Source organism: Pseudomonas sp. XP2, from assembly GCF_053557975.1.
This window is the reverse complement of sequence record NZ_JBNRIK010000004.1, coordinates 26,735-83,491: the sequence shown is the minus strand read 5'-3', so window position 1 is coordinate 83,491 and position 56,757 is coordinate 26,735. Positions and strand designations below refer to the sequence as shown.

50 protein-coding genes and 1 pseudogene are annotated in these 56,757 nt (G+C 58.5%); 29 read left to right on the top strand and 22 right to left on the bottom strand.

Features of this window, described 5'->3' with window-relative positions; genetic code table 11:
• The first annotated feature begins 190 nt into the window (after nt 1-190).
• Together ACK1VC_RS06585 and ACK1VC_RS06580 are read left to right on the top strand one after the other, a co-directional pair.
• Nucleotides 191-436, top strand: coding sequence for a hypothetical protein (locus ACK1VC_RS06585; protein ID WP_191087636.1), 246 nt, complete (start codon nt 191-193; stop codon nt 434-436).
• 208 nt (nt 437-644) lie between these two features.
• Nucleotides 645-878, top strand: a complete 234-nt coding sequence (locus tag ACK1VC_RS06580; RefSeq protein ID WP_191087921.1) for a DUF7706 family protein — start codon at nt 645-647, stop codon at nt 876-878.
• A gap of 217 nt (nt 879-1,095) precedes the next feature.
• On the opposite strand, the gene ACK1VC_RS06575 is transcribed toward ACK1VC_RS06580, so the two are convergent.
• Both ACK1VC_RS06575 and ACK1VC_RS06570 read right to left on the bottom strand, forming a co-directional pair.
• Nucleotides 1,096-2,514 carry a UvrD-helicase domain-containing protein gene (locus tag ACK1VC_RS06575; protein ID WP_191087637.1) on the bottom strand — a complete coding sequence of 473 codons (1,419 nt, stop codon included), beginning with the start codon at nt 2,512-2,514 and terminating at the stop codon, nt 1,096-1,098.
• Entirely contained in the window at nt 2,504-4,234 is a 1,731-nt protein-coding gene (locus ACK1VC_RS06570; RefSeq protein WP_191087638.1) for an ATP-dependent nuclease, read from the bottom strand. Before ACK1VC_RS06570 ends, ACK1VC_RS06575 begins: the two co-directional genes overlap by 11 nt.
• Nucleotides 4,235-4,849: 615 nt before the next feature.
• Here ACK1VC_RS06570 and ACK1VC_RS06565 point away from each other — a divergent pair.
• From ACK1VC_RS06565 to ACK1VC_RS06545, 5 genes are all read left to right on the top strand, one after another.
• Entirely contained in the window at nt 4,850-5,245 is a 396-nt protein-coding gene (locus ACK1VC_RS06565) for a hypothetical protein (protein WP_191087639.1), read from the top strand.
• A gap of 49 nt (nt 5,246-5,294) precedes the next feature.
• Complete coding sequence (locus ACK1VC_RS06560; protein ID WP_191087640.1) at nt 5,295-5,510, top strand: hypothetical protein; 216 nt, start codon at nt 5,295-5,297, stop codon at nt 5,508-5,510.
• 186 nt (nt 5,511-5,696) lie between these two features.
• Nucleotides 5,697-7,679 (top strand): ATP-binding protein, encoded by a 1,983-nt coding sequence (locus ACK1VC_RS06555; protein WP_191087641.1) that lies wholly within the window; start codon nt 5,697-5,699, stop codon nt 7,677-7,679.
• Between the two features lie 155 nt (nt 7,680-7,834).
• Nucleotides 7,835-8,065: a hypothetical protein gene (locus tag ACK1VC_RS06550; RefSeq protein WP_191087642.1), complete on the top strand. Its 231-nt coding sequence runs from the start codon at nt 7,835-7,837 to the stop codon at nt 8,063-8,065.
• 299 nt (nt 8,066-8,364) lie between these two features.
• The gene (locus ACK1VC_RS06545; RefSeq protein ID WP_191087643.1) at nt 8,365-8,661 is read left to right on the top strand and encodes a hypothetical protein; all 297 of its coding nucleotides are present in this window, start codon (nt 8,365-8,367) and stop codon (nt 8,659-8,661) included.
• A gap of 960 nt (nt 8,662-9,621) precedes the next feature.
• On the opposite strand, the gene ACK1VC_RS06540 is transcribed toward ACK1VC_RS06545, so the two are convergent.
• Genes ACK1VC_RS06540 through ACK1VC_RS06530 form a run of 3 tightly spaced genes read right to left on the bottom strand, consistent with a single transcriptional unit; the run spans nt 9,622 to nt 16,122 of the window.
• A complete protein-coding gene (locus ACK1VC_RS06540) occupies nt 9,622-11,982 on the bottom strand; it encodes an RNaseH domain-containing protein (protein ID WP_197884330.1) in 2,361 nt (786 codons plus the stop codon).
• Nucleotides 11,960-15,100: a hypothetical protein gene (locus ACK1VC_RS06535; RefSeq protein WP_191087645.1), complete on the bottom strand. Its 3,141-nt coding sequence runs from the start codon at nt 15,098-15,100 to the stop codon at nt 11,960-11,962. Before ACK1VC_RS06535 ends, ACK1VC_RS06540 begins: the two co-directional genes overlap by 23 nt.
• Entirely contained in the window at nt 15,088-16,122 is a 1,035-nt protein-coding gene (locus ACK1VC_RS06530; RefSeq protein ID WP_191087646.1) for a restriction endonuclease-related protein, read from the bottom strand. Before ACK1VC_RS06530 ends, ACK1VC_RS06535 begins: the two co-directional genes overlap by 13 nt.
• Before the next feature lie 192 nt (nt 16,123-16,314).
• Here ACK1VC_RS06530 and ACK1VC_RS06525 point away from each other — a divergent pair, with 192 nt between their 5' ends.
• The 6 genes from ACK1VC_RS06525 to ACK1VC_RS06500 all read left to right on the top strand — a co-directional run bounded on the left by ACK1VC_RS06525 (nt 16,315) and on the right by ACK1VC_RS06500 (nt 26,196).
• Nucleotides 16,315-16,560, top strand: a complete 246-nt coding sequence (locus ACK1VC_RS06525; RefSeq protein WP_224372555.1) for an antitoxin Xre/MbcA/ParS toxin-binding domain-containing protein — start codon at nt 16,315-16,317, stop codon at nt 16,558-16,560.
• Between the two features lie 1,435 nt (nt 16,561-17,995).
• Nucleotides 17,996-20,266 carry a hypothetical protein gene (locus tag ACK1VC_RS06520; protein WP_191087648.1) on the top strand — a complete coding sequence of 757 codons (2,271 nt, stop codon included), beginning with the start codon at nt 17,996-17,998 and terminating at the stop codon, nt 20,264-20,266.
• Entirely contained in the window at nt 20,263-22,542 is a 2,280-nt protein-coding gene (locus ACK1VC_RS06515; RefSeq protein WP_449117882.1) for a hypothetical protein, read from the top strand. Before ACK1VC_RS06520 ends, ACK1VC_RS06515 begins: the two co-directional genes overlap by 4 nt.
• Nucleotides 22,542-23,042 (top strand): hypothetical protein, encoded by a 501-nt coding sequence (locus ACK1VC_RS06510; RefSeq protein WP_191087650.1) that lies wholly within the window; start codon nt 22,542-22,544, stop codon nt 23,040-23,042. The genes ACK1VC_RS06515 and ACK1VC_RS06510 overlap by 1 nt, the downstream gene beginning before the upstream one ends.
• Entirely contained in the window at nt 23,043-24,428 is a 1,386-nt protein-coding gene (locus ACK1VC_RS06505) for a tyrosine-type recombinase/integrase (RefSeq protein WP_191087651.1), read from the top strand.
• A gap of 1,156 nt (nt 24,429-25,584) precedes the next feature.
• On the top strand, nt 25,585-26,196 hold the full coding sequence (locus tag ACK1VC_RS06500) for an FMN-dependent NADH-azoreductase (protein ID WP_023049322.1): 612 nt from the start codon (nt 25,585-25,587) through the stop codon (nt 26,194-26,196).
• A gap of 53 nt (nt 26,197-26,249) precedes the next feature.
• Here the strand turns inward: ACK1VC_RS06500 and ACK1VC_RS06495 are convergent, their stop codons facing one another.
• Nucleotides 26,250-26,849 (bottom strand): helix-turn-helix domain-containing protein, encoded by a 600-nt coding sequence (locus ACK1VC_RS06495; RefSeq protein ID WP_016486514.1) that lies wholly within the window; start codon nt 26,847-26,849, stop codon nt 26,250-26,252.
• 39 nt (nt 26,850-26,888) lie between these two features.
• Nucleotides 26,889-28,841: an oxidoreductase gene (locus ACK1VC_RS06490; RefSeq protein ID WP_191087652.1), complete on the bottom strand. Its 1,953-nt coding sequence runs from the start codon at nt 28,839-28,841 to the stop codon at nt 26,889-26,891.
• Between the two features lie 179 nt (nt 28,842-29,020).
• On the opposite strand from ACK1VC_RS06490, the gene ACK1VC_RS06485 reads away from it, so the two are divergent.
• The 6 genes from ACK1VC_RS06485 (at nt 29,021) to ACK1VC_RS06460 (ending at nt 33,132) form a co-directional block, all read left to right on the top strand.
• Complete coding sequence (locus ACK1VC_RS06485; protein WP_191087653.1) at nt 29,021-30,064, top strand: ABC transporter substrate-binding protein; 1,044 nt, start codon at nt 29,021-29,023, stop codon at nt 30,062-30,064.
• Nucleotides 30,065-30,097: 33 nt separating this feature from the next.
• The gene (locus tag ACK1VC_RS06480) at nt 30,098-30,853 is read left to right on the top strand and encodes a class II aldolase/adducin family protein (RefSeq protein ID WP_016486517.1); all 756 of its coding nucleotides are present in this window, start codon (nt 30,098-30,100) and stop codon (nt 30,851-30,853) included.
• Nucleotides 30,854-31,076: 223 nt separating this feature from the next.
• Entirely contained in the window at nt 31,077-31,961 is an 885-nt protein-coding gene (locus ACK1VC_RS06475; RefSeq protein ID WP_016486518.1) for an O-acetylserine/cysteine exporter, read from the top strand.
• A gap of 69 nt (nt 31,962-32,030) precedes the next feature.
• Nucleotides 32,031-32,351, top strand: a complete 321-nt coding sequence (locus tag ACK1VC_RS06470) for a YbjQ family protein (RefSeq protein ID WP_016486519.1) — start codon at nt 32,031-32,033, stop codon at nt 32,349-32,351.
• Nucleotides 32,352-32,489: 138 nt separating this feature from the next.
• Nucleotides 32,490-32,678, top strand: coding sequence for a hypothetical protein (locus tag ACK1VC_RS06465; protein WP_003253897.1), 189 nt, complete (start codon nt 32,490-32,492; stop codon nt 32,676-32,678).
• Between the two features lie 142 nt (nt 32,679-32,820).
• Nucleotides 32,821-33,132, top strand: coding sequence for a hypothetical protein (locus tag ACK1VC_RS06460; protein ID WP_016486520.1), 312 nt, complete (start codon nt 32,821-32,823; stop codon nt 33,130-33,132).
• Between the two features lie 46 nt (nt 33,133-33,178).
• Here ACK1VC_RS06460 and ACK1VC_RS06455 read toward each other — a convergent pair whose 3' ends face one another.
• Both ACK1VC_RS06455 and ampC read right to left on the bottom strand, forming a co-directional pair.
• The gene (locus ACK1VC_RS06455; protein ID WP_016486521.1) at nt 33,179-33,511 is read right to left on the bottom strand and encodes a hypothetical protein; all 333 of its coding nucleotides are present in this window, start codon (nt 33,509-33,511) and stop codon (nt 33,179-33,181) included.
• Nucleotides 33,512-33,811: 300 nt separating this feature from the next.
• Nucleotides 33,812-34,954: a class C beta-lactamase gene (ampC, locus tag ACK1VC_RS06450; RefSeq protein WP_016486522.1), complete on the bottom strand. Its 1,143-nt coding sequence runs from the start codon at nt 34,952-34,954 to the stop codon at nt 33,812-33,814.
• 119 nt (nt 34,955-35,073) lie between these two features.
• On the opposite strand from ampC, the gene ACK1VC_RS06445 reads away from it, so the two are divergent.
• Nucleotides 35,074-36,066, top strand: coding sequence for a bile acid:sodium symporter family protein (locus tag ACK1VC_RS06445; protein WP_031312499.1), 993 nt, complete (start codon nt 35,074-35,076; stop codon nt 36,064-36,066).
• A gap of 63 nt (nt 36,067-36,129) precedes the next feature.
• On the opposite strand, the gene ACK1VC_RS06440 is transcribed toward ACK1VC_RS06445, so the two are convergent.
• Entirely contained in the window at nt 36,130-36,723 is a 594-nt protein-coding gene (locus tag ACK1VC_RS06440; protein ID WP_016486524.1) for an eCIS core domain-containing protein, read from the bottom strand.
• Complete coding sequence (locus ACK1VC_RS06435) at nt 36,710-37,273, bottom strand: TetR/AcrR family transcriptional regulator (protein ID WP_016486525.1); 564 nt, start codon at nt 37,271-37,273, stop codon at nt 36,710-36,712. The genes ACK1VC_RS06440 and ACK1VC_RS06435 overlap by 14 nt, the downstream gene beginning before the upstream one ends.
• An 89-nt stretch (nt 37,274-37,362) precedes the next feature.
• On the opposite strand from ACK1VC_RS06435, the pseudogene ACK1VC_RS06430 reads away from it, so the two are divergent.
• Together ACK1VC_RS06430 and ACK1VC_RS06425 are read left to right on the top strand one after the other, a co-directional pair.
• A pseudogene (locus ACK1VC_RS06430) lies at nt 37,363-38,094 on the top strand (SDR family oxidoreductase).
• 29 nt (nt 38,095-38,123) lie between these two features.
• The gene (locus ACK1VC_RS06425; RefSeq protein ID WP_191087654.1) at nt 38,124-38,738 is read left to right on the top strand and encodes a 2-hydroxychromene-2-carboxylate isomerase; all 615 of its coding nucleotides are present in this window, start codon (nt 38,124-38,126) and stop codon (nt 38,736-38,738) included.
• On the opposite strand, the gene ACK1VC_RS06420 is transcribed toward ACK1VC_RS06425, so the two are convergent.
• The 5 genes from ACK1VC_RS06420 to ACK1VC_RS06400 all read right to left on the bottom strand — a co-directional run bounded on the left by ACK1VC_RS06420 (nt 38,711) and on the right by ACK1VC_RS06400 (nt 42,512).
• Nucleotides 38,711-39,010: a DUF7693 family protein gene (locus ACK1VC_RS06420; protein ID WP_224372508.1), complete on the bottom strand. Its 300-nt coding sequence runs from the start codon at nt 39,008-39,010 to the stop codon at nt 38,711-38,713. The two genes, ACK1VC_RS06425 and ACK1VC_RS06420, sit on opposite strands and share 28 nt — an antisense overlap.
• Nucleotides 39,011-39,012: 2 nt before the next feature.
• Complete coding sequence (locus tag ACK1VC_RS06415) at nt 39,013-39,558, bottom strand: cupin domain-containing protein (protein WP_016486529.1); 546 nt, start codon at nt 39,556-39,558, stop codon at nt 39,013-39,015.
• An 81-nt stretch (nt 39,559-39,639) separates the two neighbouring features.
• Complete coding sequence (locus ACK1VC_RS06410; RefSeq protein WP_191087655.1) at nt 39,640-40,845, bottom strand: MFS transporter; 1,206 nt, start codon at nt 40,843-40,845, stop codon at nt 39,640-39,642.
• Between the two features lie 84 nt (nt 40,846-40,929).
• Nucleotides 40,930-41,463, bottom strand: a complete 534-nt coding sequence (locus tag ACK1VC_RS06405; protein WP_016486531.1) for a cytochrome b — start codon at nt 41,461-41,463, stop codon at nt 40,930-40,932.
• A complete protein-coding gene (locus ACK1VC_RS06400; RefSeq protein ID WP_102689217.1) occupies nt 41,460-42,512 on the bottom strand; it encodes a catalase family peroxidase in 1,053 nt (350 codons plus the stop codon). The genes ACK1VC_RS06405 and ACK1VC_RS06400 overlap by 4 nt, the downstream gene beginning before the upstream one ends.
• Before the next feature lie 123 nt (nt 42,513-42,635).
• On the opposite strand from ACK1VC_RS06400, the gene ACK1VC_RS06395 reads away from it, so the two are divergent.
• Together ACK1VC_RS06395 and ACK1VC_RS06390 are read left to right on the top strand one after the other, a co-directional pair.
• Nucleotides 42,636-43,157, top strand: a complete 522-nt coding sequence (locus ACK1VC_RS06395; protein ID WP_024717967.1) for a sigma-70 family RNA polymerase sigma factor — start codon at nt 42,636-42,638, stop codon at nt 43,155-43,157.
• Nucleotides 43,154-43,906 carry an anti-sigma factor family protein gene (locus ACK1VC_RS06390; protein ID WP_102689218.1) on the top strand — a complete coding sequence of 251 codons (753 nt, stop codon included), beginning with the start codon at nt 43,154-43,156 and terminating at the stop codon, nt 43,904-43,906. The genes ACK1VC_RS06395 and ACK1VC_RS06390 overlap by 4 nt, the downstream gene beginning before the upstream one ends.
• A gap of 110 nt (nt 43,907-44,016) precedes the next feature.
• Here ACK1VC_RS06390 and xthA read toward each other — a convergent pair whose 3' ends face one another.
• On the bottom strand, nt 44,017-44,829 hold the full coding sequence (gene xthA, locus ACK1VC_RS06385; RefSeq protein ID WP_060516625.1) for an exodeoxyribonuclease III: 813 nt from the start codon (nt 44,827-44,829) through the stop codon (nt 44,017-44,019).
• A gap of 162 nt (nt 44,830-44,991) precedes the next feature.
• Here xthA and ACK1VC_RS06380 point away from each other — a divergent pair, with 162 nt between their 5' ends.
• The 3 genes from ACK1VC_RS06380 to ACK1VC_RS06370 are packed head-to-tail and all read left to right on the top strand — an operon-like array spanning nt 44,992 to nt 51,108.
• Entirely contained in the window at nt 44,992-45,642 is a 651-nt protein-coding gene (locus tag ACK1VC_RS06380) for a GNAT family N-acetyltransferase (RefSeq protein ID WP_016486536.1), read from the top strand.
• 52 nt (nt 45,643-45,694) lie between these two features.
• Nucleotides 45,695-47,437, top strand: coding sequence for an autotransporter assembly complex protein TamA (locus tag ACK1VC_RS06375; RefSeq protein WP_016486537.1), 1,743 nt, complete (start codon nt 45,695-45,697; stop codon nt 47,435-47,437).
• Nucleotides 47,434-51,108, top strand: coding sequence for a translocation/assembly module TamB domain-containing protein (locus ACK1VC_RS06370; protein WP_191087656.1), 3,675 nt, complete (start codon nt 47,434-47,436; stop codon nt 51,106-51,108). Before ACK1VC_RS06375 ends, ACK1VC_RS06370 begins: the two co-directional genes overlap by 4 nt.
• A 19-nt stretch (nt 51,109-51,127) precedes the next feature.
• Here ACK1VC_RS06370 and ACK1VC_RS06365 read toward each other — a convergent pair whose 3' ends face one another.
• The 4 genes from ACK1VC_RS06365 to ACK1VC_RS06350 form a co-directional block, all read right to left on the bottom strand.
• Entirely contained in the window at nt 51,128-51,682 is a 555-nt protein-coding gene (locus tag ACK1VC_RS06365) for a DUF2589 domain-containing protein (RefSeq protein ID WP_016486539.1), read from the bottom strand.
• Nucleotides 51,683-51,755: 73 nt separating this feature from the next.
• Nucleotides 51,756-52,403, bottom strand: coding sequence for a DUF2589 domain-containing protein (locus ACK1VC_RS06360; protein WP_016486540.1), 648 nt, complete (start codon nt 52,401-52,403; stop codon nt 51,756-51,758).
• 63 nt (nt 52,404-52,466) lie between these two features.
• The gene (locus tag ACK1VC_RS06355) at nt 52,467-52,847 is read right to left on the bottom strand and encodes a Mor transcription activator family protein (RefSeq protein ID WP_191087657.1); all 381 of its coding nucleotides are present in this window, start codon (nt 52,845-52,847) and stop codon (nt 52,467-52,469) included.
• A gap of 250 nt (nt 52,848-53,097) precedes the next feature.
• Nucleotides 53,098-53,556 (bottom strand): hypothetical protein, encoded by a 459-nt coding sequence (locus ACK1VC_RS06350; RefSeq protein ID WP_016486542.1) that lies wholly within the window; start codon nt 53,554-53,556, stop codon nt 53,098-53,100.
• Nucleotides 53,557-53,706: 150 nt separating this feature from the next.
• Between ACK1VC_RS06350 and ACK1VC_RS06345 the strand changes: the two genes are divergently transcribed.
• Nucleotides 53,707-53,895 carry a hypothetical protein gene (locus ACK1VC_RS06345; protein WP_003248064.1) on the top strand — a complete coding sequence of 63 codons (189 nt, stop codon included), beginning with the start codon at nt 53,707-53,709 and terminating at the stop codon, nt 53,893-53,895.
• A 36-nt stretch (nt 53,896-53,931) separates the two neighbouring features.
• Here ACK1VC_RS06345 and ACK1VC_RS06340 read toward each other — a convergent pair whose 3' ends face one another.
• Nucleotides 53,932-54,306, bottom strand: a complete 375-nt coding sequence (locus ACK1VC_RS06340; RefSeq protein ID WP_016486543.1) for a fe2+ zn2+ uptake regulation protein — start codon at nt 54,304-54,306, stop codon at nt 53,932-53,934.
• Nucleotides 54,307-54,501: 195 nt separating this feature from the next.
• Between ACK1VC_RS06340 and pvdQ the strand changes: the two genes are divergently transcribed.
• On the top strand, nt 54,502-56,757 hold a 2,256-nt coding region (pvdQ, locus tag ACK1VC_RS06335; protein ID WP_449117881.1), incomplete at its 3' end, for a bifunctional acylase PvdQ.

The following is a 56,757-nucleotide window of genomic DNA, read 5'->3' as shown; positions in this document are numbered from 1 at the left end:
CTGGATCTTCCTTGGTGCCCGTATCCCAGCATTTGATGCCTACGCCCTCCAGCGGAGTCGGTTTTCAGCATACCAGCACGGTCGATCAAACCGCTCAGTGGTTGAGTAGGTACTGTTGAAATATACAGTGGTCGCCTTTATTCTTCCAGGAGAACATTTGTACTCCTATCGCATTTAGGGCTCATAGCGTATGCACGACCACGCCAGTGACAGACTCATCGAACCATTTTTCAGCCGCGAAGAACTCCTTGAGCAACGCTGCGACCTGCTCGAAAGCGAGCTTGCGGAACTGGGGGATGAGCTGCAGGCGAGCCGTGAAAAGATCTCGACCCTAGTGGTGATGTGGTCTGGCGTCACAGCAAAGCTACGAGCAGCGGAGGCGAAGCTCATCAAAATGAGCTCTCTGAATCATCATGATCAATCCGGCCTAGGCTGAATGCAGGTAGGCCATCGAGTACTTATGCTCATGCGAATTAATCACGACGTCTGCATTTAATTCCTACAGTCTCTCGTGGTGAGGGCTTGGTACACCCCCCTTACAGGCATCTGTGGCCAACGCGCTTTGGAAGTGGCCAATTAAGTTATTGAACAACCTCGTTGTCTAACCTCGCCAGACTGGCGCTAGGCATAAATGGAGCCCCCTTATGAGTAAGCTGACCCAGCACAGAGATGTCACCGTGACCTTCGAGGTCGAGGGCCGTCAGGCGGATGCCGAAATGAGCCACGAGGAAACTGTGGCATTAGCCCAGTTCTTCAAACGGCTCAGTTGGAGTGAGGTGCGTGAGTGCGCAATGAATGATTACGAAGCCCATCTAATCTGGGCTGCTGTCGCAAAGCTGCAGGGTGGCCTGGCCCGTGCTGGTTATGCGCCACACTGATCCTTTCGAGATCACTCCAAACGCCGGGGCGCTTCAGGCCTCGGTTGAGCTTCTCAGCATCGCAAGATCAGCGAGTTTGGATTACGCCAGGCACTTCACCCGGTAGTGCAGCGGCGGCACAGGGGCGTGAAGCTCACCATGACGGTCATGTCGGAGGAGATGGTGGGTAGGGTAATGACGGAGGCATTTCTGGCTGTCGGTCGGCATTCACTCAGATCTACCTCCGGTGTCCGAGGAATTGGTTCTGGCTGCAGATGACGAGCCGTCTAGCGCCTCTCGTCATTGCAACGTAGAGATTCCTGGCATTCATTTCGTCAGGCTCCCAAATCACCGCTACATCCGCTTCTAGGCCCTTCAGCAGCAACGTGCTGCCGACTGCCCTGCGTGAAAGAGGTCGACCCTGGAGTCGGTTGCGCTCTCGGATCTGGATGGCGGCCTCATAGAATGAATGAGTTCTAGAGGCCGCAATCCGTAGCGCGGCGATACAGCAGCGAAGAATCTCAGGCCGGTACACGCGACAATCCTGCTGCTCGGAAAGTCGCTGCAAGAGGTCTATCACCCTTGGATAGGTTGGCTCTACGAGGAAGTTTACGGCTACGGACTCTGCGACCGTGGGCGGGGTGCGGTTGCGAGCGTTGCGAATAGTATCGACTCGTGCAAGGAAGGGGTTGACGCCGACTCCGGTCATGACACTCCCGGCGAAGTTCGCTATTTGAGTCAGTGCCATCGGCCCGGTCAGTTGGAAGTGCTGAGCGAAGGTGATGAGGTCGGGCAGATCAACAGCCTCAACCGTGGTTGCACCGGGTGTTTGGCTTGTCAGGCGCTGTCGGCCACTGGCGTTTCTTGAGTCGCCGATGATAAGCGCAGTCTCTCCTTGGCGCAGAGGTGTCATAGCAGCAGCTCGCCGCTGCGCATCAGCTGTCGCTGCCTGGATCCGCACACATTCAACTTCAGGTGGCGCTGCAGCGAGATCAACGGGCTGACCAGCTTGCAGTTGCTGCCGGACGTGCAGCAGCCATAGCCCCAAATTCTCCGCGCCTGCGAGTCGCCATCGCCATGGTGTGGTCAACGCTCCTATAGCGGGAAACTCCGGAAGAACCTCGGTATTCCAGTCGACCAACCTGTTCTGGGCAAAGTCGAAAATCGACTGCATTGGGTCGCCCAAGACATACGTCGGCAACGTGCCGGCCAAGCAGGTGATGATGGCGTGCTGCACCTGGTTGCAATCTTGGTACTCGTCGACCAGCACATGTGAATAGGTCGACCGCAATACCTGATCAAGATGTCTCGCCCTCAGTAGTCCGAGGGCAGCTGCGCGGATGGCCGGGTAGTCAGTGGCTCGATTAGCCAGTTGCATGATTGCAGGATTGTGCCCACTTCTGCCTGGAAACCTGCTGATAAGTTTCATGGTGAAGCCATCAAGCGTGGCAATTCGAAATGAGGTCGGTGCTACTCTGGCCCGAGCCATCCGTGCGCGGAGGGCTGCAACTCCGGCGTTGGTATGTGTGAGGATCAGAATGGGTTTGGGGCCACTGTGCTGAGCCAAGGTATCTGTGATCAGCTGGGTCTTGCCGCAGCCCGCCGGCGCGGTGACTGATCCCCTAGGAAAATCGAACAGTGTGATCTCAGGCGGCATGTATCCAGCCCCTGATCAAATTGATGGTCGTTTGGAGGCTTTGGTGAGAAGCGTTCAGTTCAGGGCCGATGATGTTCTTGGCAATGAACTCGTACGTTGTCACTGACTTGAACCAACCATTATTGCGAATGCGAGACGCCTGGCCCAGTGAGGTTAGCGTAGGTGGAGCATAGGGAACACCTCGCTCCCGAAACCCTTGGATCGCCTCAAGATTCAATGCATTCTGAGAGCGATCGCGTATGTGGCTATCCACCAGGTCACGATCCCGCACTTCTATCGCCAGGGTAATCAGCCGATCAACTGCATGATGCGGCAAGCTTGCGAACAGCTCATCTTCTAGAGCTCTCTGCTGTCCCCAAGTCGCAGACTGCCCACCTGCAGCCAGGAAAGCGTTCCGGACTTCAGGGGTCACGGGCTTGTCTGCGTCGATAATGACGAGCACTTGATAGCCAAGGCTTAGCAGTGCGGAGCCGCGCTGGTAGGCCCTGTCGGGACTGCCCCCATTGACGTTGACATATGCTCCACCGAGGGCCAGGAAAGAGGGATAACCCAAGGTGCCCCAGTACTGATCCAGGCCACGCATCAGCCCCACCTCGCTGGCTCCCTCGCACACCACCACGCGCCTGGCCAGAAATGCCTCAGGATCTGCTCGAAGTGTGCTTTGCACGTCATCGGTGACGCCGGCCTGGAGTACCTCATGGTGATTGGCGAGAGAGCGAACGACGAAGAGTTGATGGCCTGAGAGTTCTCGCAGGGCTACTGGGGAGTGGGTAGTCAGGAACACCTGCAGCGGTTCAGGATTGTTTTTGGCACCAAGAGAATCCATGAAGCGGATCAACCGGTGCGGTTCCAGACCGAACTCCACCTCGTCAACCAAAGCGATAGACGCTGCCTGGGCTGCTTGGCGCTGCAGCCCAGCGACGAGTAGACGAGATGACCCCGTGCCCAACGATCGCAGGGGAATACCTTGCTCATTGTGCAAGGCAATGGCGCCATCACCAATTGAGACAGAATGCGCATCCAGTAGGGCCTGGGTGAATGCGCCCACTGGAACCCCAAGCTGTATGGCGGTCTGCGTGACGATTTGAAGTGGTTGTTCAAGCTGCGCGCCGGCTTGTACGCCGAAGCTGTTGCGGGCATCCCGCGCCGCCGCTGCCAACGCACCGCCCAGAGCAGGCCGATCATCAGTGAGGCGATTGAGAATGGAGTTGCGACTCCATGACAAATTGGTATTGGCGTAGCTGCCGATACGAGCTGGTGAGATTCGAGCGCGATCCTTCCAGGCAAGGTTGCGCTCAATCTCCTGTTGGTGTGCACGCTCAGAATAGAGCCGCCAGAGTGGCTCCAGGTCACTCTCTACCTTAAGCTGTAGCGTCAGGACGGTCTCAATACCGAAGCGCGGTTCGTCTTCCAGGGTTCGATTGACAGGGTCGAAGCCCCGTAGGAAATCTCCGTAGCTATCCAGATTGATCAGGTCATCGGGCAGGTCGCCTATGGTCGCCGTGATCAGGATCGGGCGGGTAACATCCAACCGGTAGAAATCAGTGTCGCCGAAGGGGGCGTTGCGGCGGGCGCCCAAGCAGAGGTCGATAGCATCGAGAATGCTGGACTTCCCACTGTCGCCAGGGCCAACCAGGCAATTGAATCCCGGGGCAGGAGTCCAATCCAGGCGTTGGATTGAACGGAAATTCTCGATCTGAAGTCGACGAATCCTTGCCATACGCTGCGTTCCTGAATGCTGAGCAGCCCGATGCCGCTCCGCTCTGAATCATAGCCATATTTTGGATGACGGCATGGTGGTGCCACGGCCCGATTGCATGCTCGTGCAATCCCTTTCCCGGCACTGAGTGATACCGGTTTTGCCTTTCGGTTTTCGCCTTTAGGTTGCCTTGCCGCATGGAGCGGGGGGCGTTCAGGGAGATCGGTTTTTAGGGCCGTAGGCCCTGCTTACGCTTTGAATACAAACGACCGCGATTCCCACATTTTTTTTGAGTGAATCGCTCCGCCTGGAATTGCACCCGTCTCATCCAATTCCGGCTATGTTGGCTGAGCTCACCCCGGCATGTTCAGCCAGTGGGATGGGCACCGTTAGCCCTGGTTATCGATAAATTGATCTCCAGTGCCAGCCCGGTGCATTATCGTGATGCATTAGCATCCCTCAGGGCTTCCTCCAGAGCCTCTAGCGCGTCTGCCAAACGCTGATCCTCCCGAGGGTCGCCGCTGTCAGGTCTAAACGCTTCACAGTGCCTTAGAAGGGCTTCTAGATCGTTTCCGTTGAGATCGAATTCTACATGCATGATTGATCGTCCTTGGACTGGGTAAATGGTTGGCTCGTTTGAAAACCGCCCGATGCGGTGACGAAGTAGACGCGAGGTTTGAGTTGGACGGTGATGTAGAGAAGCTGATGTGGGAGATGGCTTGGAAGGTCTACGGGGATTCCCTAAGCGGAATTCTGAGGGAGGCGTTATCAGGCTACAAGCGCAGTGCCGGCTTCGATGAATTGACCCGTCTGTATTGCAGCACTGCCGGGCAAGAAGCGCTTCCGATTTTGCGGGAGGCGCTGCTGGAATGCTGGCCTGACGGCGACTTCGGACGGTCGGAACTGTGCGTCGAAATGCGTTCTCGGCTTCGTTCACACCTGAGTCAGTGCTTGCTGCGCCGGCTCGTCACCAAACATGCAGCGCCGCCGATTCTGCGTGATGCCCTCTTTGGTGTAGATTTGGGAGCGTGAGTGGGGCAGTGAATCAGCAGGCCCGATCTAAGGCCACTGGGGAGGTGCCATGAAGCAAGACCGTATATCCATGGCACCGAGTGATGATGAGTTCACGGCCATGATGAGAGAATTCGATTCTGCAGGCGGGTGGATGCGTAAGGCCTTGGCGGTGAAAAGTGCAGCTTCGACCCCCGACGCTTTGAAGCAGTCCAGCGCGGATGCGACAGGGCAGCAGGTCGAACAGAATCGTAACGAGCATTTCGCCGCCGATTTGGGGCTCTAGCTCAGTGTTTTTTCCCTGGCCTAAACAAAGGCTAAGTGGTGAGTGCGGCACCGCGTGATCGCTGATTTCGGGGTATTCGGAAAGTGATCTTCCCGGATTTAGCTCAGCAAGCCAATCAGGTAGGATTGCTCGCATCTGCTACTGTCTGGCAATTGGCCAGCGCGCACCCATCCATGGAGGGAATCGATGTCCGACCAAACCCGTCATCTGTCGTTGTTTGAGGAGGACTATCTTCTCCGAGAGTTGGGCCCCGTCGCACACGTACCGCAGGTGGCTCTCACTGAGCTTGTGGCCAATGCCTGGGATGCCGGTGCGAGCAGTGTCGACCTGATTTTACCCACTGAGCCAGGCGGGACGCTGACCGTGGTTGATGACGGTCACGGAATGACAGCTCAGCAGTTCAGCAAACGCTGGATGACGCTTCGGTACGACCGTCTCAAGCATCAGAGCTCCAAGGTTGAGTTTCCCAAGGGCAAGAACGGCAAATCCAGGAAGGCCTATGGTCGCAACGGGGTTGGTCGGCATGGCCTTCTTTGCTTCGGTGACCAGTACCAGGTAGAAACCTGGCGCGATGGCAAGCTCAGCACCTTCATCGTGGGTACCGAATCCGGGCCCAGTCCTTTTGTGGTGCGCTCCGAGGAGTTTGGTGAGCGAGAGGGTTCGGGCACACGGTTGTCCGTGTCGGTTACCCGCAAGATGCCGGATGTGGATGAAATCATCACGGTGCTGGCCGCAAGGTTCATTCATGACCCGAGTTTCCAAATTCGAGTCAATGGCACACCGCTGACCCTCGCCAAGCTTGAGCAGCATGCTCGCTCGCATACTTTGAAGCTGAGTGATGGGCGCACAGCAAAAGTCATCGTCATCGACTCCACGCAGCAGAACCATGCCTCCATCCACCAAGGTGTGGCGTTCTGGGTTGAGCACCGACTCGTCGGTAATCCCTCGTGGGTTATCGGCCAGGTAGCGAACTTCGATGGCCGCACAAGGTTCGCCAAACGCTATAAGGTCATCGTAGACACCCAGGGCTTTGAGGGGCATGTGATTCAGGACTGGACAGGATTTCAGTCAACGCCCGCTGTCGAAGAGCTGTACAAGGCCGCCGCAGAATGCATCGGCCAGGTGGCGGATGAGTTGGCGGCTGAGGTTGTGGAAGCCACTTCAGAAGATGCGTTGGTACAGAATCGGTCAGAGCTCAAATCGCTGGGGCACGGCGCCCAACTCGAAGTCACTGCCTTCACGAAAGCAGTTGCCCAAGCTCACCCCATGGTGTCCCCGGAGTTTCTCGCCACGGCGGTGAAAGCCGTGATCAACCTTGAGAAATCCAAGAGCGGGGCATCGCTGCTTCACAAGCTGGCCAACCTTCCTGCGACGGACATTGAGGGCTTGGACTCTCTTTTAGCCGATTGGTCAGTCAAGGACGCCTTGCGTGTGCTGGATGAGATTGATGGCCGGCTCAGCGTCATCGAGGCGATCACCAGGCTGGCGGAGGATCCAGAGACGGATGAACTCCACACGCTGCATCCGTTGATACTGCGGTCTCGTTGGTTGTTCGGGCCAGAGTTCGAGTCAGTGGAGTACTGCTCGAACATGACCCTGAAAAGTGTGGCGAAGCAGCTCTGGGGGGATGGGGAAGCTTCGTTCATCAACGATCGGAAACGGCCTGACATCGTGGTGCTGCCAGACCGGGCTACTGCCCAACTGGTAGGTATCGAACAGTTCGATCCGCAGGATGCGTCAGTCGCCCAGATGCAAAACATCCTGCTGATCGAGCTCAAGAAAGGCGGCTTCAAACTCAATCGTAATGAGGTTAACCAGGCCGACGGGTATGTCCAGGACATCGCCGCATCAGGCTACGTCAATGGCTCTCCGTTCATCACGGCTTGGGTAGTTGGTCAGTCGATCGCCGCCGGGGTGAGTACGTCCAAAACAGTGGGTGATGAATCTCGTAGCTACGGCCAGGTGAGGGCTACCACCTACGGCACTCTGGTGAGCACTGCCAACCTTCGCCTGATGCGCTTACGGAAAACCCTGGAGGACAGGTACGACAATCTCACGACGGACACGCTTCTGGCCAAGGTACTGTCTACACAGGAGCAGGGCAGTCTTGACCTGGTCACACCCAGTGCTGCAGAGCCGGCAGAAGCGGAGATCAACGAAGTCGTCTGATCAGCAGCTACCGGGCGGAGCTTGTAGTCTTGTGTTCACCTACGTGGTTCATACTGAAGCAAAAATATAAAACTTGGGCGAATTTGTAGACTGACAATTAGCGGAATACTGGAAGTTAACAAAAAAGGGAGCTGTGAGTGGGCGGAATAATTTACATGATTGATAGAAATATCATCGGAAAAATCAAGGATAATTTTAAGGATCTGAAGCCGGAGCAAATTTCAAGGATTAAGTCCTTGGATCGCAAAGGGGTAACTATAAGCTTGATGTTTGCTATGCTTGAGGGAAATAAAGGGTTGCCTCAGACAACGGAAGAGGCTTTTGAGGGTATAAGTAAAGAGCTCGATTATTTTCCAGACTTCTTCAAGAATGCAAAGGTTGATTAGGACTTCTTTAAAAATGAAACGCTTCTTAGCGCAATTGCTGCTTCAGATCAGCAGCCTCGCGACTTTAAAAGGTACGCGCCATTAGTCCAGTATATGCAAGAAAACCTATTTCAAAGACTGAAGAAAGAAAAAAGGCGTCCTATACTGGAAAAATTGGAGAGATTGCGGATCGATCGCAAGTTGAGAGAGGTAATTTAATAACTCTTTGCGGAATTGCAGCTCTTTATGGTAATCGTAATGCATTCGACGTTTTGAAGCCCAAGCCTCCTTCAAACGATAAAGTGGTAACTGAGAAAAGAGTGTACAATGCTATCGCGGACTTAATGACAATCCCGAGAGTAGCTAGATTGATGCAAGGGGGGTACGGCGTAAATTCTCGCGGCAGAATATTTTTTAAGACTCTAGATGCAGGGCTTGAAGAGTTTTCTAAAGAGATAGTTACCCTCTCTAGTGGGGGTGAAAAATTTCCTGGTTATACGATCCAAGAAACCACAATTGGCATCAACAAAACACTGTTCCCAGATCTAAATTCTGCGGAATTTGAGGAGCTAAAAGCCTGGATAAAAAAAGGCCCAGAGCCTCTCATCGTGCCGTAATAAGTCTCCAGCGCTCGGATAGTCATATCATAAGCGCTGGCTTTAAATAGATACTCTAGGGCGAGATTCTTGTTTCTCACACGTCTGCATTGCGTTGATGTCAGCGTTGGCCAGGGTGGTTAACTAGATAGATAGTGCGTCTGAATCGAATGGGAAAGCTGTATAGCATGCGCCACTCCTTCGCCCAAACGTTATTGTAACTGGCAAGAGCCCTGTTACCCTGTGATCGCCGCAATTGCAGTTGCGCAATTCTTACATAATTTGGCTATGTGGATTTCAGCCACCCATTTGGTTTGAGTTTGATTGCCACTTAGTAGTATGTAATGAGCGCCTCTTCCATCGACACGAAAAGTCGTATTCTTCCAGTGGGCAATCTTATTAAGGGCATTGCGGAGACTGATAGTTGTAGACCTAGTGCGGTCAATTTTTTCTGCTCCATCATGGCAAGCTGTTCATCTATGGAGTCGCAAATAACCAAGTATCCGGTTCCTGCTTCCATCGGCTCAGATGCCAAGTTCCCTAGATCCTGTTCCCCGCGAAGTATCTCAAATAACTTTACCATGGTTTCCCAGGCAGCAATAGATTCTTTGCTTTGCTTTGCTTTTCAATGTTTTCTTCTGCTAAGGCAAGTTTAAATCTCGTGGAGTGCCATTTTAATTTAGATGTCAAGCCTCTGGCCCGATTTCGTCTTGGAATATGTCTGAAATGCGAAGTTCTCATGTTTGTTAGTCATCACCAAAGCGGGCAGTATAGCACGTGATTGATAGTAAATAATGCTTTTTAGTAGGCGGTCAGTGGGGAAGTAATCACAGAGTTAATTTATTGAGAGATAAACAGGCCATTTTGTATGACGCGGCGATCAGTAAGGAGATAATCATTTGGGATTAGTCTTGTCTCAATTATTCCACTGGTAAAGTTGTTTATGGTCGCGTGGCAATGGCATGTACCAACTGCGCGCATTCAGAACTGCCCCTTCCTCAGCTTCTCAGACACAGGGTGATCTGCTGCGATCTGCCGGGCCGCATGCAGCGGGGAGGGGAGCCGTAGGAATCCATCCCAGAGAGGTGCGTTCTTGCACCAATACCCAGCCTGCAGTGCCAGCTGGTCTCTGGTTCCGAAATTCCCTTCCTGGATCATTACGAACTCCGTCACGCCGAGCTGCTGCCACGCGTCTTTGAGCTCCGACTGCGTGACGTCGTAGCGCGTATGGTGGCGATGGGAGCGCACTTTGTTGAAGGTTCTGGAGTAGGACGTGAAGTAGTACACCAACTCCTGATGCTCGGCCTGGTGTACGCCGATCCGATTGCCTATGAACATTGGTGCCAAGGGCGAGAGAGAGTGCACACCGGTCATCTGAGCTGTTTGATTATCGGCGCGAGTGCGTATCAACCAGGCGTGTTGGGGAGTGGGCGGCAAGCCGTGACCTTCGCCATCGTTCATTCCTGGGTACAAGCGCTTTGCGCCGGCGTTGATGAAGATAATCAACGGGCTGTCCGCCACCGCAGTGGGTGCCAGCAATGCACGCGCGACTGTCAATTTGGCAGCCGCTTCATCGAGCAACGTAGGCGCTGCATGGATGGCGCAGAGCCCTTCACGGTAACTTTTCCATTCGCCTGGTTGACCTTCCGATCCATGAACATAGACCTGCAGCTCACGGGTATTGACCTGGGTTCGCGTGATGACGGGGAGGTACATGCCAAGCCGCGAGATGTAGTCGACAAATATGGATACAACGGTCGTTCCGGCAGGTATGCCTGAAGTGCGACCCAGCGGCAGCGGCAGATACCCGGTTCCTCGAACGGCATCGATGAGACTGTTGACCGCAGGGTAATCCTCGGGCTCCTTTGGCGTTGGAGACTTCGATTTACGTAGGCGACTTTTCAGCCCTGGAGCCATGCCCTTGGGCGAAGAAGCACCTTCACCTTCGGATTGGATGTGGAAGATGAACTGCGTCGCGATGCCATGTTTGGCACAGAGCGCCCGCAGAATATGCTTCGGATCGTTATCGTCCTTCGTGGCTACCTCGGGTGCCGTCTCGATGATCGCAGCGTCTGGTGCCATGGCAACCAGGCGTGGCAGCAATTCTTGGGTAAACCAGCGCTGAATCTCAATCGACTCAGCTCTGGTCGTCAGAATTCGCTGAGCATCTTTGCACTGGACTTGCTGCAGGATGACCTGGGGTTTTGGCTTCACTTTGAACACGGGCGACAGAGAGGGCAGGTTCTCGTAGGCCGTGTTGATGCGCATCATGATGTCCGTATGCGCGGTGACCACCGCGATTCGAATCGGGCGGGCAGCCTCAGCCGGAGGCTCGACTCGCTGAGCGATGAGCCGGCCCACGTACCGTGTCAGCATGGGCTTGGCTGAGGTCAGCATCTTCTGCATGTGAAAGCTTGCCTGGTCGAGAATGACCGTGCCAACGCCACTACCGATAGGTGATCCTACTGGGGCGCGAGTGTGGATAGGGCGGATCGCCCCTGCGAGCGAGATCTCATTGCCACCCAGTGCGGGCAGAACGCCTTCCCCCATGTGCTGGATGAACTCAGCGGCAGGGCTGGAATAGACGGTTTGAAACTGCCCCTCATCCGTTCGCAACGTCCGGATCTGGAACTTTGAAATCCCCCGATCGGTTTTGACCCAGGCCGAATGCGTGGTATGGCGCCACTCGGGCAGGATATGGCTCAGGTGAACCGTGACAGAGGCATATTTGCTGGGCACTTTATGCAGCAACAACAAGCCGGGAGAAATGGAGTGCATGGCCACTGCCCGGCGTTCACCACGGTTGTACAGCAGCGGGCTGTCCCACGCGAGCAATGAGCCGTCACTACAAACAGACAGGTTGAGCGGGACAGAAGAGTCCATGGGTTTGCTCGATAGCTGCTGCGCGAGCATCCAGGGGACGACCTTGTAAGCCACCGTCGCTTGCCGAGGGTCGTGCATGACCTCGGAGGCGTGGATCGAAACCGCACGGTCGGGTACCAGCAGATCGATGAAGTCCTTTTGCCCGGGCTCTGTCTTGCGCAGTATGTACTGGGCCCATATGTTGATTGCCCGGTTGAGCTTGTCTTGGTCGATGAGCTTGAGTGAGGCGATGGCTGGCACTGCTTTGGTCTTGAGCAACTGCGCGTTTACCCAGACTGGCCCACCTGACAGGTAGCAAAGGAACTCCTCCAGCCATTCAGTAGGTAGGTAAGGTTTCCCGAAATGATTGGTCAGTAGCTGCCATCCATTCATGAAATCCCGGGACGCATGGTATAGCTGGGCGGGTGGCAGCTCAGCCGGGTCGAACCGGAACAGGTTAGTCCTCAGGGAAATATTCATCGTCTAGCCCCTCAAGTTCTTGAGTGCCTGGCGCTTTCTGGGGGCCGGAAGCTTCGATGTACAGCATCATGGCTTCCACCAGGCCCGCATGATGGGTTGCAAACTCGCCCCAATGGCCATCCTCCTTGAGCTTTTCAATCGTGCGGCTCAGAAGCGTTGCCCAAGTGTAGCGGCTGTCAAAAAACGCAGCGTCAGCGAGGTAGCAGGTGACCGGCGTTCCACCGCGCCTGGCGCGGCCCACAAGCTGAGTCAGGGTCACCAGCACGTTCATGATGGTGTAGAACCGAATCGCCTTTGGCTGGCTGTAGAAGTAGGGAGGAGCGAGCCGTATTCCATTGAGTATGCGGTTCGCCATGGCGCGTTCCTCCAGCAGGGCAAGTCCGGGGCTGGCAGAGGGCAGAACACTTTCGCCGACGCGATAGCAAAGGTGCGCAAGATTGTTTGCCGCCTGGTCAGAGGAGGGCAAAGGCCTCACACAGACGACCACGCCACCTAGTGCCGACTTCGCCTCCTTGGTCACGATGTTGTGACCCCGCGCCATTGGGTAGATAGAGCTGACCAGCAACTGGACATCAGCATTGGGGCCACTAGCAAACTCGACGAGATCGTCGTATGTCAGCCTGTTGGCCAGCGGTAACCGCTCCTGTCGATCCGCTTTCTTACCGCCCCGTATCCAGGCGACCTTGTACAGGCCTGCAGAGATTTCATGCAGCGTGGAGGCGAGTTGTTCTGCCTCGGCATCACTCCCGGTGACCAGCAACAAACGAGCTCGGGCGCGGGTGTTGTCATCGGCTTCTAAAGCCTCCAGGCGGCTGGTGAGCCAGCCCCACAGTTCACTGGCCAGATCCCTGACATTCAGCAGCCGCGATTCGAGCCCCGCCCCGGATACGTGGACGGAGACGGGGACGTTTTCAAAGCGGATATTTCCCTTAGCATCTGGCACGTCAATAAGGGTCTTGGCGCTCAGGTCGAAACAACTGGCACCAGGAAAGAACGCGGTGGCACTGAAACCGATGAAGGTTCGATTCACGCCGGCATGGATCTTCGACGTGAGGTTGGGCAGATACTGAAGTGTCCGATGGGGATCGCCGGACAAGGCCACCACCTGGAGCGACCATGTATCACGACCGGACAACTTGCGCTTGAAGCCATAAACCACGCGCTGCAGCGGGCCCAGGGGCGTAGGGCTGAAAGGTGCTGACCCTGAAAGATCCTGCTGCACTCTCAGCGCTGCGGCCACCTTGGCGCGCGCCAGGACGGGAACGTCTGAGTACAGGGTGCGCAAACTGTCCTCAATAAAATGTAGGCTCGTTCTGATGACCAGCGCCGACTTGAGCTTTTCGAGCTTCGCTTCGTTCAGCTTCTGCCCCAGCTTCTTCTGCCTGGCCAAGTCCGCCAGCTGCTTACCGATGTTGACGACCACCTCGATCGGGCTTGGCTGCGCCTCGTTGTGAGAAAAGGTTTGCAAGAGCTCCTGCAGGGGTTTTAGGTGTTGCGGGATGCTTTGCTCCACATAGCCACAGACGCCATCAAGTAGTGAACGGTCGACGCCCAGGTAGTCGCTGATCATCTGGTCTTCGGCACGTTCCCATACAGTTTCTCGGTCAGGCCACTTGATGTGCTTCAACGCCAACTGCAATAGCCGCGTCGTATGCAGGATCACCGCATTGCAGCCCCTCTGAGCGCGGTAGTGGGTGGTGGCATCGACATCTGGAATGCTGTCTCGCCCAAAGATCTCCATATGCAGCTCAGCAAGGCTGCTGTGCTCAATGTGGTTGCTGAGCGGCAACTCGAACACGCTGGTGTCGATAGCGCTCAGCAAAAGGCCGTCAATTTCGTCGACCATGAACAACGAGGCTGATCGAAGCAACAGCTCAAGCAGACTTCGCGACTCGGAACCACTGCCTTCAACCGCTATGCGAGTTGTTCCAGAAATCAGTGCATGGTGATTCACAACCACGATGTCGGCTGCCAATGCCTGTTCGAGCATGGTGCGTTTGCCGCACTGGTTCAGAAACGGACAGCTGCGAATGCGTTTGAAGGTCTCTCGTCCTCGGCGCTCACCAGGCAATTGCAGATTGAAGCAGGGTTCCTCATCGCTACGACTCACGCTTCCGTCGGTCGCGCAGGCGTCCAGCAGGCAGCGATAGTCGTACGGGTGATCCTCTCGGCCCCGTGCGAGGTAAAAGTCGGCTGCACTGGCTATGCGGCGCTGTGAATGCAAAGGTGCGACTTTGAGGTGAGGTGCCACGACACTCACCGACCGTTTCAAGGTTTCAACCATGTTGCGCACGTCAGTCAGATTGGGAACTGCGATGACAACCCGGTGCCCCTGCAAGGCGCTGTCGATACCCATCAATCCCATGACCACGGTTTTGCCTGTGCCCGTGGGTGCGTTTACACGGTAGAAGTTCCCCGCGTCCGCCTTGACGTCCTCGTCGCTGCGCACGATCAAATCCAGCGACGCCTGATGGCTCTTGTGCAGGGGACTCAGCGGATCACTCCCAGCTTGATCCAGCGCGACAGCCAGCTTGCGCAACGAAGCTTTTTCCCAGCGGAAGGTTGCTACAGCAGGAGCGTCGATCAAGGGTAAGGCTGCATTCTCCAGCTTCAAGCGAGGACGCTGCTCTTCAGAGATGACGAAGGTGCGATAACCATCGGGTTGTGTTTCGCGCAGAACGATAGGGCCCTCAGTCGGCCACTTCGTGCACGTCGCGCCGGCGGATTCAGTCTGGAGGGTACGAAGCTTTTCCTCGATGAGCCCCTCAAGGTCAAAACCCTCTTTGAAACAGTAGACGTCGGTTTCCTTGAGGCGCGGCAGGATCACCTGGTCGTCATGGCTTTCAATGCCGGCCACTCGAAACGGCGCACCTGGGGCAAACATCACCCGTCCAACCTCTTCGAGAAATCGTCCGGTTTGATTGAGGTCTATGGGGCGGTACTTGATGAGGGTGATGATCTGGTCACGGGCTACCCCAGACGCGCTGGCCCAGCCGCTCCAAAGGTGAGGGCGGCCCACCAAGAAGACCTCGGCGTCGGCAAGTATCGGCTCTTTGCTTATATGCTTCACGGCCAAGGCGAGCGCCACGGTTGCGGCATTTTCTGTCAGTGTCGGCATAGTTTTTTCACCCAGCGCAGACACTGAGACTCAGACATGATCTGCCTGGGATCGAACTGCTCTTTCAGCGAGGGCACATACTGCGCCTGGTAATCAGGAATCACGATCACGGCCTTTGTCGGCGCGCTGCCGGACAGATGCTGGCCGAGATTCTTGGTCGAATGCCACACCTTGGCATCCAGCGAGTAGGTGCGTTCGTCAATCGTGAAGCGCAGATCGGCCTGGTCTACGTCTGGCCACAGCTCAGCGGTTAGCCCGAGTCGGGTGATGCGGTCACGCAGGCGCAGCTCTAGCAACCCCGGAATCAGCGTGAACGTCCACAATGCCGGGGTCAGCCTGTACTTGTTTTTTGCTGAGCACCCCTGGAGCACTTTTGAGGTTTTAACGCTCACCAGCTTCTCGCCCACCCACTGTGCAATCCCTACCGTTTGCTCGCACCAGTAAGCCCCGCAAGACACCGCACGGCGGCTAATTTCCATCGGCCAGCCACAGCTTGGACACAGGTAGACCTGGCCGGCTCGGATGAAATGCTCTGGTATCGGTTCGTACAGCGAGTTGAAGCTCACCTGCAGCGGGATCAGAAAGTCCAGGCTCCGATCAGCGTCAACGACGCCGTGATCGATCAGGAACATGCGGAACATTCGATATTCATCGTCGCCGTGAGGGCGTGTTCTGCAAAGGTCGCGAACATTCTTGACGGTCTGCTGGACGAGCTCCCAGCCTTGGCGGGGATTGTTCTCCATGGCTATGGCGTGACAAAGCATGGTGGGTTCGTCTGCAAACTGCAGGGCGCCCCGGTACCCTTGCGTAAAGCTGCTGTCCAGCCACTGCTCAAGGGGCAAGCTAAGGCAGGCAAGCAAGCTGGCGATCGTGCGGGGAGGGCATTCAGGCTCCAGCCACCATAGCAGGGCGCTGACCTGGCGCAGAAGATGGTGCCGCTCGGCGTGTTGGCGGGCATTAAGCTGCGCCGCCTTCACGATCAGGCCAAGCAAGCGTTGGGCTTCGCGATCCACCGAGTCCATAGGCCCCCCTTCACTGGAAGCATGTCTCTGCGGAGCATCGTGCTCTGCACGTTTCATTGCCTGATCAAGCAGGCTGGATCAAGATGGCTAAACCTGCAAGGTCACTCGGCAGGCGGGCCCTTTGGCGACACACGAAACGACGCCGGTTGCCTAGGCTTGCCATAGGTTAGAAAATGCTGAGCCGGCGCTGCGATACAGCGAACCCAGAAGGAGTTGCCCATGAGCACGTTGCCCCCTGACCAACAGATTCGTTATTTGGAAGTGCTCGATGCAGCAACGCGCCTGTTCGGCGGAGATCTTGATTCAGCCCTGAATTGGATGTCACGTCCCATTGACGCGCTGGGTGGTAAAACACCGGCTAGCATGATCACGACAAAACTGGAAACTCACACCATCATCGATTTCATCTGGCGCCTGGAGCATGGTTTCGTAGCCTGAGTGCCCTTGAAAGCCTCCATCGAGTTTGGGTTGCCTTTGCGCCGGGAGTCGCCGACCACGTGGGACTCGCTCCAATACCCGAGGCTCAGACAGCCTTGCCTCCGGGGACTCACTTAGATGCCACACAACACTCCCTCGATCCTCACTGACGAGGAGTTCGAGACCATGATGGGTTAACGTCGACACGGCAGAGGGCTAGATGCTTGAGCGATTGTTGCTGAACCGTACCCAAAGCAGCTCAGTGTCGTTCAGTCGGAACAGCAATGGTCGACTGATCGTCGTCAACCAATCGACGATGGCAGTCACTGAGCCACAAGCATGTGGCGGCTCAGCAACCGACGCCCACGACCAGCCCTTTAAGAGTAATAGACACATCTGCTTGATACGGTTTGTCTGGGCCTGTCCTACTTAGAGGCTGTAGATCTCTGCATTTATCCAGGTAGTGAGGATGCGGCCTCCATCAGTTTCTGAGTCATCACTGACCGTCTGTACGCATGCAACGTAACACCCTGCTCCCCGAGGCCAGCACGAAGTACCCACTGGTGGAATATTCGAGCAATTTTCACCCTGTGCAAAGGCCCAGGCCCGGTGCGACTTGGGAAAAGTAATTCGCCCGGAATAGCGTTCGAAAATTCCACGCTCCGCAAAACTACAGATTCTGTAGGGAAGTGAACGTCTTGACGATGAGAAGATTTGGATGCACGCAGAATTACGGAGTTACCAACTCCATGTTTTGCTCCAGCAACATCGAACGCTCGAAATCCTAATGAAAGCAGTTCGTGCAGTGCCATCTCCATTTTATTGCCAGAGTCGCGCGCTGCAATTGCGATCTGATTTAACTCGTCAGCAGTTAAGGCCCGTACTACAAGAGTGCGAGCCTGGGATTTGTCACGGTTGGAAGGTTTTGTAGCCATCTTGACTCCAAAAAGCTTGTGAACTGCCGTTAGGGAGGATTCTGTAAGGGGCGATTACTTATCTAAGTGCTGGTGCGCAAAGTTGTCAATATTTGATTTTCGTTAAGTTGAGCGTCTTTCTTGCCCAACCCCTTTGGCGACGGGGGCAGGCAGGGCACTGCAGCTCGACCGAGTGTGCTGACAGAGCCAACCTAGAGAATCGTGAAGCAATAATATCTATATATATCAATGGGTTAGTTTATTTTTGAATTTGCTCTGACTCCAGCAGATAGCCCTCTCGTTGGGTTTTGCCCAAATTGGGCAAAACCCATCACCTGTGGTTGAGCCCACCGTAGCAGGTGCTTAATCAGCGCCATAAAAACATGCTCAGCAGATGCCTAGGCGTGAACGGATAATCAATATTTCTCAAATTTAAATCGCTGGCCTTTATGATGCTGGCCAATATATATGCACGGTAAAAAATAGTTGCCATCCCGGATAATAAATGTTAGGTGTAATATAAAGAATTAATGTTGCTAGTCATGATAAACACAGCCGCCTATTCATACTTTCCAAGTGTTAATTTTTCAGCAAGCGAGTTGGCGCAGGCTCGCAACTTCTTTCCTGACCCTAAAGTCAGAACCACCTTGGATCAAGGGTTAAGGTTGTTTGACATGTTTATGGTCGTTACTAATTTGAAGCGAGAAAACTTAGATGACGAGCTAATAATGTCTAAATTTTGGGGCTTTCTATTGGTGGAGACCGATGTTGTTTATACACATGCTTGGTTGCTATTGACTAAGGTCAGACATGTTGCACACCTGTTGGGCATCAATGTTGATAGATTTCGTGATACTTGTGGTGCGAAAAAAGAGAAGGAATGTCGGCTTGCATATTCCAGGGTGCCAAAAAATTACATAAAACTTAAATACTATAAGGGTTGGTGGGTAAAATATCACGATGACAAGCCTATATTTATAAATCTGGTGGCAGTGCACCATCAATATGGTGAGGGCTTGTGTGAGAAGATATATCGGAGATGTAGAGACTACATGCAAAAATTCCCGAGAACTACTGGGGTCTCAAAAAATAGAAGTATCTCGATATTAATGAGGATTGTAACTGAGCACTTCTGGAATGTCGAAGAATTGCGCCTCCTTGAAAATCCTTTAGAAATGCACGAATTTTTTTCCACGACTTTTGACATCGAATATGATCGCTGGCTAGATCAAGGATTTAAGTCCAAGGTTTTCTTGAGTGATTGGCGTGCAATGATGCTAGTTGTTGAAGAGGTTTTTATTACGCATGGCTTCTTGCCGAAAAAGTTATTTGACTTCACGTTTCATGAACGTGTGGAACTGGCAGGGAATAATCCGTTTCAATCTCAAGGAGAAGACAAAGGAATTGTCAGTGCGATTACTGCTATTCCTTTGCATATTGAGAATGAGGACGCTGCGCAAAAGTTATATCATCAAATAAATAATGACGCCGCGAAGCTGAGAGCTGCTTGTGAGAAAGCTAGAGAAGCCACGCTTGCCAACCACAGGCGCCGGATCGAAGCGAGCAAGGTTGACGTAGACTCGCCTGGTTTTTGTGATACTTACAGTAAGGAAGAGCAGTCGTACATTATTCTTTGCAGGAAATGGGCGCAGCGACCCTATTTTACTGACGATGATCGGGAATTCGAAAATTACTTTGGTGCAAGTAAAACTTATGTGAGAAATGCGCTAGGCCTGCTGGATAGCACAACGTTGCTACCCTTTATTTATCTTCTAATTCTTGAGTGCCCTAGCATTACGGGCTCTTGGTTGAATAACCATCGTATCACAGATAAATTCGGACAGAGATTTGGCTTTGATGATGAACTCAACAGTGCTGTGAGTTCTAAGCCCAGGAGAGGGGCGAAACTAGCGCGTCAGGTGGTCAGGTCAACACCGAAGGCACGAGAGTTGTTTCCTGAAATATATGAGCTGACTGCTGAAGCACGGGAGTATTTGAAGCGCGAGAACGATCCGGCTTACCACTACACTTTTCTAAGCACTGCAACAGGTATAACACGGCCTAAAAGGATTCCAAAAATCAGAGGAATGGCTGTTCAAGGAAATGGGCAATCATTGCTGGCCATGCGTATTTTGGATCAATTTGGTGATCAAGGGTCAGTGATGCTTAAACGGATTTCCTTGAAAAGAGTAAGGGTCACCGCAGCCGTAATCGTTTATTTTCAAACAAACAGCGTGCAAGCCATGTCAGAGGCTTTGGGGCATGCAGATTATAACGTCAAGCTCATTGACAAGTATCTGCCAAAAGCGATACGTAAGTTCTATCTCGGGAGATGGATCCGGCTCTTCCAGAATGGGATGATTCTTGAGGCATTCCAAGGAACTCGATACTTGATGGAAGTAATGGACGTGAATTCACTCGATGAGATGAACGAGTTTATTCGCCTTCATAAATTGAAACCATTGCCCCCTCAACTTACCTTGGAGAACTGGCTTCCTGCAGATCAGCGAAATCCCTCCCAAACACAGGCTGAAGGCGTCCTGCCGGTAGAGTACGGTATATCGACTTTTATGATCTGCATTGATCACGTAATAGTTCAACTGCAGAACGCAGGGCGTGAGGTGCCGCAGGTGCTTGAATCATGGCAGCTACATGCGGCGTTCACACGGCATGCTGTGGAGCTTTACAAAACAGGTGAACTGGAAATGATTTCTGATGAGGTTGCCAACATCTTGTCCAGCATCGAACTATCAATTCCTCTTGTGGCAAATATTTACCAATGGATTGGTTTGGAATATTTGGAGGAAGCATGAAGGGTTCTAAAGAAACCAAGGATTATAAAAATGAAGATGTTCTTGAAGAAGATCAAGCCGATCTTGGCTCAATGCGCTATTACGAACGAAGGCTGTACCTTAAGCAGTTAAGAGATCAAGGAGGATTTGGCGATCTGGAAATGGACTTCCCCAGTTGGCTGGTTGAAGGTACGTCATTCGAATCCAATGTGTGGGAATGCCGATTCGGAAGTGAAGGCAATTATGTAAGAATGTCTGTGGATTTTAACGTAAGCTTAGAAGATGGTAGTTTGCTTACGGACGTTGCCAATGCTCAGTTGCTGAGAGGGTTCAAGGCCTTCTTGGCTGTGCAGTTGCATCCCAGGTACAACAATAACCAAAGGCGGCAAGGTGAAACAGAGGCCGAAATATTTAAATGCGGCCTTAAATTTGTCGATCATATACTGATGAATGGTGAGCGATTTCAGCTATCGAAGCTGGGGCTTAACTTGATGAGGAAGGTAGACTTTACGGACTACCTGATAAATCATACGAAATATCCCGCATCCACCTACCTTTACAGTTATCCAGCCAGGCTTGCAGTACTTCTCAGGAAAGTGTCTTCCGGTATCATGCCTAGTGATATTGAGTTGATCGCTGAAAGTTTTCCCTTCCTAGATGAGGTTTCACCGGAGTGGGAGCGTGAACTAGATTTAGATGATGACGAGTTATTGCGCGCGCGTGCTTATATTTATGAAAATGCCTTGTACAAAAATGTACTTGGAATAAAGCAGTACAATTCAGCCACCTTTACACAAATATTGTACAGAAATACGCTAGCTGGTAAAAGCCTGGTGCCGAAGACCTTTCCTGAATTAAATGAAGGTTTTACGTGGAAGACCGAGTTTCCGCCTGTCCCTGTTCGTAACGAGAGCACAGTTCCGGTTTCCAGAAAAATGCTGAGTAGGCATTTTAACGCTGTGCGACTAATGGGCTTGGCGCAACAGTTGGTACCCGGATTGAATTTTAATCTAAAGGTGCTAACCAAATTAACTTACCGCTCGGTATATAAAAGGATTCCCAAAAAGGTTGAGGGGAATTTTCGCTCCTTGCCAGGAGAGGTTGTATATAAGTTGATTCGCGACTCGCACGTGTATATTAGAAACAATGCGAGGGCAATATTCTGGAATGTTATTGCTCGCGCCATTGATAATAAGGTGCATGGCAGATATGTCAAGGCGAATCACCGATCAGCTTGTAATGACAAAATTCGGCGCGGAATGATGTCGAATGCTAATAAGTACGAGTGTTGGCTCACGCCGTTCTCAGAGCGAGATGAGGAGTACTATGAATATTTCAGGTCTGATAAAAGTCTGCATGACTCATTTGTAACGCTGATGGGGGCGTATTTAATAATACTCGGCGCGCTAACTGCAAGAAGGCAAAGGGAGTTGCTGGGAATGATGGAGGGCAATTGTTTAAAGCCAAACAAAAATCCTAACCTTCCCGAAAACAAATGCGTACAGTACGAAATCGGCTTCATGGCCGGAAAAACAGGTGATCGTCATACAAAGGAGTTTCTGATTGTACCCATCCCTAGGTTGGTAGCGAAGTTGTTGTGGACGCTTAAGGAAGTACATCAGGATTGTGTTCGGCTGGATTTGATTCCAAAAAATACTCCGCTACTTATTTTTATTCGGCCTGATAACTTAAGCTTTAGGCAGATGTGCCCCACAACTTACAATGCATGTTTGAGTACTATTTGTGATTTCACTCAAACACCCACGGTCGTATTGGAAAGCGGGCAAGTAGCACGCTTCTATGTCAGGCAGCATCAGTTGAGGCGCTTCTTTGCTATGGCTTTCTTTGCGGCTGCTGGCTTCAAAGACCTCGATGCTCTCCGTGCATTTTTGGGGCACAGTGATATTCAGCATCTTTACACATATATAGTGGAGATTACGCCAGGTGCTATGCTTCAAAGTGTGAAGACGGAAGCCCTTGCGAAAGCCGTGCTAGCTAAGGATTCGAGTATTGAACACCTTAACACTGTCAAGTATGCATTGTGTAAGATGCATGAGCTTCACGATCTGAGTATTAAGACCATCCCTGAATTGCGCATGATTTTGGAGAAAGCTGCTGCATGTGAGGATGCACCCAGTGCCGAGGAGTTGGCCAAGTTATCTGATTCCGAAATTTACTCAAACCTTAAGCATCTTGTAGCTTCGAAACTGATTGACCTTGTTCCTACACGTGCATGCCTGATGACCAGCAATGGTGTGCAGGCCGATATCCATCTGATGGTGAGGGTAAATCATTGATGGATGGCAAGCGTAGGGCCACCAAAGCCTCAGTTGTTCAGCTAATTGAACTGCTGACCCAAGCAGCAAATATACCTTCCGAATTTTCACAAGATGACCCTCTGCGGGAAGCTGTCAAAACTCAAGTGAAACTGGCTGCATATTGCAACGAGGAGCGAGGTATTGTCGGATGTAGCCTTAATACTTTCAAGGCACTGGCTTGCACTCTAGGGGAGGGCTTTACAGGGGTTGAAGCCTTAAGGATTAAGGCCGAAAAAGCCCTCAGTCGACGTCCTAGGCCACGTGTCGCTAACTCTCGCAGGGATTTGCAGGAGAAGAAGGCTAGCCTTCAAAAAATTATAGCGTCTCAAGATCGAGATTTGCAGCAATTGAGTCTTGTGATCAGCGAAATGAAAAGTCTCTGCAATCACTTGGTTGATCTGGACTTGATTGATAGGAAAGCCTATTACGAACTTGAAATAAGCAGAATCAATCAGATGCTGCAGAAAAGGAGGAAATAAATGACTGACTCACAGTTGCATCGCCCACTTCCTCCCGGAGCCAAGCTGAACGCCGGATTGACTTATGACGCCGATATAGGGGAGGATGCTGAGGGCATTCCATGTTTTTATTGGACTAACGGACAATATTGCTTTGAGGTGAACTCGTACATTCTACATATGTGGGTCAATGAGAAAAAGTCCCTGACCAATAAAGGTGGCTCACTCAGGCAAGATTGCATGCTGCTCAGCCATTTGATTAGGTTTGTAGAGAAAAACCGACTTAGTTTCCTGCGGCTGACTGATACTTATTTTACGATGTTTATAAAGGGATTAAGCGCAGATGTCGATGAGCACGGTGAATTAGCTCGTCAACCCAGTATGGTACGATCTATTGGCTCGCGCTGCTTAGATTTCTTATCTTACTGCGGTGAATTTTTTGACTTGCCGGATTTTGTGGCACTTGGCGGAGTCATTCGTGGAGTTAAAGTAGATGCCGCCATGCGAAGTAAGCACAAATCGACCTGTCGTCGAATCGCTTGGTATCATCACTCTTTTCCTGTTTCCTCAGAAGACGGGCGCAGAGAGCCTGTTACTGACAGTTCAATAAAAGCGTTGAGGGTCGCTGCCAGGAAGCAGCCATTAAAGAAAGGCGCGAGATCCAAGATAATTATTTCGGTGCTGATAAATACTGGGTGCAGGCGTATAGAGGCCGCTCGCATCACTGTGCCGGATATTATGGAGGCATACCGATCAGGTTTGAGTCATCCATTACTGCGTGTGCCGTCCGCTAAAGGGCATAATGAGTATCGATTTGTGCCTGTACCGCACGTAGTTCTTAAGTCCTGGGTCGACTACATAACAGACTTTCGGATACCTATGGTTGACGATTGGTGTGCTAGGCATAAGAAAAAATTTGATGATCATGGCTTTCTTTTTATTTGTATAAAAAGTTGTCAGCCGCTCTCCATAAATACACTGACGAATGAAATTGGCGACCTTAAAAAGCTTGCCGGTCTTGAGGTGCGTTCTCACCCCCATATGTTTCGTCATCGTTTCATTACGGACAAATTTAAAGAACTCATTATTCAGTACGATCTTCAAAATACTGATGTGATGCGCCGGGCTCTTGCCAATTCTGAAGTAATCAAAAGGGTGCTTCAGCAATGGTCAGGGCACAAGCTTACGGAGAGCCTGGATCGCTACATTCATCTTGCGTTCAACGAATTGGCCCGGATGGAGAAGGTAGTAGAAGGGGTGTTCGTTGAGGCCTCTGTGAAAGCCCTGGATGCATTGCTCGAAGAGTATTACGAGGACTGGCAAGCGGGGCTGATCTCTGCGCAAGAACAAGCGGAGCGGACGAACAAGGCCGTGAAGGACTTCCTTCGCACCCGGGGTAAGCATTGACCAAGCTGGTGGGCTGCTCGCCTGTAAAAGATCTCCGGAGAAGATCAGACTCACGCCTTGGAGGCGAATGCTGCACCAATGGCTGTCAGGGCCCACCGGGAGCTAAGTCTGTACTCAGGGCGCGCTCCTGGCCCCTTTGTACCGCGCTCAGCCGTCATGGCATTATCGAGCCAGACGAGAAGCCTGACGAAGGAAAGAACGATGAACCTCAAGGGAAGAGATGGAGTAGAAGTCACGATCCCAGATGGATGCCATGGACTGGAAGGTCGCGACGGGAGAATGGTGGCTATCCCCAAAGGTGGCCATGGTCTCCAAGGGCGCGATGGACGCATGGTTGGGATCAGGCCGGGCGGTCATGGCCTTGAGGGTCGAGATGGAAGGATGGTTGCGATTCCCAAGGGTGGTCACGGCCTTCAAGGGAGAGATGGACGCATGGTCGGCATACCTCCAGGTGGACATGGCCTTCAGGGGAGGGATGGGCGTATGGTCGCCATCCCGAAAGGTAAGCACGGCGTGGAAAATGAGAAGGGCAGGATGCAGGCGAAGGGCTAGCCGCTCCGGAGACCCAGCCTCCATTCCCTCAGCTATGACCACAATCAGCAAGCGAAGCTGGTTCGCATGGTGAGCATCAACGCACGGGGTCGGGCCCAGCGATCAATGGTTCAGATGCAGCTCCGGCAGGCTTATCCTCTAAAGCTCGAAATACGGCGCCGCAGATCTTTGGTTTACAAAGCCCGGGGTCAGAAGCCTCGTGCCGGTAGGTTGGCTGGTCTGAATGCGGTGGAGAGTATTGATGGATAAGTGGCAGGGAGGGGATTGGGGTAGGGCGATTTTGAGAGAGGTTCAGGAGCAGTGAGTTAGGTCGATTATCTCGGTTATTGCGTTATCTACCCCCTGAGTAGGCTGCGAGATTGATGTCAGTTACGCGCTCAAAGCACTGGAGCTCAATGTTGAAGAGGGTAGGGTTTTGATCAAAATCGGGGGGTTAAGTGGTTCGTCTAGGAAAACGTTGAGGTCTTGCATGAGAATGTCTCACTGTTCCATCTGTGGGACAAACTAGCGCATATTTGCCGCCTTATCACCCATTACTCATATCTGTAGGATTCTCTCCATCGTGATCGCCCAACGCTGCGGTCTTCAATCACAGGAGAGTCCCATGAAACTGTTGCACATCGATTCGAGCATCCTGGGCGACAATTCCGCCTCCCGCCAGCTGAGCCGTGAAGTGGTCGAAGCCTGGAAAGCCGCTGACCCAAGCGTGGAGGTGCTGTACCGCGACCTGGCCGCCGACGCCATTGCACACTTCTCTGCCGCGACCTTGGTAGCCGCAGGTACCCCTGAGGACATGCGCGATGCAGCCCAGGCCTTCGAGGCCAAGCTGAGCGCGCAAACCCTGGAAGAATTCCTGGCCGCCGATGCTGTGGTGATTGGTGCGCCGATGTACAACTTCACCGTACCGACCCAGCTCAAGGCCTGGATCGACCGCGTTGCCGTTGCCGGCAAGACCTTCCGCTACACCGAAGCGGGCCCGGAAGGCCTGTGCGGCAACAAGAAAGTGGTACTGGTGTCCACTGCCGGTGGCCTGCACGCTGGCCAGCCGAGCGGCGCCGGGCATGAAGACTTCCTGAAAGTGTTCCTGGGCTTTATCGGTGTCACCGACCTGGAAATCGTTCGCGCCCATGGCCTGGCTTATGGCCCGGAGCACCGCACACAAGCAATTGATGCTGCACAGGCGCAGATTGCCAACGCGCTGTTTGCTGCTGCCTGAGCCAGTCCGTAACCGCCAGCGTGAACATTGGGGGAGCAACCGTCAGGCGTGCTTCAGAATGTTGGCGGTGTGATCACCCAGATCACCACGGCATCCACCTCACCGGGGTTGCCGTAGCGGTGCGGCTCCTGGCTGGAGAAGCTGAAACTGTCGCCTTCACCCAGCTGAAAATGGCGTTCGCCCACCCACAGCTCGAAGCTGCCGCTCAGGATGTAGCCGGCTTCTTCGCCCTCATGGCTGTAGCTTTGCTGGCTGTAGGTGCCCGGGGGGAAGCGCGAGTGCAGGATCTCAAGCTGGCGGTTGGGCTGGGGGGTGAGCAACTGATCGACGATGCCATCTTCATAGTGCACGCTCAGGCGGCTGTTGCGCCGCACGACATAGCCCTGGTCCTCGGGCGCAGGGGTGGCCTCGCTGGCGAAGAACCACTGGATGGTCACGCCCAGGCTGCGGGCGATGTTGAACAGTGCCGGGATTGACGGGTAGGAGAGGTTGCGCTCCAACTGGCTGATGTAGCCGGCGGTCAGCTCACTGTGCGCAGCCAGCTCCGCCAAGGTCATGCCGCGGCGCTTGCGCAGGCCGCGGATGCGTGTGCCCAGAAACTGCGGCGCGGCGCCTCCGGCTTCGCTGGCGGGGGGCAGGGGGAGTTGGCTCATGCACGTCGGTCCATCGCAAAAGCCGCAGTATGTACAGCCTCAGAGCGACCAGGCAACCGTCAGGCCGTCGTGAATCGCTTCTTCGGCGGTACGTGGTGCCAGGCAGTCGCCAATGCGCCGCACTTCTACCAGACCGGCCAGCTCGCTGGCCAGGCTGTCTTGCGGCTGATGGCCCATGCACAGCACCAGCGTGTCGATGCCTTCGAAGATCATGGGTTCGCCGCTGGCGGTGTGCTCCAGGTACACCGTGTTGTCGTCGCTGCCGTACAAGCGCGCGTAAGGGGTGACAGGGATGCCCAGGCGATGCAGTTCGCCGGCGAGCTGGTCACGCACGTAAAGCGGCAGGTTCTCGCCGCAATGGGTACCGTTGACGGCCAACTGCACCTGGTGCCCCTCGCGTACCAGGCGTTCGGCGATGCCAGGGCCGATCCAGTCGCAGCGCCAGTCCATCACCAGCACCGAACGCCCCAGCTTCACTTCGTTACGCAGTACTTGCCAGGCGTCCACCACCTGCAGCTCGCCGCTGCGCTCGAACGCCGGCCAGTAGTGGGTGGCACCGGTAGCGGCAATGACCAGGTCGGGGTGTTCGCGTTCGACCAGGGCGCGGTCCACCCGGGTGTTGCGCACGACTTCGACACCGGCAAGGGCCATTTCCCGTTGCAGATTGGTACTGGCCCCGCCGAACTCGCTGCGCCGCGGTAGCAATTGGGCCAGCAGCACCTGGCCACCGAGCTGTGGGCCGGCCTCGTACAGCGTTACGTGGTGGCCGCGGGCGGCGGCCACGGCGGCAGCCTTCATGCCGGCGGGGCCGCCACCGGCGACGAGAATGCGCTTGGGCGTTGTGGTAGGCGTCAGCTGCCCATACTGCAATTCACGGCCGGTTTCTGGCCGCTGGATGCAGGAGATGGCCAAGCCGCGATGGAAGTGACCGATGCAGGCCTGGTTGCAGGCGATACAGGCGCGTACATCTTCGACCTGGCCGCGTTCGGTCTTGCTCGGCATCAGCGGGTCGCAGATCAGTGCGCGGGTCATGCCGCAAACATCGGCCTGGCCGCGTGCCAGGATCAGTTCAGCTTCCTGGGGCTGGTTGATGCGCCCGGTAACAAACAGGGGTATGGCCAGCTGTTGCTTGAAGGTGCCGGCTTCTCTGGCCAGATAGGCTGGCTCGATGGCCATGGGCGGGACTATGTGCACGGCGCCGCCCAAGGACGCCGATGTGCCGGCGACGATGTGCAGGTAGTCGAGTTGGCCCTGCAGGGCAATGGCTGCGGCCAGCGACTCGTCCTCGCTCAGCCCTTGGCTGTCGCGCTCGTCGGCGCTGATGCGCAGGCCGATGATGAACTGCTCGTCGGTGGCGGCGCGCACGGCGGCCAGCACCTCACGCAGAAACCTCAGGCGCTGTTCCAGATCGCCGTTGTAGCCGTCGCTGCGCAGGTTCACCCGCGGGTTCATGAACTGTGCGGGCAGGTAGCCATGGCTTGCCACCACTTCGACGCCGTCCAGCCCAGCCTGGTGCAGACGCCGGGCCGCACAGGCGTAGCCCTGGACAATTTCGTCGATCATCGGCTGGTCCAGTGCGCGCGGCATCACCCGGAAGCGTTCGTTGGGCACCGAGGACGCAGAGTAGGCAACCGCTAGCAGGCCGTCTGCCGATTCCATGATCTCCCGGCCGGGGTGAAACAGTTGCGACAGCACCACGGTGCCGTGTGCATGGCAGGCTTCGGCCAGCTGTCGATAGCCGTCGATGCAGGCATCGTCGGTGGCCATCAGCACATGCGAGGTGTAGCGGGCGCTGTCATGCACCCCCGCAACCTGCAGCACGATCAGGCCGACGCCACCGGCTGCACGGTCGCGCTGGTAGGCGATCAGCTTGTCGTTGACCAGGTTGTCGGTGGGCAGGCAGGTATCGTGGCCGGTGGACATGATGCGGTTCTTCAAGCGCTTGCCGCGGATCTGCAACGCTTCAAACAGGTGAGGGAAGGCGGTCTGCATACAGGCGGCTCCGGTGCGGTGTTGTTCTTGTTTTGTGTATGAAAGTGTAGCTCCAGTAAAAAATCAACTTGTTTTTTTACTGGTGCGCGACTAGGTTTTCATCACCCTCAGCGCGAGGGCGTGACCTCACAACAACAAGAAAAACGGGCCCTTGGGGGCACCGGCAGGAGGAAACTTAGATGCAGACAATTGCACGTGTTGCTGGCCTTTGGGCAACGTTGCTGGCCGTTGGCCTGGGCACTGCGCAAGCTGCGCCGCAGATGGTCGTGGTGGGCTATGGCGGCGCCGGCCAGAAGGCTCAGGACGAGGCAATCTTCAAGCCCTTCAGTGCCCAGGATGGCAGCAAGCTGATACAGAGCGAATACAACGGCGAAATGGCGCGGATCCAGGTGATGGCCGACACCGGCAACGTCGATTGGGATGTGGTGCAGATCGAGGGGCCGGACTTGATGCGTGGCTGTGAGGAAGGTATCTACGAACACCTCGACTGGCAGCGCTTGGGCCATGCCGCCGAGCTCATACCCGACGCGGCGCAGGATTGCGGCTCGGCTGCGCTGGTGTGGAGCGTGGCTATCGCCTACGACCGCAACAAGCTGGCGCAGGCACCGGCCTCGTGGGCCGACTTCTGGGACGTGAACAAGTACCCAGGCAAGCGCGGCTTGCGCAAACGTGCGGTGTATAACCTGGAGTTTGCCCTGCTGGCCGATGGGGTCAAGGTAGAGGACGTCTATCAGGTGCTGTCGACGCCGGCCGGGGTTGACCGTGCATTCGCCAAGCTCAGCGAACTCAAGCCCTATATCCAGTGGTGGGACGCCGGCGCCCAACCTGCGCAGTGGCTGGCTGCAGGTGATGTGGTAATGACTTCGACCTACAGCGGGCGCATCGCCGTGGCGGCGCAGCAAGGCAGCCCGTTGGCCGTGGTCTGGCCTGGAAGCCTGTATGGCATGGACTACTGGGCAATCATCAAAGGCTCGCGGCATGTCGACCAGGCCAAGCGGCTGATTGCCTATGCCAATCAGCCGGATACCCAGGTGCGGTATGTGCAGCAGATTCCCTATGGGCCGACCAACACCCAGGCAGCCGTCAGGCTTGACCCGGCCCTGGCCAGTTGGGTGCCCACTTCGCCGCAGAACTTGCAAGGGGCACTGGCGATGAATGTGGAATTCTGGGTCGACCATGGCGAAGAGCTGGAACAACGCTTCAATGCCTGGGCGAGCAAGTAGTTTCAAGCCTCCTCATCTATAGAGATAACCACCATGATCGCAACGGAACAGCGCTTGCGCCGGGAACTGGCTGCCTGCTATCGGCTGATCGCGCACTTTCGCATGAGCGACCTGATCTTCACCCACATTTCCTTGCGCCTGCCCGGGCCGGAGCATCACTTCCTGATCAACCCGTACGGGCTGCTGTTCGAAGAGATTACTGCCTCCAGCCTGGTAAAGATCGACTTGCAGGGAAGGCCAGTGCAACCTTCGCCACACCCGGTCAACCCGGCCGGCTTCGTCATTCACAGTGCTATTCATGCCGCTCGTGATGACGCCCAGTGCGTGCTGCACACTCACACCCGCGCGGGTTGCGCGGTAGCCGCGCTGGAGTGCGGCCTGTTGCCGGTCAACCAGATGTCCATGGAGTTTTACGGCCGGGTGGCTTACCACTCCTACGAAGGTATCGCACTGGATATGGACGAACAGCAGCGGTTGGTTGCCGACCTCGGCGACAAGCCGGTGATGATCCTGCGTAACCATGGCCTGCTTGCTACAGGGCGCAGCGTGGCCGAAGCATTCTTGCGCATGTTCTACCTGGAGAAGGCCTGTGAGATCCAGTTGGCAGCGCAGAGTGCCGGTCAACTGATACTGCCGCCGGCCGCAGTGTGCGTGCATACCGAACGGCAGTTCAATGAGCCGGAGCGGGGGTTGAAACAGGGTGAGCTGGCCGACCCGGATGCGCTGCAGCTGGCGTGGGCAGCGTTGTTGCGAATGCTGGAAAAGGTGGCGCCAGGTTATCAGGATTGAGGCTGCGACCCGCTGATTTGGCAGGGGTGTGTCAGGCCCGGCACTGGAACGCCTGCGAGGTCACGGCGGGAGTACATGTGTTCTCCTGTGGTTGGCCCCGTACTGGGGGCCAGTAACAGTCACTGTTGCGCAACGACGGCGGGTAACTGTGCTGGTCCGCTTTTGAGGAATAGCCTTATGCTGTAACGAAATATGTCCACAAAGCCTGTAGAAGGAAGTCGCAATGCCGCTCAAGGACCTGCTCATTGCCCTGGTGGTGATTGTCGCCTGGGGAGTCAACTTCGTGGTCATCAAGGTTGGCCTCGACGGCTTGCCGCCGATGTTGCTGGGGGCGCTGCGCTTCCTGTTGGTGGCGTTTCCGGCAATCTTGCTGGTCAAGCGGCCGAAACTGCCTTGGCGTTGGCTGATTGCCTATGGTGCGACGATTTCGCTGGGCCAGTTCGCGTTCCTGTTCCAGGCCATGTACAGCGGCATGCCGCCGGGCTTGGCCTCGCTGATCCTGCAGTCACAGGCTTTCTTTACGCTGGGGTTCGCGGCACTGTTTTTGGGTGAACGGCTGCGCCTGGCCAGTGTGTTGGGGCTGCTGATAGCAGCCAGCGGCCTGGCGTTGATTGGTAGCGAAGATGGTGGCCATGTACCGCTGCTGGCGTTGGTGCTGACCTTGTGCGGTGGTGCCATGTGGGGCATGGGCAACATCATTACCCGGCGTTTCGGCTCGGTTGACCTGGTGGCATTGGTGATCTGGGGCGGGCTGATACCGCCACTGCCGTTCCTGGCGTTGTCCTGGTGGCTGGAAGGGCCTGAGCGCATTGGCCATGCCCTGGCCAATATCAGCTGGAGCTCGGTGCTGGCACTGGTGTACCTGGCCTTCGTCGCCACCATGCTTGGTTACAGCCTGTGGAGCAAACTGCTGTCGCGCCACCCGGCCGGCAAGGTGGCACCGTTCTCGCTGCTGGTACCCGTGATTGGTTTGAGCTCGTCGGCGTTGTTGCTGGGCGAACGGCTGACCGCAATCCAGGGCTGGGGTGCCTTGCTGGTAATGGCGGGGTTGCTGGTGAACGTATTCGGCGCGCGTATCGGGCAAAGGTTGCGGGCGGTCACCGCGTAAGCCGCACAAATATGCTGCTTGGCGCTCTGTTAGAATCGGCCTCTTTATCCAGGTCAGCGGAGCGCTTTCATGATCATTACCACGACCAGCCAGCTCGAAGGTCGCCCGATTGCCGAATACTTGGGCGTCGTCAGCTCCGAATCGGTGCAGGGCATCAACTTCGTGCGCGATTTCTTTGCGCGTTTTCGCGACTTTTTCGGCGGCCGCTCGCAAACGCTGGAAAGCGCCCTGCGTGAGGCGCGTGAGCAGGCGACCGAGGAGCTCAAGGCGCGGGCACATCAGTTGCGAGCCGATGCGGTAGTGGGTGTGGATTTCGAAATTAGCATGCCGTCGGTGCAGGGCGGCATGGTCGTGGTATTTGCCACCGGCACCGCGGTGCGGTTGAAGTAGAGCGGTCTGCCACTGGTCGGCTGTCGTGCGATTGTCCGGGTGGTCCGCAAATGACCGGCTAGTCTCTTTTTTACAGGCCGCGTTTTCTGGGCGACTTTTCTGGTTGCCGGCGCGACTGCCACTGGAGGGAGACAGGGCATGAGCGAATCCTTTTTCGAAGACCTGAATGATGCGTTCCCGATCAACAGCCAAGTGCGTTGCGGCCAGGCGGCCTTCCGCCTCGGGTTCGCCCACATGACGCTGGATGATTCCGAACAGCTACAGCCTGCACACCTGCAGCGCAGTAAAAAAGGCCGCTTCATGCCGCGGGTTCCGCTGAAGAAGTGACCCCGCCCCAGTACATAACCCCGCCCAATGGCGGGGTTTTTATTGCGCTTTGTTGATCCGGCTCATGGCATTGCCGGGTAGCGCTCGCCGGCTGGCCAGGGTTGTGGTCTTCTGTCGTGGCATTCCAGCGACGGAGGATCGAATGCTCATGCGAGTCAGGGAACAGACGTATTGGCAGTGGGCCGACGCCCAGTTGCACAGCCGCAGCCACAACGAAGCTCTCAGTGACGGCACAACGCTGGATGTGCAGGTGCGCTTGTCACGTCTGGGGGCGACTCAGCTGTTTTTAGGGCTGTATGGAGCCGATGGGCGGGCAATGCTGGAGGAGTACTACCCTGCGCGGCCCGGGGAGACCATGACCCGTGCCTTGGTGTGGGGTGTGGACCGTGCCCGTGCGATGGCTACCGGTGCCCTGCCATTGCCGCAAAGCCGTTGCCGACGGCGCCAGGCATGAAAAAGCCCGGCCTATGCGGGCCGGGCTCAGATAAAGGTGAGAACCCTCAGTTGAGCGGTTCGATCACCTTGACTGCCTGCCGCTCACGGGCGGCGGGCCATTCTTGTTGCAGGGTCTGCAGCACGCGGCCGACGAATTCGGTATCGGCGGCGGCCTTCTTGCCGACGTAGCCCTGGCCACGGCGGTAGACCTTGAAGCGGGCACGCATGCTGGGCAGGTGCTCTTCGAATTCATCTTCGATCGTATTCGGTGGCAGGCGGTCGAGCCGCACCTCACCGGTTTGGCTAACCCACAGCAGGTGGTCGTCAAGGCTGTCCTTGCGTACAGCGAACAGCTGCGCCAGTTGGTCGATAGTCGGATTGTTGTTCAAGTTCATCATAAAGCCCCCATTACCCATTCGTAGGTGATTTTCACAGTTGGCGCTACCACGGTGTAGCGCACTACCAACGCTGCTACAGCAGCATCGCAACAGGGGCTTTCTCACGCTGCCTTTTGGACAGTTCCCTCTCCACGGACGGCCTGCGTTACCGCGCAAGCCGTCTGGAACACCCTTGCCACCGCTCCCGATCAGGGAGACGGCTTCATCATGCACAAGGGCGATGAGCGGCGTCAATCATTTTGTAGTGAATATTTTTACTCACTACATTTCTGTCTTTTTGTTCGACAATCGCCGTTTCCACTACAGCCCGGACAGTATCTCGAAGGCTGCACGAACCCTGGCTTCGTTCGGGTAATTTCGATTGGCCAGCAACACTATTGCCAGCTGTTCACTGGGCACAAATGCGGCGTAAGCGCCGAAACCGCTAGTTGCACCGGTTTTGTTGTACCAGGCGGCCGGCAGTTGGGGCAGGGCGGGTTGCAAGCGCTTGGTTGGCTGCGGTTCACGGATCAGCCGCGCGCTGTTGCCATCTACCAGGGTGCCCAGCGTGACGGGGTAGGGATAACGCTCCCAGCCCAGGCCTTGGGTCATGGTGCCGACCTGGAAGTAGCCCTGCTGGGTGATGGCGGTTGCTTTAGCCAGTGCCGGTGGCAGGCCCTGGGGCTGCATGTGCAGCCGCACGTACTGCAGCAAATCGCTGGCGCTGGTCTTGATGCCGTAGGCTTCGTCGGCATACGGGCCGGGGCCGACGCGCACCGGTTTGTCGGCGTCGTCGTAACCTTGAGCATAAAGCCCCTGAGCACTGGCCGGGACCTGCAGATAGGTGTTTTTGAGGCCCATTTTTGCCAGCAGCCCCTCGGACATCAGCGTAGAAAACGGTTGATGCTGTGCCCGTGCGGCCAGGTCACCGAACAGGCCAAGGCTGGGGTTCGAGTAGCAGCGCTGGGTGCCGGGTTTGGCACGGGGTTGCCAGTGGCGGAAGAAATCGACGACCTGTTGCGGTGTCTGCACCGCATCGGGGAACTGCAAGGGCAGGCAGTCGGCACTGTAGGCACCCAGTTCCAGCACCGTCGCGTCGCCGATGGGCGCCCCGGCCAGTGCCGGATGATAGTGCTTGGCCGGGGCTTCAAGGTCCAGCTTGCCCTCGGCGCTGGCCAGCGCGGCCAGGGTGGCGGTGTAGGTCTTGCTCAGCGAACCGATCTCGAACAGCGTGTCTCGGCTTACAGGCACATTGTCGGCCTTGCTGGCCACGCCATAGCTGAAGTAGTGCGCGTGGTCGCGTGCGTAGATCGCCACGGCCATGCCGCTGATTCCCTGCGCCTGCATCAACGGGCGGATGATCTGGTCGACCTTGGCCTGCAATTGGTCGTCGGCCTGGGCGGCGGTGTGGCCCAGAATGAGTGTGATGACGGCTGCAAGCGCGGCCGGGCGGCAGAGGGGCATGAGCGGGTCCTTTTGCGGAGCGTGTCCGTTGAGCGATACCGATGGGGGTTCCGGCGTTAGCGGCGGAAAGCCGTAGACCTTATCGTCTGCCCTTGCACAATGACAAGACGGACACTGTGATGAAGTATTTGCGGATGTTATTCGACAATTTCACCCTGGCTTTGCTTGGGGTGGTTCTGATCGCCACCGTCCTGCCTTGCTCGGGCGATGGTGCGGTGTATTTTGGCTGGCTGACCAACCTGGCCATCGGCCTGCTGTTCTTCCTGCATGGTGCCAAGCTGTCGCGCGAGGCAATCATTGCCGGCGCCGGGCACTGGCGCCTGCACCTGCTGGTGTTTTCTTGTACGTTCGTGATGTTCCCGCTGCTTGGCCTGGCGCTAAAGCCTGTGTTCCTGCCACTGGTGGGCAACGAGTTGTACCTGGGCGTGCTCTACCTGTGTGCCTTGCCGGCCACGGTGCAGTCGGCCATCGCCTTTACCTCGCTGGCCCGCGGTAACGTGCCAGCAGCCATTTGCAGCGCGGCGGCCTCAAGCCTGCTGGGTATCTTCCTGACCCCCTTGCTGGTGATGATGTTGCTGGGCGCCAGTGGTGACACCGGTTCTGGCCTGGATGCCGTGCTGAAGATCACCCTGCAACTGCTGGTGCCGTTCGTTGCCGGGCAGGTTGCGCGGCGCTGGATCGGCGCCTGGGTCAAGCGCAATGCGCGTTGGCTCAAGGTGGTGGACCAGGGCTCGATCCTGCTGGTGGTGTACACCGCTTTCAGCGAAGCCGTGGTCACCGGCTTGTGGCACACGGTATCGCCGCAGCACCTGGCCGGGTTGTTCGCCGTGTGCGGGATTTTGCTGGCGGTGGTGCTATTTGGTACCCGTGTGCTTGGCAAGGCATTGGGCTTCAATCTCGAAGACCGCATCACCATCTTGTTTGCCGGCTCCAAGAAAAGCCTGGCTACCGGTGTGCCCATGGCTCAAGTGTTGTTCGTGGGCAGCGGTATTGGTGCGATGATCCTGCCGCTTATGCTGTTCCACCAGATCCAGCTGATGGTCTGTGCGGTGCTGGCGCAACGTTATGCCAGCCGTGAGCAGGGCGCCGAAGAGGCTTCGGCGGCGTCCTGAGCGCATGCGCAGTCCGCTACCGGAGCGGCCTTGTATCGCGATGGGCTGCAAAGCAGCCCATTTCTACCTGGCTTGGCCTGAAGCGCGTTCGCGCAAAGCCTTGCCGACCTCGGCCTCGATCTTGTAGGCCGGCGCTTCGAGGTCGTCATAGTTGCGCGTATAGCGCCGGGCAAATTCCTCCACCCCCAGCGCCTGATACTGCTGCACATGCTTGAGCTCGTGAGCCCACAGGGCCACGTTGTCCTCGGCGTCGCCGGCCCGGCGGAAGATGATCGTGTCGATCAGCGTCACGGCGTTTACATCGGGGTTCTGCAGTAACGCGTTGGCTGCGCTCATCTGCTGTTCGTCACCCACCCGGAAGCGCGCCGCATCGAGCACGGCAAAGTCGTACCAGGGTTCGAGTTGCGCACGGATATGCAGCGGGATCGGCTCGACGCCGCTGGCGGTGGCCTCATCCCTGGCCTGGCGCAAGGCGAACGTCAGGCTGGACGAGGCCATCACCTCCACATCCTTGAGAATCTGGCCGGCTTGCCCCGGGTCAATCGGCGCACAAAAACAGCCCATCAGGCACACTTGGTATTGCCCGGGCGGGCACGCTTGTTCGGCAAGCGCGGGCACCGTCAGCGTCAGGCCCAGCAGCAGGCTAATCCGCTTCATGCAGGGCCTTTTCGACAAACTGGCGGCTTGCATCCAGCACCTGCGATTGCACCCCTTCAGTGGCCAGCATGCGCCCGATCATCAACGCACCCACGCATTGGCTGATCAGCACCCAGGCCAGTTGATCATCCTCCAATGTCGCGCTCCAGGCCTGGTGCAGTTCGACCAGCCAGTGCTCAGCCTCTTCGCGCACCGGCGTTGCGGCCCGGGCGATTTCCACACCCAGCGGCGGGAGCGGGCAGCCGTTTTCGGGATTGTGCAGGTGGGCCAGGCTCAGGTACTGCTGCAGACAGCGGCCCAGGCGTTCGCGGCTGGCGCCCTGGTTGGCCAGGCGGGCCAGCGGGCTGTTGCGCAGCTCCTGGCGCACCACCTCGGTAAACAGGTCGTCCTTGGAGGGGAAGTGATTGTAAAAGGCGCCGCCGGTCAGGCCGATCGCCTTCATCAGCCCGGCCACCCCGGTACTGGCAAAGCCCCCGCGTTTGGCCAGCGCGCCGCTGCTGCTCAGCAACCGTTCACGGGTCTGCTGCTTGTGTTCGTTGGAGTAACGCATTCAATTGCCTCTGCAGGCGGGCTTGACGATGACGGTGATCATAACATAGCGTTCGTTTACTAAACGATCATTTACCAATGGAGGCAGGCATGCCAGAACAACAAAAAGTCGTGTTGGTGATCGGTGCGGGCGATGCCACGGGTGGCGAGATTGCCAAGCGCTTTGCCCGTGAGGGCTACATTGCCTGCGTCACGCGGCGTCAGGCTGACAAGCTGCAACCGCTGCTGGAGGAAATACGTGCCGCTGGCGGCTAGGCCCACGGCTTTGGCTCCGATGCGCGCAAAGAGCAGGAGGTGGCGGCGTTGGTCGAGACTATCGAGCGTGATATCGGCCCGATCGACGTGTTTGTCTTCAATATCGGCGCCAATGTGCCCTGCAGTATTCTCGAGGAAACCCCGCGCAAGTACTTCAAGATCTGGGAAATGGCCTGCTTTGCCGGTTTTCTCACGGCGCAAGCGGTTGCCCGGCGCATGGTCCGGCGTGAGCGCGGCACGATCCTGTTCACCGGCGCCACTGCAGGCACCCGCGGTGCGGCGGGTTTCGCGGCTTTCGCCGGGGCAAAGCATGGCTTGCGCGCTCTGGCCCAGAGCATGGCACGTGAGCTGGGGCCGCGGAATATCCATGTCGCGCACGTAGTGGTGGACGGTGCCATCGACACCGCTTTCATCCGCGACAGCTTTCCCGAGCGCTATGCCCTCAAGGACCAGGATGGCATCCTCGACCCGGCGCACATTGCCGACAGCTACTGGTTCCTGCACGCCCAGCCACGAGACGCCTGGACTTTCGAACTGGACCTGCGCCCCTGGATGGAACGCTGGTAAGCCCCTATCACCAAGCAAGGACTGTCACCATGAACAAGACTGTCGATTTCTTTTTTGACCTGGGCAGCCCGGCCAGCTACCTGGCCTGGACTCAATTGCCAGGCCTGTGTGCCCGCCAGGGGGCTACGCTGCACTTGCGGCCAATGCTGCTGGGCGGGGTTTTCCAGGCTACCGGCAATGCTTCGCCGGCCATGGTCCCGGCCAAGGGGCGCTACATGTTCACGGACCTGGCACGCTTTGCCGCGCGCTATGGGGTACCGTTCGGGCTGCCGCTGGGGTTTCCGGTCAATACCTTGACCTTGATGCGCGGGGTCATGGGTACCCAGTTGCGCGCGCCGGAGCAGTTGGAGTCGTTGCTGTCGGCGCTGTTCAATGGGCTGTGGGTGCAGCGGCGCAACCTGAGCGATAGCGCGGTTCTGGACGAAACACTGAGCCAGGCAGGGTTCGATCCGCAGGCTTTTCATGCGCTGGCGGCCGACGGCGAAGTAAAAGCAGCGCTCAAGCAGGCGACCGAGGTGGCAGTGGAGCGCGGGGTGTTTGGCGCGCCGACCTGCTTTGTCGGTGAGGCAATGTTCTTTGGGCAGGACCGTCTGGACTTTGTCGAGGAAGCGTTAAGTCAGGGTGCCAGCAGCTTTTCGACCTGAGTGCGTTCCCACAGGCTCAGCAGGTCGACCGGGTTGGTGCCGTAGCGCTGCCACTCCTCGATCCCGGCCTGATGGCCGTCGGGGCAGCGGCAACTGATGCAATGGGCAAGGCCTTCGGTATCCACGGCCAGTGTCAATTGCCAACCCTGGATGTCGACATCGACCAGGCCGCCATCGCGGCGTGCACTCACCTGCAGGTGATGCACGCCAAGTGCAGCGTTACGCAGGCTCTGGTAAATGGCCCGGGTGTTCAGCGAACCGCTGCGCGTCAAGGTCAGAAATTCGCCGGCGTGTTTGCGCTGATAATCTCGGCCTCGTCCGGGCCGATGTTTTTGAAGCTGTGCGGCAGGGTAGTGGGGATGTAGTAGCCGTCGCCCGAGTTGAGCACGCTGACTTGGCCATCGACCCAAAGCTCCACGGTGCCGCGGGTGACCAGGCCACATTCTTCGCCCTCGGCATGCACGATCGGCTCGCCCGAATCCGCACCCGGTGCATACAGTTCGCGCAGCATGCGCATCTGCCGGCCTTCGACACTGGCACCAACCAGCAGCATGCGCAGGCCGTTGCGGCCCAGGTCTGGCTGCTCGGCGCCCCGGAAGACAAAGCGTTCTTCGCGCACCGGCTCGTCGAAACTGAAGAACTCCGCGAGGCTCATGGGAATGCCTTCGAGCAGTTTTTTCAGGGAACTGACCGAAGGGCTGACGCGGTTCTGCTCGATCTGCGAGATCGTCGAATTGGTCAGCCCGCTGCGGCGGGCCAGTTCCCGTTGGGAGAGGTTGTTGCGTTCACGCACCAGTTTGAGTCGCGTCCCCGTGTCCATAGCCGCCTTGTAATCAGAGGTGTAAAAAATAATGAGCGACGCGCATTAAAACACACTCTGCACGCTTGCGCGCTGTGCTTCTCAGACACGCTGGTCGCGCGGCATCGGCCATAGCCCGACCAGCAGCAACAGGGCGGCCACGGCCAGGAATGGCAGGCGCGGATCAAGGGCATAAACCAGGGTGCCAGCCAGCGGGCCGATCACCGCCCCCATGCCTTGGGCCGCACCAATGGAACCGGCTGTGGCGCCCTGCTCGGAGGCGTGCATGGCGTTAGCCGCCAGCGCAGAAAAGGACGGGAAGACAAAGCCCATGCCCGCTGCCGCGATGAAATAGCAGCCCCATAGCGCAGGTGCGGTGGTGGCGAGCGAGCCGCAGGCAAAGCCCAGGGCTGAGACCGTGGCGCCTGTGCGGATCATTTTCAGTGGCGGCCATTCCAGTTTGCGCAGCAATACCTGTGACAGCATCAATGCCACGCCCACCGTGGTCAATGCGATGCCGGCGGCCTGGGCGGCCTCTGCAGGGCCCAGGTGCAGGCGGTCAATGGCGAAGAAACCGACGATGATCTGCGACACGGTGACACTGAGCATGGCGCTGAATGCTACCAGCAGGGGCCGGCGCAGGCGTGGGTCGTTCAAACGCACTGGGCTCGGGGCATGGTTGTGGGGCAGCGCCTGCGGCTTGAGGGTGAACAACAGCACGAGAAAGGCACTGGCCGGCAGCAGCGACATGATATGAAAAGGCAGGCTCAGACTATGCCTGGCCAACAGCGCCGCCATCGCCGGCCCCACCACCAGGCCGACAGCGTTGGCCGCCCCCAGCGAGGCCATGGCCCGAGCACGACGCTGCGGCTCGACATGGTCGGCGATCAGCGCATTGCAACCTACCGGGATAGCCGCATAGAAGACACCGATGCAGCCGCGTGCGACCATCAGGCCGATGAACGCTGCGGTCGCCCCCGGCAGCCAGCGCAGCGCGCCTTCCACAAACAGGCATAGCAGCCAATAAGCCAGAGTAAAACCGGCGGTGCCCAGCAGCAGAACGCGCCGGCGCCCCAGGCGGTCTGCCGCCCGGCCCCAGGGCCGCGCCAGCAGCACCCACACCACGCCGGCCACAGTCACGGCGGCACCCGCCTGCCAGGTGGCCATGCCGAGCTGGCGGGCAATCGGGCCGATCAGGGCGACGAAGGCCATCATCGACATGGTACAGGCCATGTTGGCCAGCAGCAGCGGACGCAAGTCCAGGGTGCTGGCAGGTTTAAGGGTTGCAGGATCCTTTGCGACGTTCATTGGGCAGTCCAGGGCAGTAAGGCAATAGAAACCGATATTATTAAGAATTGTTATCGATTGTCGAACGGCCCGGGCTATTGCAATTCATTCGCTGCGGCGCAGGGGGCCAGGCCACATGCTACGCAACACACCGTCGCGGCGCACCCATGCGTGCATCAACGCTGCCGCCACATGCACCAGCACGGTGGCGAACAGCAGGTAGCCGGCCCAGCCGTGTGCCATGCGCAGCACGGCATACAGTTGCAAGTTGTGCGGGGCGATGGCCGGCAAGCCCAGCGGGCGAGGGTAGTCGCCCGCTGACAGCATTGCCCAGCCCAGTAGCGGCATGGCTAGCATCAAGCCATAGAGCAGCAGGTGCGATGCCCCGGCGGCCCAGCGCTGCAGGGTGGGCAGGTCTCGCGGCAAGGGTGGGTGAGGCACGGCCAGGCGCACCCCGATACGCAGCACGACCAGCACCAGCAGTGCCAGGCCGGTGGCCTTGTGCAGCCCGATGAGTACAGGGTGGCGTAGCGACAGGTCTGCAACCATGCTCACGCCAATGAACAGCATGGCCAGGATCAGCACGGCCATCAGCCAGTGCAGCAGGCGGGCGAAAGGGTGGAAGGCTTCGGGTTTCATGGGCGGGCTCCGGTGCTGAGCGATTCACGGCTGCGGCGGTTGAACGATTCCGAGTAGGCAGCCGAACGGGCGGCGAGGATGGGGTCGGCAGATGCCTCTATGCCTCGGGGCAGGATCAACGGGTCGAAGTTGACGTCGCGGCATGCCCCCTGTTCGGGGGCGTCGACCTGTTCCAGCACCAGGGTGCCGGCGTCTACGCTGCGCCGTTCGGCAGGCCAGGGCCGGGCAGGGTCGTCCACAGCATCGCCGGGTTCAGCCAGCACGAGGCGAAGCGTCCAGCGTAACGGGCCCTGGGCCAGGCGTTGCTGCAGGTCGTGTTGCAGAAACTGTTTGTCATCAATCTGGGTGGGCAGCGCGGCAAACGCGGTTTGTGGCTCAAGCTGCCAGCGCACCGGGTGGCGGGCGCCGCTTGCATCTATCAGCTGAAAGGCATTGATGCTGTGGTATTGGGTGCTGGCGAAGCTGTTGCTGGGCTTGTAGCCCGCCGCCCACTGGCGAAATGCTGCGCTTTCCGGGTGGGCTGCGAAGAACGCCTGCATGCTGGCGGGGTTCGGTTTGCCGGTGGCCGGGTCTGGCGTACTCGCCAGTACTTGCTCGTAGAACCCTTGCGGGGTGCTTATCGCCAGCACAGGCGGGGTGTTCATGCCGGTGCGCCAGACCTGCCCGTCGTCGGTGCTCAGCTGAATGGCCAGGCTGCGTACGGGTATGCTTGTGTCCGGGGCATACGGGTTGGCGCCACCAATGGCGAAGCGGCCGATCACCGGGACACTCGCCTGGCTGAATACGCGCGCCGTGGACAGGTTGGCGGCCTGCCCGCTGGCCTGGAAGTAGCCACTGACACACAGGCCCTTGGCGTGGTTCTTGCGGTAGCCTGGGTAGTGCCCGGCTTGGGCCTCGAAGGTGTCAATGATGCGCTGTGGTGTCAGCCGGGTTTCGCCAAGCCAGCCGGCGGCATAGGCAAAGCCGGCACCTGCGGCCAGCATCACGGCGCCGATGGCAGCCAGGCGCAAGGCTTTCGCCGGGCCGTGCAAAGGTGAGTTCATGGTCATCGTCCGGTTTGGTGAATGTGCCAGTACGACGGGGCAGGGAAAAATTTATTCCATCGACGGGAATAGAATTTCCTGGTGGGCGTCTGCCTTTACAATGACTACTTCAAAGGCCGGGACTTTGCCATGCATGATCTGGACGACCACCAGTGGCGCGAGCTGCTGGCCCGCCTGCGCCGTTTTGCCGTGTGGCTGACCCGCGAGCCGGGCAGCGCCGATGACCTGGTGCAGGCCACGGTCGAGCGGGCCCTGAGCCGACGTGACCAGCAACGCGATGCCGAGGCGCTGCGGGCTTGGCTGTTTACCATCCTCTATCGGCTTTTCCTTGACGGTAAGCGTCGCGACCGCCTGCATGCGCGCTGGCTGTCGTGGTTCGGCCGTGCCGAGAGCGAGGAGGAGCCGCTCGGGGCCAACCTTGAGGCGATTGTCCTGGCCCAGGCCGACTTGCAGGCATTTGCCCGGCTGACGGCCGAACAGCGCGCCTTGTTGCTGCTTATCAGCATCGAAGGCTTGAGTTACAAGGAAGCTGCCCAGGCCTTGGGCATCCCCATCGGCACTGTGATGTCGCGCCTGTCGCGCGCCCGCAGTGCCTTGCGCGAACTGACCGAGGGCAACCCTCAGCCCCCGGCCTTGCGGAGACTGAAATGACGCGTCTGATCCCCAGCGAAGACGAATTGCACGCTTACGTCGATGAGCGCCTGGCGCCTGCGCGCCGGGCCGAAGTGCAGGCCTGGCTGGCGGCCAACCCGCAGGCTGCGGCACGGGTGGAGGGCTGGCGCGCCGATGCCCGCCGGTTGCGTACGGCGCTGGCCGGGTTTGGCGAACTGCCCGGGGCGGCGCAGCTGGACCTTGGGCAGTTGCGTCGGCAATTGCGCCAGCGTCGGCAGCGGCGCTGGGCCACCGCGGCGGTGGTCGTGCTGGCATTGGGCGTCGGAGGGCTGGGCGGCTGGCAGGTGCGCGATGCGTCCCTGGCACGAGCCGACCAGCCCATGGCCGATGCTGTCCAGGCGCACCGGTTGTTTGCCGCCAGCGAGGCGCTGGATATCCAGGCCAGTGATCCAGGGCAGTTGCACGACTGGTTGGGGCGGCATTTCAGCCGCGTTGGGCAATTGCCGGACCTGGCGGGCTATGGCTTCAAACCGGTGGGGGCGCGCTTGCTCAGCAACGAGCAGGGGCCGGCGGCGCTGCTGGTGTTTGAAGATGGCAAGGGCCAGCGCATCAGCCTGTTCCTGCGCTCACCGGGCGAGCTTTATCGGCGCATGCCAGACGGGCAGCGGGTTGATGGCCAGCTGGAGGCGCGGTACTGGTCGCATGGGGCTTACAACTTCGCCTTGGTCAGCGCGGCGGACGATGCGCGTGGGGCCGGGGTGGGGGAGGCGTTGCGGTTGGGGTTGTGAGTGCTCGCCATAACAATTTCAGCGCCTGTGCGATCGAGCGCCGCCCGCGCGGCGCTCGGTCTAACCGGCACTACAAGCCCCAAGGCGTGTACCTTGGGCCCACACCAGAATCAGCTCAACTCCAACCAGATCGGCGCATGGTCCGAGGGCTTTTCCATGCCACGCAGTTCATAGTCCACGCCCGCTGCCTTGAGACGCGGCACCAGGTGCTGCGAGGCCATGATCAGGTCGATGCGCAGGCCACGTTTGGGATCGTCCTCGAAACCCCGGCTGCGGTAGTCGAACCAGCTGAAACGGTCGGTCACGTCGGGGTGCAGGTGGCGGAAGCTGTCAACCAGGCCCCAGCCTTTCAAGCGCTCCATCCACTCACGCTCTTCAGGCAGGAAACTGCACTTGCCAGTCTTCAGCCAGCGCTTGGCATTGTCTGGGCCGATGCCGATATCGCAGTCCTGCGGCGAGATGTTCATGTCACCCATTACCAGCAGTGGCTGGTCGTTGCGGAACTGGCCTTCCAGCAGTGCCTGCAGGTCGCTGTAGAAACGCTGCTTGGCCGGGAATTTGGTGGGGTGGTCGCGGCTTTCGCCCTGGGGGAAATAGCCGTTCATGATGGTGATCGGGTTGCCATCTGCATCGGCGAAGGTGCCCCAGATGAAGCGGCGCTGGGCCTCTTCTTCATCGGTGGCAAAGCCTTTGTGCAGGCTCAATGGAGCCTGGCGCGACAGTAGAGCCACGCCGTAGTGGCCTTTCTGGCCGTGGTAGTGCACGTGGTAACCCAGCGCCTGCACGTCGGCCAGCGGAAACTGATCGTCGCTGACCTTGGTTTCCTGCAGGCCGATCACGTCCGGCTGGTGCTTTTCGATGAGCGCTGCCAGCTGATGCGGGCGTGCTCGCAGGCCGTTGATGTTGAAACAGACGATCTTCATGGAAAGACAATCCCGGTAAAAGGCGGGATGCTAGCCGACATCGCCCCACATCACCAGCGTGGCGGCCTCCGGCCCCTGCTGCTAACGTGCTGTAGGGGGTGAACGAAGCGCGGTGGTGCACCTCCAAGGCAATGTACGCCCATTCCAGGAGGTCTGCCCGCAATGCCCGAAACCACTGCCGCCCCGGCTCAAGTCTGCCTGCTTGATGATGGCTATAGCCGCGAAGCGCGTTCGCTGCTGTACAACGCCTACCGCCACGAACCCACCTTCGCCTATATCTTCGAAGCCCAGCGCCCGGGGTATGAGCGACGCTTGCGGGTAATGGTGCGCGAATGGGTGCGCCAGCATTTCTACCTGCAATTACCTGCCATCGGCTTGCTGGTGGACGACCGCCTGATTGCCATGGCCCTGATCGTGCCGCCGGTGCGCCGGTTGGGCGTTGCCGACAGCTGGGCCTGGCGCCTGCGCATGATCCTCGGCACTGGCCTGCGCTGCACGCGGCGTTACATGGACTACCAGGCCGCCCTGGCCACCTGCCTGCCCACCGATCAGGTGCATGTGTTGCCACTGCTGGGGGTACATCCGCAATTTCAGGGCAAGCATTACGGGGAGCAATTGTTACAAGCCGTGCACGACTGGTGCGCGGATCAACCAGGCACCCAGGGCGTAGTGCTCGACACCGGCAATGAGCATTACCTGGCCTTTTACCAGCGCCAGGGCTATGAAGAAATTGGTGAGGTCGCTGTAGGACCGATCCGGGAACGGGTGTTCTTCCATCCCAATCCAGTCTCTTCAACGTCCACTTTTGCCTGAACATCCCGCCAGGCGGCTCCCTTGAGCGCCTGGCTCTGGTAGCATTTGCCGCATGACGTATTCAGGAAGATTGACCTGGGGCCTGGTTTTCTGGGCCGCCAGTTTCGCAGCATGGGGCCAGAGCGAGTTGCTGGTGAAGGTAAAACCAGCCAACAAGGCGCTCAAGGCCAATGTCGAAGGCTATATAGGCACCCTTGGTGACCGCGATGAAGAAGCATTGTTACGCTTCAGTCGCGGGGCAGAGGAGCAGGCGCGCAAAGCCGCGCAGGCACTTGGCTACTACCAGGCGCAGATCGACAGCGAGGTCAAGCCGCCCAGAGATGCAGACCATTCCCCGCAACTGGTCATCAGCATCAACCCGGGCGAGCCGATTCGCCTGCGCAACGTGACCGTGCGTATCGAAGGCCCGGCCAGCGAAATGAAGGCCTTTCGCATGCCCGACAGCCGGGCGCTGCGCGCAGGCGAACAGCTCAACCACGGCCATTACGAAGATGCCAAGCGGCTGATCCAGAACCAGGCGTCGCGCTACGGCTTTTTCAGCGGCCGCTTCAGCCGTCAGCGCCTTGCGGTCGACCCTCAGGCCGGTGTGGCCGATATCGAACTGGTCTACCAGAGTGGCCCGCGCTATCACCTGGGCGCCGTCACCTTCGGCGGCGACACGCCGCTGGACGACGACCTGCTGCAGCGCATGGTGTCGTTCAAGCCAGGCACGCCCTACGACTCGGAACTGATCGCCGAACTGAACAATGACCTGCAATCGAGCGGCTATTTCGAAGGCGTACGGGTGGATGCGGCGCCCACTGCTGCCGTGGGTGAAGAAATCCCGGTGGATGTCCGCCTGGAAACCCGCAAACCACGCACCATGGGGCTGGGGCTGGGCTTCTCGACCGACGTCGGTCCGCGTGGCAAGGCCAACTGGACCCGCCATTGGGTCAACCCGCAGGGCCACAGTTACGGTTGGGAAACCGAGCTGTCCGCCCCCCGACAGAACGTTGGCCTGTGGTATGACATCCCCCTCGACCCGCCACTGACCGACAAGCTGCGCTTTGCCGGTGGTTACCAGAACGAGGAGCTGGCAGGTACCGATACACTCAGCAAACTGCTGACAGTGGGCCCAGAGTGGCACAGCAAGCTGCCCAGCGGCTGGCAGCGGGTCATTTCGCTCAAGTACCAGCGCGAGGAGTATCGCCTGGGTGACGATTCCGGGCTGAGCAACCTGCTGATGCCTGGCGTGAGCTATTCGTTTCTGCGCAGTGACAATCGCATCGATCCGCACAACGGCTACCGCCTGCAGTTCGATGTACAAGGGGCCAAGGAAGGGCTGGTTTCCGACACCAACCTGTTGCACGGCAACGTACTGCTCAAGGGCTTGACCACGCTTGGCCACAACCACCGCCTTCTGGGGCGCGTGCAGTTCGGTGGCAGTGCCACCAACGGCTTCAAGAACAACATTCCGCCGTCGCTGCGCTTCTTCGCCGGTGGCGACCAGAGCGTGCGTGGCTATGACTACCAGACCCTGTCACCGAAGAACAGCGATGGCGACCGCATCGGCGGGCGCTACCTGGTAGCCGGCAGTGTCGAGTACCAGTATTCGCTGACTGAAAAGTGGCGGATCGCGACGTTTGTCGACCAGGGGAACTCGTTCAACAACCTTGAGCTACCCAGCCTAAAAACCGGTGTCGGTTTTGGTGTGCGCTGGGTATCGCCGGTCGGGCCGTTGCGACTCGACCTGGCCAAGGCGCTGGATGACGAAGGGGGCATTCGCCTGCACTTTTCCATGGGGCCTGAGTTGTGAAACGCGTGATCAAGTACATTCTGCTGGGCCTGCTAGGTGTGGTCGCGAGCCTGGGCGTAGGGCTGGGCCTGTTGCTGGGTACCGAAGCGGGCAGCCGCTGGACGCTGGGCAAAGTGCCAGGGCTTGAGGTGGCTGATTTCCAGGGCCGCTTGGCGGGCAGCTGGCAGGCCAGCGTGCTGCGCTGGGCCGATGGTGGCAATACAGTAGAGGTGCAGGCACCGCTATTCGCCTGGTCGCCTGCCTGTCTGATGCGCGCCACTCTGTGCATCGACCAGTTGCAGGCACAACGCATTGACATGGCCTTTGCGCCAAGTGCCGAGCCGGCCGACAGCGGCCCGCTGCAGTTGCCAGCGCTGCGCTTGCCGCTGGCCATCGAGCTGGGCGAAGTCAAGGTCGGCCAGCTGCGGCTGGATGGCAGTGACCTGCTGGGTGACCTGCAACTGGCGGCGCACTGGACCGGCACCGGGATGCGCATCGACAGCCTGCACCTGCAGCGCGATGAGCTGCAACTGGACCTGCAGGGCGACCTGCAGCCCGAAGGTGACTGGCCATTGCAACTCCAGGGGCAGCTGCAACTGCCCGCCGTAGACGGCAAAGCCTGGCAGCTGGCGCTGACGGCAACCGGAGAATTACAAAAGACCCTGAAACTTGCCGGCACCAGCCGTGGTTATCTCGACGCCACGCTGAGCGGGCAGTTGCAAGCGTTGGCCGAGCATCTGCCGGCGACCCTGCAGATTCGTTCAGAGGCGTTCAAACCGGCGGGCTCGTTGCCCGATACGTTGCAGTTGAATCAGCTCGTGCTTGATGCCAAGGGCGATCTGCTCAAGGGCTATCAACTGTCGGGAACGGCCAACCTGCCGGCTGAACAGTCGCCGATCGCGTTGGCGCTGTCCGGGTTGGTCGACAGCAAAGGCGCCAGGCTCGATGCCCTTGACCTGACTGCCAGCGACACCCAGCGAGTGAAACTGCAGGCCACGACCGACTGGCAGCAAGGCCTGACCGCCGATGCGCAGCTGGACTGGCAGGACTTCCCGTGGTTGCGGCTGTACCCGCTGGAGGCGCCGCCCGAGGTCACCCTCAAGCGCTTCAGTACCCAGGTGCATTATCGCGATGGCAATTACCAGGGCACCTTCAAAGGCGACCTGGACGGCCCGGCAGGGGCGTTCAGCCTGGCCAGCCCGTTCGAAGGTGACCTGACCCAGGTGAAACTGCCGCAACTGGCGCTGACCGCCGGGCAAGGCAAGGCTGCCGGCAGTGTGGCCGTGCGTTTTGCCGACACTTTGGCTTGGGATGTCGACTTGCAGCTTTCGGCGCTCGACCCGGCGTATTGGCTGGCGGAGCTGCCGGGCACCTTGGCGGGGCCGCTGCGCAGTAAAGGCGAGATGAAGGGCGAGGTGCTCACCCTTGATGCCCAACTTGACCTCAAAGGCCGCCTGCGCGGCCAGCCGGCTGTGCTCAAGGCCGAAGCGCAGGGGGCAGGGCAGAGCTGGACCCTCGGCGCCTTGGCGATCCAGCTGGGTGACAACCGTATCAACGGCAGTGGCAGCTTGCAGCAGCGCCTGGCCGGGCGAATCGACCTTGACCTGCCGCGCCTGGGCCAGCTGTGGCCAAGGCTGCAGGGCCAGGTCAAGGGGCGGCTGGATGTTGCCGGCACCTTGCAGGCTCCGCAAGGCACGCTGACCTTGCAGGGCCAGCGCTTGGCCCAGGCCGAAAACCGGCTGCAACAGCTGGACCTGGATGCCCGCCTGGACAACGCCCAGCGCGGTGTGATCGAGCTAAAGGCCACTGGCATTCACCTGGGCGACACGGCATTGGGCACGCTGCAGGCCAACGGCAAAGGCGACATTCGCCAGCAAGCCTTGACCCTGGCGCTGGATGGCCCGCAGCTCAAGCTTGACCTCGGTCTGGATGGCCAGTTGAGCAAGGGTGACTGGCGTGGCCGCCTCGCGAGTGGGCGCATCCAGGCCGGTGGCCAGGATTGGCGGCTGCAATCGCCGGCACGCCTGCAGCGCCTGGCCAGCGGCCAGCTGGACTTCGGTGCCCATTGCTGGCGGTCTGGCCAGGCCAGCCTTTGTGGTGACGACCAGCGCCTGGCGCCCGAGCCGCGCTTGCGTTACCACCTCAAGCAGTTCCCGCTGGACAGCCTTGCACAGTGGCTGCCAAAAGACTTCGCCTGGCAGGGCCTGCTCAATGCGGATATCAATCTGGACATCCCGGCCAGCGGCCCCAAAGGCAATATTGTCATCGATGCCAGTGGCGGCACGCTGCGTGTGCGCGACAAGGGCCGTTGGGTCGATTTCCCCTATCAGGCCCTGCGTGTCGACAGCACGTTGGCGCCACGGCGTATCGATACCCGCCTGGCCTTCCGTGGAGAGCGCCTGGGCGAGCTGAATGTCAATACGCGCCTCGACCCGCTGGGCAAGAACAAGCCGTTGTCAGGTGATTTCCGCCTGGCCGGGCTGGACCTGTCGGTGGCGCGCCCGTTCGTGCCGATGGTCGAACGCCTGGCCGGGCAGCTCAACGGCAGTGGCCGGCTTTCAGGGACCTTGCTGACACCACAGGTCAACGGCAACCTGATGCTCAGCGGCGGTGAAGTGAGTGGCGCCGAGTTGCCGGCCAGCCTTGAGGACCTGTCGTTGCAGGCGCTGATCGCCGGCGAGCAGGTGCAACTCAATGGCAACTGGCGCAGCGGCGATGCAGGGCGGGGCCAGTTGAGTGGCAACCTCACGTGGGGCCAGGCGCTGGGCATGGACCTGCGCCTGCAAGGCCAGCAACTGCCAGTCACGGTTGAGCCCTATGCAACGCTGGAGGTCGCCCCGGACCTGACCTTGCGCCTGATCGACGACAAACTGGCGGTTACCGGCAAGGTGCAGGTACCCAAAGGCAAGATCACCGTGCGTGAACTGCCGCCGTCAACCGTGAAGGTATCGGATGACACGGTAATCGTTGGTCATCAGACCGAAGAGGGCAAACCGCCCATGGCGATGGCCATGGACATCGATGTCGAAGTGGGCCGCGACAAGTTGTCGTTCAGCGGCTTTGGGCTCACTGCCAACCTGCTCGGCCACGTACATATAGGCGACAACCTCGATACCCGTGGCGAGCTGAGCCTGGCCGACGGCCGTTACCGTGCCTACGGCCAGCGCCTGACCATCCGCCGCGCGCGCTTGCTGTTTGCCGGCCCGATCGATCAGCCCTACCTGGACATCGAAGCCATACGCACGGTCGATGACGTGATTGCCGGTATCCGCCTGAGCGGCAGTGCCGAGCAACCCACGACCAAGGTGTTTTCGGAACCGGCCATGAGCCAGGAGCAGGCGCTGTCGTACCTCGTGCTGGGGCGGCCTCTGGGCAACGCTGGCGAGGACAACAACATGCTTGCCGAGGCAGCGTTGGGCCTGGGGCTGGCTGGCAGCGCCGGCATCACCGGCAGCCTGGCATCGAGCCTGGGCATCGACGACTTCCAGCTGGACACCGAAGGCTCGGGCAACACCACCAGCGTGGTCGCCAGCGGCAACATCACCGAGAAGCTGAGCCTGCGTTACGGCGTGGGTGTGTTCGAACCCGCCAACACCATCGCGTTGCGTTACAAGCTGAGCAAGAAGGTGTACCTGGAAGCCGCCAGCGGGCTGGCCAGCTCACTGGACATCTTCTACAAGCGCGATTTCTGAAGCGGTGCCGGGGCGGCCGTCAACGGACGGTGGCCGCCTCGATAAATTCATTGGTATCGGGTGAGGGCTGCGGATCAGGGGCACGTACCGGGACGATCAGGTTGGTGTATTCGTCTATCAGCCGGTTCAGGGCTTCCGGCGGTTCGCTGGCCTGGAACTGCATGCGGATCTGTACTTCGTCAGGGTCACGGCTTTCGCCCTGACGGCCTTGACCGCCGATGGTGACCTTGAAGCTTGCAGTCTTGTTCTCGCTTGCGGTCTGCAGTGCCTGTTGCGCTTCGGTCCCTTTAACCCGTACCGAGAGGTCGACCTGCATTCGCTCCAGGGCCAGGCCCTTGGGCGATACCAAGGCAAACAGGGGGACGCGCATGATGTGTTGCCCATCCATGGCCACCTCGACCATCTTGGCTTTCATGGGGGCGCCCAAGGCGTCGCTGTCGCACTCGAAGAACTGGTCGAACAGGTTGATGTACTGTTGTGCAATCAGGCTGTTGGTGGCGCTGGCGGCTTCTTGCAGGCCACGGGTGATCTCACGCAGGTCAATGGAGGTCATCGGGGCAGGGGGCTTGTTCATGGGTTCGACTCCTCAGGCCAGGTGTGCCCCCCGGCGCTGGCCAGGGGGGCTGTTTTGCGGGGCAGGGAGCGTCTCAAGCAGTACCGGTAGTTACATCGGCAGCAGGACCTTTCAAGGTATCGGCCTGGGAAATCTCGTCCTGGCTTTTCAGTTCGGCGGTTCTGACCACCGTTGGCTTGGTTGCCGCATCGGTCAGGAACTCGATCACCCTCATCATTGCTTCAGGCGGCTCCTGGCGCTTGAGCGTGGTATTGAAGGCGTAGCGGGCGCGGGTGTCGGTCTTGCGGGTTTGTGTGGACTTATGGCTGACGCTGCCTTTCACATTCAGCCTGAATGGCCCCCAGCCCAAAGAGCCGGTCAGATCGGCACTCATGTCCTTGCTGGAAGTGTCTTCCGACATCTGGTTGATGACCAGTTCGAACTCGACATTGCCTTCCTCGATGGAAATGTTCGGGTGCGTGATGGCCGCAAGCAGCGGCACCTTCATGGTCTTGCTGACCACACCTTTGTATTCACCCTGTTCGTCGACGATGGTTTCGTCGTAGTCGAACTGGATGGCGACGGCCTTGCCGTCCTGCACGCACACCTGCATCAGGAAGTCGGCGTATGACTTGCTCGCAGTAACCTGTGCCTGGACCATGGCCTGCAGGGGACCTGCGATCATGCGATCCATTGGCAAGGCGTTGATCACGGATCCGATGAGGCTGTTGTCTATCGACATGCTTGATTGCTCTTGTTGTTGAAGGGAAAAGTGGCCACCTGTGGCGGCCTAACGGGTTGGCCGTCAGCGGGCGTAGTTCTCCTGACGGCGGATGTTGCCGATCTGACGCAAGCTCAGACCGTACTTGTTGGCCAGCAGGCTGCGTGAAAGGCCATCGGCGCTTTCCTTCTGGATCTGCTGGTTACGCAACTGGCGCAGAAAGTGGTCAGCCTTGGGGATTTCCAGGGCTACCCCGGCAAAGCGTTTGATCAATGCGTCGAGCGCCTCGGCCGGCAGCACGTCGGCCAGCTTGGTGCGTTCGCGGTACTTGGGGATGTATTTGGGCCTGCCGCCGTAGGCGCAGGTCAACTGGTAGGCGTCGTCGATGCCGATACAGTCGACCAGGGCCTGCAGCGAATGGGGCAGTTGGCTGATATCGATGAGGCTCAAGTCTGGTAATTCCATATGGCGCTCCTTCTGGATGGGGGAATGTGCGACCCGATCACCAGCGGCGTTATGTCGACGGTGTGAGCAAATTCTGTGTGACAGCCACCGCGCGTCGCTAGGCGACATATGGGGTGCGGTTTGTAGCCTCGGTGAACAGGGATTGCAGGCAGCGATATCCTGCGGTGTAGGACGTGTCTTCAGCATGTGGCTGTGGCGGTTGATTACCCATAAGGGCGCTACGCTCATCGAGTGATGGGGCGGGGTACCCTCAGTTGCAGGGGTAACTGCTCAGCAGGCTGGCGCTGCGCAGGTAGGCCTGGGGGGAGGCGAGCATGCTTTCTGGCAGCGTCCGCCAGTCGACCACCAGGCACAAGGCATGCAGTGGCTGGCCGCCGCGCTGACCGATGACCGTGTCGGAAAAACTGCGGCGATACAGCGCCTGGGTCTGGTGCAGCGGTTGCACATGATCGGCTTGGGCCAAGGTCAGCCGCGCCAGTTCAGGCAACAGGGCCATGGGGGCGCTGAAGTGCAGCGGCGCGCCTTGAGCCTGCAGGTAGCCGGCCTGGCGCACGCGCTGCCACAGTTGTTGCCACTGGCTGGCGCCGGCATGGCGCTCCAGGTGGCGGCCAAGCTCAAGCAGTTGCGCCGCCTTTACTTCGCGGGTGTCCAGCGCGTGAAGGGAAAGCGGGGTCAGAATCAGGGACGCGAACAGCAGGGGTTTGTACATGGTGCCTCCGGCATGGGTGCTTGAAGCCCCATGCTTTCAGGCAGTCGCCACCCTACCCAGCAGGAAATGCAGCGCCGGGCCCTGTGGGCGTTGTATCATTGGCGCGGCTCGTTGCGAGCCATTTGCCCCTGATGTTGCAAGGAACTTTCGATGACACACGTGCAGCGCCTTAAATATTCCCTTCTGATCATCCTGGTGGTACTGGGCCTGATGCTGGGCCTGTCCCACCTGCAGAAGCAGGGCACGATCAGTGAGCAGACCTTTCAGATGCTGGCCATCGCCATCGCTGTGGTGGTCGTGGTGATCAACGGCATCCTGCGGCGCAAGGTCAAACCCTGACCCCTGCGGGCCGGCCAGGTGTGGCCGGCCATGCGCTTAACGCGAGGATGCCTGCTCCAGTACGGCGCGCGCCTGGGCGTTGAGGCTATAGCACTTGTCGTTGCCCAACTCGATGACACCTTCGGTGCACAGCCGCTTTAGCACTTCACGCACGCTGAGGAACGACAGCGGTATGTCCAGTTGTTCCAGTTGTGCGTGCACGCCGCGTACGCCAATGCTGCGGCCATTGCGGTCGGCGGTGTGCAGGGCATCGATCACCTTGAGCCGGATCAGGCTGGTACGCAGACCGAAAGTACGCAGGAGCTCGCGGATCTGTTCGTTGCCGATGCGTTCTTCAGAAAAAACGTCCTGTCCGTTGGGCGCTTTGCCTGGGACGCGCCCGGCCTGGGTCGAGGGTTGCGGGTTGTACATGTGAATGCTCCTTTTCGTGGACGAACCCGAAATGTGGTTGCCTCACTAACTAGGACGAATGAGAACGCAAAAACTGCAACCCACCCGTAAAAAAAATGGTGTTCTTCTTCAAGACGTTCCATTGCCCGGTAACACGTAAAATTTTCATCTGGCCATTCGTCTGATCGGGATAGAGCCCGAACCCGAGGAGTGCCCGTGTTTCCACTTTCCCATCCCATGACGTGCGCAGGCCTGGCCGCTGCGCTGTTGGCGGTGAGCGTTGCCGTACACGCGCAGCCCGCCACTGATGCCAGCGCGCAGATTCGTCGAACCAGTTACGGGGTGCCGCATATCGTGGCCAAGGATGAGCGCGGCCTGGGCTATGGCGTCGGCTATGCCTATGCCCAGGACAACCTGTGCCTGCTGGCCAACGAGGTGCTGACCGTCAGTGGTGAGCGCTCACGCCATTTTGGTGCCAACGGCAAGACCCTGGAGCAGCGTGACAACCTGGCCAGCGACGTGTTTTTCACTTGGCTCAACAGCCCAGTGGCGGTCGATACGTTCCTGCAGGCGCAGCCGGCGCAGGTGCAAGCATTGCTGGCGGGTTATGCCAGCGGCTACAACCGGGCGCTGGCCGAGCGCCGCCGCGGGGGGCTACCCGCCGAATGCGGTAACGGTGAGTGGTTGCGACCGATCACCAGCCAGGACCTGGTCAAGCTGACCCGTCGCCTGTTGGCCGAGGGTGGCGTCGGGCAGTTCGTCGAGGCGCTGGCAGGCGCGCAACCCCCTGCACAGGCTCGCCAGCAGGCGCCGGCAGGCTTCGCCGCTGCGCTGGCGTGGCAAGCGCGCTTTGCCACGGAGCGCGGTAGTAATGCGGTGGCGGTCGGGGCACAGCGTTCGGCCAATGGCCGTGGCCTGTTGCTGGCCAACCCGCATTTCCCGTGGATGGGCGGCATGCGCTTCTACCAGATGCAGTTGACCATTCCCGGCCAGCTCGATGTGATGGGCGCGGCATTGCCGGGCCTGCCGGTGGTCAACATTGGTTTCAACAGGCACCTGGCCTGGACGCATACCGTCGACACGTCCAAACACTTCACTTTGTACCGGCTGCAGCTCGACCCCAAGGACCCGACCCGCTACCTGCTGGATGGCAAGTCGCTGCCATTGGCCCGGCAAACCATCAGCGTTGCCGTCAAGGCTGAGGATGGCAGCCTCGGTCAGGTGGAGCGGCAGGTCTACAGTTCGCAATTCGGCCCGGTGGTGCAATGGCCCGGGCGCCTGGATTGGGATGCGCATGTGGCCTACAGCTTGCGTGACGCCAACCTCGACAACACCCGGGTGCTGCAACAGTGGTACCAGATCAATCGTGCCGATAACCTGGCAGCGTTGAAAGGCTCGGTCGAGCAGTTGCAGGGTATCCCTTGGGTCAACACCCTGGCCGTGGACCCAGGGGGGCGGGCGTTGTACCTGAACCAATCGGTGGTGCCATATGTGGATCAGCAACTGCTCGGCGCTTGCAGCACCCCGCAAGGGCAAGGGCCCGTAGTGGTGCTGGACGGCTCGCGTAGCGCCTGCCAATGGAAGATCGACGCGAACGCTGCGCAACCGGGAATCTTCCCGGCGCGACTGCTGCCGAGCCTTGAACGCGAGGACTTCGTGCAGAACTCCAACGACCCGGCCTGGTTGGCCAACCCGGCGCAGCCGCTGACCGGCTATTCACCCTTGATCAGCCGCAGTGACCAGCCGCTGGGCATGCGCGGCCGTTTCGCCCTGCAGCGTCTGCAGGGCACGGCAAGGCTGAGCGTTGATGACTTGCAGCGCATGGTGACAGACGACGAGGTTTACCTGGCCAGCCTGGTGCTGCCAGACCTGCTGCAATGGTGCCAGGGCGCCGCCATAGAGGTACAGGCCGTGTGCAGCAGCCTGGCTGCCTGGAATGGCAAGGCCGACCTCGACAGTGGCATTGGTCTGGTGCATTTCCAGAACCTGTTCACTGCCCTGGCCGAGCACCCGGAAAGCTGGCGTGTGGCCTTTGACCCGGCAGACCCGCAGCACACGCCCCGTGGTCTGGCGGTGGAGCAGGCGGCCGTGCGCAAACGGGTGCATGACGCGGCACTGGCGTCGCTCAAGCAGGTGAACGACAGCGGTGTCGCGGAGGGGACGCGTTGGGGGCAGGTGCAGCAGTCGCTCGATGGCACGCCGGTACCCGGTGGTCCGCAGGCTCTGGGCGTGTACAACGCGATGTACAGTGTGCCGCACGGGCAGGGCAAGCGGTTGGTGGTCAGCGGTACCAGCTACCTGCAACTGGTCAGCTTCACCGACAAAGGGCCAGAGGCTCGTGGGTTATTGGCATTCTCCCAGTCGAGCGAAGCGGCTTCAGCCCATGCCAGTGACCAGACCAAGGCATTTGCGGCCAAGCAACTGGCGGTGATTCCGTTTACCGAGGCGCAGATCAAGGCAGACCCGGAGTAC

Coding starts and splice junctions, on each gene's coding strand:
- ACK1VC_RS06380 (WP_016486536.1), top strand. CDS start 44,992: ATGCCCGAAACCACTGCCGCCCCGGCTCAAGTCTGCCTGCTTGATGAT.
- ACK1VC_RS06350 (WP_016486542.1), bottom strand. CDS start 53,556: ATGTACAAACCCCTGCTGTTCGCGTCCCTGATTCTGACCCCGCTTTCC.
- ACK1VC_RS06535 (WP_191087645.1), bottom strand. CDS start 15,100: ATGCCGACACTGACAGAAAATGCCGCAACCGTGGCGCTCGCCTTGGCC.
- ACK1VC_RS06555 (WP_191087641.1), top strand. CDS start 5,697: ATGTCCGACCAAACCCGTCATCTGTCGTTGTTTGAGGAGGACTATCTT.
- ACK1VC_RS06340 (WP_016486543.1), bottom strand. CDS start 54,306: ATGTACAACCCGCAACCCTCGACCCAGGCCGGGCGCGTCCCAGGCAAA.
- ACK1VC_RS06515 (WP_449117882.1), top strand. CDS start 20,263: ATGAAGGGTTCTAAAGAAACCAAGGATTATAAAAATGAAGATGTTCTT.
- ACK1VC_RS06540 (WP_197884330.1), bottom strand. CDS start 11,982: ATGAATATTTCCCTGAGGACTAACCTGTTCCGGTTCGACCCGGCTGAG.
- ACK1VC_RS06505 (WP_191087651.1), top strand. CDS start 23,043: ATGACTGACTCACAGTTGCATCGCCCACTTCCTCCCGGAGCCAAGCTG.
- ACK1VC_RS06440 (WP_016486524.1), bottom strand. CDS start 36,723: ATGAAGCGGATTAGCCTGCTGCTGGGCCTGACGCTGACGGTGCCCGCG.
- ACK1VC_RS06465 (WP_003253897.1), top strand. CDS start 32,490: ATGAGCGAATCCTTTTTCGAAGACCTGAATGATGCGTTCCCGATCAAC.
- ACK1VC_RS06455 (WP_016486521.1), bottom strand. CDS start 33,511: ATGATGAACTTGAACAACAATCCGACTATCGACCAACTGGCGCAGCTG.
- ACK1VC_RS06355 (WP_191087657.1), bottom strand. CDS start 52,847: ATGGAATTACCAGACTTGAGCCTCATCGATATCAGCCAACTGCCCCAT.
- ACK1VC_RS06575 (WP_191087637.1), bottom strand. CDS start 2,514: ATGCCGCCTGAGATCACACTGTTCGATTTTCCTAGGGGATCAGTCACC.
- ACK1VC_RS06445 (WP_031312499.1), top strand. CDS start 35,074: ATGAAGTATTTGCGGATGTTATTCGACAATTTCACCCTGGCTTTGCTT.
- xthA (WP_060516625.1), bottom strand. CDS start 44,829: ATGAAGATCGTCTGTTTCAACATCAACGGCCTGCGAGCACGCCCGCAT.
- ACK1VC_RS06475 (WP_016486518.1), top strand. CDS start 31,077: ATGCCGCTCAAGGACCTGCTCATTGCCCTGGTGGTGATTGTCGCCTGG.
- ACK1VC_RS06460 (WP_016486520.1), top strand. CDS start 32,821: ATGCTCATGCGAGTCAGGGAACAGACGTATTGGCAGTGGGCCGACGCC.
- ACK1VC_RS06520 (WP_191087648.1), top strand. CDS start 17,996: ATGATAAACACAGCCGCCTATTCATACTTTCCAAGTGTTAATTTTTCA.
- ACK1VC_RS06360 (WP_016486540.1), bottom strand. CDS start 52,403: ATGTCGATAGACAACAGCCTCATCGGATCCGTGATCAACGCCTTGCCA.
- ACK1VC_RS06415 (WP_016486529.1), bottom strand. CDS start 39,558: ATGGACACGGGGACGCGACTCAAACTGGTGCGTGAACGCAACAACCTC.
- ACK1VC_RS06400 (WP_102689217.1), bottom strand. CDS start 42,512: ATGACCATGAACTCACCTTTGCACGGCCCGGCGAAAGCCTTGCGCCTG.
- ACK1VC_RS06550 (WP_191087642.1), top strand. CDS start 7,835: ATGATTGATAGAAATATCATCGGAAAAATCAAGGATAATTTTAAGGAT.
- ACK1VC_RS06500 (WP_023049322.1), top strand. CDS start 25,585: ATGAAACTGTTGCACATCGATTCGAGCATCCTGGGCGACAATTCCGCC.
- ACK1VC_RS06425 (WP_191087654.1), top strand. CDS start 38,124: ATGAACAAGACTGTCGATTTCTTTTTTGACCTGGGCAGCCCGGCCAGC.
- ACK1VC_RS06585 (WP_191087636.1), top strand. CDS start 191: ATGCACGACCACGCCAGTGACAGACTCATCGAACCATTTTTCAGCCGC.
- ACK1VC_RS06530 (WP_191087646.1), bottom strand. CDS start 16,122: ATGGACTCGGTGGATCGCGAAGCCCAACGCTTGCTTGGCCTGATCGTG.
- ACK1VC_RS06580 (WP_191087921.1), top strand. CDS start 645: ATGAGTAAGCTGACCCAGCACAGAGATGTCACCGTGACCTTCGAGGTC.
- ACK1VC_RS06435 (WP_016486525.1), bottom strand. CDS start 37,273: ATGCGTTACTCCAACGAACACAAGCAGCAGACCCGTGAACGGTTGCTG.
- ACK1VC_RS06570 (WP_191087638.1), bottom strand. CDS start 4,234: ATGGCAAGGATTCGTCGACTTCAGATCGAGAATTTCCGTTCAATCCAA.
- ACK1VC_RS06470 (WP_016486519.1), top strand. CDS start 32,031: ATGATCATTACCACGACCAGCCAGCTCGAAGGTCGCCCGATTGCCGAA.
- ACK1VC_RS06410 (WP_191087655.1), bottom strand. CDS start 40,845: ATGAACGTCGCAAAGGATCCTGCAACCCTTAAACCTGCCAGCACCCTG.
- ACK1VC_RS06365 (WP_016486539.1), bottom strand. CDS start 51,682: ATGAACAAGCCCCCTGCCCCGATGACCTCCATTGACCTGCGTGAGATC.
- ACK1VC_RS06490 (WP_191087652.1), bottom strand. CDS start 28,841: ATGCAGACCGCCTTCCCTCACCTGTTTGAAGCGTTGCAGATCCGCGGC.
- ACK1VC_RS06485 (WP_191087653.1), top strand. CDS start 29,021: ATGCAGACAATTGCACGTGTTGCTGGCCTTTGGGCAACGTTGCTGGCC.
- ampC (WP_016486522.1), bottom strand. CDS start 34,954: ATGCCCCTCTGCCGCCCGGCCGCGCTTGCAGCCGTCATCACACTCATT.
- ACK1VC_RS06560 (WP_191087640.1), top strand. CDS start 5,295: ATGAAGCAAGACCGTATATCCATGGCACCGAGTGATGATGAGTTCACG.
- ACK1VC_RS06375 (WP_016486537.1), top strand. CDS start 45,695: ATGACGTATTCAGGAAGATTGACCTGGGGCCTGGTTTTCTGGGCCGCC.
- ACK1VC_RS06395 (WP_024717967.1), top strand. CDS start 42,636: ATGCATGATCTGGACGACCACCAGTGGCGCGAGCTGCTGGCCCGCCTG.
- ACK1VC_RS06480 (WP_016486517.1), top strand. CDS start 30,098: ATGATCGCAACGGAACAGCGCTTGCGCCGGGAACTGGCTGCCTGCTAT.
- ACK1VC_RS06405 (WP_016486531.1), bottom strand. CDS start 41,463: ATGAAACCCGAAGCCTTCCACCCTTTCGCCCGCCTGCTGCACTGGCTG.
- ACK1VC_RS06510 (WP_191087650.1), top strand. CDS start 22,542: ATGGATGGCAAGCGTAGGGCCACCAAAGCCTCAGTTGTTCAGCTAATT.
- ACK1VC_RS06345 (WP_003248064.1), top strand. CDS start 53,707: ATGACACACGTGCAGCGCCTTAAATATTCCCTTCTGATCATCCTGGTG.
- ACK1VC_RS06390 (WP_102689218.1), top strand. CDS start 43,154: ATGACGCGTCTGATCCCCAGCGAAGACGAATTGCACGCTTACGTCGAT.
- ACK1VC_RS06495 (WP_016486514.1), bottom strand. CDS start 26,849: ATGAGCCAACTCCCCCTGCCCCCCGCCAGCGAAGCCGGAGGCGCCGCG.